The following is a 49,377-nucleotide window of genomic DNA, read 5'->3' on the forward strand; positions in this document are numbered from 1 at the left end:
CCGCCACGCCCGCGCTGCACACCACCGAGATCTTTGGCGAGCCGATCTTCACCTACTCGTACCGGGACGCGGTGATCGACGGCCATCTCAACGACCATGAGCCGCCCGTCCGGATTGAGACCGCGTTGGCGCGCTACGGCATCGAGTTTGCCAAGTCCGACCAGTTGGAGTTCTTCAACCCCAAGACTGGTGAGATCGATCTCGCGCACGCGCCCGACGCTCTGCGCTTCGAGGTTGAGCAGTTCAACAGGAAGGTGGTCACGGAGAACTTCAACAAAGTCGTGGCCGAGGAACTCGCTCGGCACATCGACCCGAGCCTGCCGGGCAAGACCCTGATCTTCGCGGCTTCGAACGACCACGCTGACATCGTGGTGAAGCAGGTTAAGGACGCCTTCCAGACCGCCTACGGCGAGATCGATGACTCCGCGGTGAAGAAGATCACCGGCAAGGTGGACAAGGTCGGCGACCTGATCCGCGCGTTCCGCAACGACGCCAACCCGAAGATCGCAGTCACGGTGGATCTCCTGACCACTGGCATCGACGTGCCGTCGATCACCAACCTCGTGTTCCTGCGGCGCGTGAACTCCCGCATTCTCTACGAGCAAATGATCGGCCGGGCGACGCGGCTATGCCCGGACATCGGCAAGGACGTGTTCCGGATCTTCGACGCGGTGGATCTCTACCCCCACCTCCAGAAGATCACCGACATGAAGCCGGTCGTGGTCGCGCCCGCGATTGGGTTTGAGCAACTGGTCGCGGAACTCGCCTCCGCCGACGATGAGCGGCAGCGCGAGACCGTTCGGGCACAGTTGGTAGTTAAGCTGCGGCGTCGGCTCAAAAGCATGTCCGAGGAGGCGCACAGGCGCTTCGAGGCAGTCGCGGGCGAGACACCTGAAGCGACGTTGGCGCGGTTGCACGCGGCGCCCGGCGGGGACCTCGTCACCTGGGTGCGTGCGCATCGGACTATTGGGGCGGTGCTCGATGCGTCCGGAGGCGATGGTGAGCCCGACCGCAAGCCGATCTCGCCTCACCCGGACGCGGTCATCAGCGTAACGCGCGGCTACGGTACAGCCGAGAAACCCGAGGATTTCCTCGACGGGTTCGCCACTTTCGTGAACGAGAACGTGAACACCCTCGCGGCCTTGAAGGTGGTGGTACAGCGTCCGCGCGACCTCACGCGTGCACAGCTACGCGAACTCCGTGCTGAACTCGACCGCGCAGGGTTCCCCGAGGCGACGCTCAAGCGCGCCTGGAAGGATGCGAAGAACGAGGACATCGCCGCCTCGATCATCGGCTACGTCCGCCAAGCTGCACTGGGTGATCCGCTCCTGCCCTACGAGGAGCGCGTCGCCTCAGCGATGAAGCGGATCATGGCGCGCCAGCCCTGGACGGATCCACAGCGCGGGTGGTTGAAGTGCATCAGCGAGCAGATCGTGCGCGAGGTCGTCGTTGATCGCGAAGCGCTCGACCGCGAGCCTTTCCGGAAGGACGGTGGCTTCGCACGTCTCAACAAGATTTTCAGCGGCGGCGTGGAGACGCTCCTCGCCGACGTGAACGAAGAACTCTGGAAGCAGGCAGGCTGATGGAAGCGGTCAACCCAACCACACGCGAGATCGTCGCCAAGCTCTGGTCGCTCTGCCACGTGCTGCGCGACGACGGCGTCGGCTACAACGAGTACGTCACCGAGATCACCTATTTGCTGTTCCTGAAGATGCTCGCCGAGACCGGCGGCGAGGGGCGCCTACCCGCTCAGTACCGCTGGGCGGGGCTCGCCGGACGCGAAGGGCTCGATCAACTCGACCACTATAAGCGCCTGCTACTCGACCTCGGCAATCCGAAGATCGAGACCGACCATCTCGTGCTCGCGATCTTCACGGACGCGCAGACCCGCCTGACCCGGCCGACGAACTTGAAGGCGCTCACGAGCGCGATCGACAAGCTCGACTGGTTCTCAGCGCGCGAGGAGGGTCTGGGCAACCTCTACGAGGGCTTGCTGGAGAAGAACGCGGCGGAGAAAAAATCCGGGGCCGGACAGTATTTTACACCGCGCCCACTCATCGACTGCATCGTGCGTCTCATGCAGCCGCAACCCGGCGAGGTGATCCAGGACCCGGCCGCGGGTACAGCGGGCTTCCTCGTAGCCGCCGATCACTACATCAAGGAAAAGACCGACAACCTCTACAAGCTGCCGGAGGCGCAGGCGTTCTTCCAGCGCAACGGTGCCTATCACGGCGCCGAACTCGTGCACGACACACACCGTCTCTGCCTGATGAACCTGATGCTGCATGGCATCGAGGGGGGTGTCGAACACGCGGACACGCTGTCACCGGACGGGGAGGCTCTCGGCAAGGCCGACATGATCCTGACGAACCCACCGTTCGGGACAAAGAAAGGTGGTGGACGCCCAACGCGGAACGACTTCTCGGTCACGGCCGAGACCTCGAACAAGCAGTTGGCCTTCGTCGAGCACATCGTGCGGGCGTTGAAGCCCGGCGGCCGGGCTGCGGTGGTAGTGCCCGACAACGTGCTATTCGAGGATAACACCGGCCGTCGTCTGCGCACGTGGCTGATGGACCTATGTGACCTGCACACGATCCTGCGGCTACCGACCGGCATCTTCTACGCGATTGGCGTGAAGACGAACGTGCTGTTCTTCCGGCGGGGGAAGACCGACAAGGGGAACACGAAGGCGGTCTGGGTGTACGACCTGCGCGCCGACATGCCCGCCTTCGGCAAGACGCGCCCGCTGACCGTAGCGGACTTCGCGGACTTCGAGACCGCTTACGGTGCTGATCCGAACGGTGCAGCGGAGCGGCAGGATCAGGGTGAGACCGGACGCTTCCGGTGCTTCACGCGCGAGCAGGTGACCGAGCGCAACGACAACCTCGACATCGCGTGGCTCCGGGATACAGAGGCCGACGCCGAGGAGGGCCTGATCGAGCCCGAAGACATCGCGGCGGCGATCATCGGGCACTTGCGGGCGGCGTTGGCTGATATCGAGGCGCTCTCGGACGTACTCGATGGAGATGAAGCGGTCGCAGCGCTGCCGGAGGCTGCGGAATGACTCAGGCACCTATAGGCTGGACTGCGGTGACCCTCGATTATCTCACCCGTAGCGACAGCCCAATTTGCTACGGTGTCTTAAAACCGGGAGATCCGGATCCTGAAGGCGTTCCGATGGTGCGTGTTACCGACATACGCACCAACGAGTTCGACTCTTCGCAAGTTGCTTACATAACACCCAAGCTGGATGCTGAGTTCAGTCGCAGTCACGTAACCACAGGCGACGTGCTGATTTCTGTTCAAGGAACCGTGGGTCGCGTTGCTGTAGTTCCAAAATCATTTCCCAGAGGGAATATCTCTCGAACAATTGCTCGCATACGTCCGATTGACCCATCTCTGTCGCGCTGGATCCAGAGCGCTTTGTTGGCACCTGAGCAACAGGCGAAAATCGATGCCGACACAGGAGGCACTACGCGGGACAGTCTCAACATCGGTGACCTCCGAGAAATCACCATCCCTCTCGCTCCTGCGAATGAGCAGCGTCGGATCATCGCAAAGATCGACACCCTCTCGGCCCAGTCGAAGCGCGCACGCGACCATCTTCAGCATGTGTCGCGGCTGACGGAAAAGTACAAGGAATCGATCCTTCGGGCTGCCTGTGATGGCAGCTTAACAGAGGATTGGCGAAAGAGGCATGGTGCTCCAGAGCCAAGGTCTGAAGGCTTGCTCTCTCTGATTGGAACGCCGATCAGAAACGGCTTGTCCATTCGCGGGACAGATCAACCTCCAGGAATTCGATCACTACGGCTCAGCGCACTTCGTAACCGGACGGTTGATTTGGACGCGGTGCGGTTCCTGCCGATCGACGCGAGGCGCGCCGAGCCGTATCTGATCCAACGTGGGGATATACTGGTCAGTAGAGGTAATGGAACGAAACATTTCGTCGGCATCGCGTCCCTGGTTCCGAGTGTCGATCAACCTACGATTTTTCCGGATACCGCCTTCCGTATTCGGCTAAATCAATCGGTCGTGCTTCCCGAATGGTTTGCGCTGGTGTGGAATGCGCCTCAAGTGCGCATGCAAATTGAGAGTGTCGCGAAGACAACGGCAGGCATATGGAAGGTGTCGCAAGGTGACCTTGCGCGCATTAAACTCATCGTCCCGTGCATTGACGAGCAGTGCCAAGTTCTGGCACGAGCAAGCTCGGCGATACAATGGGTTGATCGCCTTGCAAGTCACGCGACACACGCCCGCAAGCTTACAGACCATCTCGATCAGGCTGTCCTTTCGAGGGCGTTCCGCGGCGAGCTTGTGGCGCAGGATCCGGGCGATGAGCCCGCGAGCGTGCTGCTGGAGCGGATCAAAGGTGAACGAACGGGACCAACACCTGCTCGTCGAGGCCGCGGTCGTCCGCGTCTGGCATCGGCGACCTGATGTCCATTCCCGACTTCCAGACCTTGATGCTGCCAGTGCTCCGCGAGGCGGCAACGGGCGAGAAGCGCATCGGCGACGTGGTCGAGCGCCTTGCCGACGAGTTCAAGCTCGCCCCGGAGGACCGCTCGCACCTACTGCCGTCCGGCCGCCAGACCACCTTCGCTAACCGTGTACATTGGGCCAAGAGTTATCTCGGCAAAGCCGGGCTCGTCGAACTCACCCGCCGCGCCCACTTCCAGATTACCCCGCGCGGTCGCGAGATCCTTAGCCAGCCGCCCACGCGCATCGACATCAAGTTCCTGACCCGGTTCCAGGAATTCCAGTCGTTCCGCTTCGCCCAGGACGGCGTCGACGAGCGGGCCGAGGCGGCCGTGCAGGCGGACGGTGCCACGGCAGACTTGACGCCAGACGAGGTCATGCGCGCGGCCGGACGCCAACTCGAAGCAGCGCTGGCCAGCGAGTTGCTCCAGCGCGTCGTGGCGGGCACACCAGCGTTCTTCGAGAGCCTCGTCGTGCGCCTACTCATCGCGATGGGCTACGGCGGCTCCGTCAACGACCTTGATCGCGCACTCGTCGGCAAGTCGGGCGACGGGGGCGTGGACGGCGTGATCGACCAGGATCCACTTGGGCTCGATCGCATCTACGTCCAAGCCAAGCGCTACTCCGCCGACAACACGGTTGGCGCTTCGGCCATCCGTGACTTTTTCGGGAGTCTCGACCGCTTCAAAGCGACGAAGGGGCTGTTCGTGACGACCTCGTCGTTCACGTCCTCGGCGCGCGAGACGGCAGAGATGCTGAGCAAGCGCATCGTGTTGATCGACGGTCCGCAACTTGCGCGGCTGATGATCCGCCACGAGGTCGGCTGCCGGATTGAGGAGCGGCTTACTATCAAGAAGCTCGACGAAGAATTTTTCGACGGGTAACTTAGACGCAACTTAAAGAAATCAAGGACATATGAATGTCATCCATCTTCGCGCTCGTTAACGACATAGACACGGGCGAAATCGTACTACCTGCAATTCAAAGAAACTTTGTCTGGGATACATCACGCATCGAAAAATTGTTCGACTCTTTGATGCGCGGCTATCCTGTGGGGATAGTTCTTTTGTGGGAAACGTACGAATGCATTCAGTATAGAAATTTTACAAAAAACCATCGCAGCGACGAACAATATATATATGCTGAAAACGCCGATCGAAAGCGTCTCAGGTACGTTTTAGATGGCCAGCAGCGTCTTACTTCCATCAATATAGCCCTTAATGGTTCCTTTCAGGGAAAAACATTCTTTTTCGACTTATTAAGCGGATCAAGCAGCGACGACACAAGCGAAGAGAAGTATTCATTCAAATTTGCAGACGCAAAAGATATCGACGCAGAAAACTCCGCTATATCTGTTTCTGTACAGTCCGGTGAATCGCCGTGTTACTGGCATTCTCTGCCGAAGCTTCTGAAAATGACACCCATCGAAACTATGAAGTTGAAGTCGGAAATCCAGCAGATAGATCTTTTGTCTGACGATGCGAAGCTTAAATTAGAAGAAAATCTGTTCCAGATCAAGTACGTTTTTACAGAAAACTCGGAATGCCTCAAGACGCAAATCATAGATGCAAGCCTACCCGCAGACTATAAGGGTAGAAAAACAATTTTCGACATACTTGAAATTTTCGTCCGCATAAACAGCCAGGGCGTGCGATTGAGTCGATCAGATCTCATCATCAGCATGCTGCGACTTTATTGGCCTGAGATTAGCACGCTTCTACCGGATTTTCTTGTTGAAATAAATTCTGGCTCTGACCTCAAAATAGATAACGACTTTGTGATACGTTGCTTATTTTCAACTTCAGGAATAGGAACTCGATTGGATTTCGATCTTCTTCGCAAGAAATCTAATGTTGACGCAATTCGAAGCTGTTACGACGGTTGCTTGAACGCAATTAGGCAAACCGTGGATTTTGTAAGAATTTCATGTCAAATTGACTCGTCGCGGTTGATTGGCGGCCTGAATACTCTGATCCCCTTTGTGCATTTTGCGTTCTTGAACAAGGCCGATGTATTTTCTACCGACGGGAGCGCGGCGCGAAAGGCACTCTATATTTTCGCTTTCTCTAAAGTTTTTACTCAACATTCGGACAGTAGGACCGGTGCATTTATCCGCGATTTCGTTAACGAAGGCAGCGTTGTTTTTCCTGTTGAAGGCGCTGCGCAGTTTGTGAATTGGAAAACTGGCTTCAATACCATCGATAGTGGTCTCATTTCATATAACGTAGAGCTAGCCTTAAGCATTTTGCAACAAAGAAGCGGCGGAAAAGTCTATTTTAGTAAAAACTTGCCTGAAATCGATCACATATTTCCGCGATCAAAAATGGAGGAGCGCTACGATAGCGCCTTGGTAAACGATATAGGAAATTTATGGATCCTACAGCAGGTCGCTAACAGGAATAAAAGCGCCAAGGATCCTCGGGAGTTTCTGTCGGCTGTAGACAAAAAATTGCTCAAGAACGCGCTTATCGATATAGACTTGTTAGATCAGAGAAAATTTAGATCATTTGTCTCAGAAAGGAGAGAAAAGATATTTGAAATTGTCTCGCGGATGACCGAGCTAGACGACCCTGCGCTTTCGACGGCGTTATCTGGTGAGGCCGGAGAAGACGAAATATAATCGCGCAACTCTCCAGGATTGCGTCGGGGCATTACCAAGCAAATTTTGCTGGCAATGCCCCGATGCGTTGCGGACGGGACAAATTTCTGAAGAAGCCAGAAATCATATTCATGGTATTATTTTTATAGTCTGCGATTATAGGTCGGCCGATCCTGCTCTCAGATCGTCGCCGACTCGCAAGGCACACCGTCGGTTCATTTTAGCTACGACCCTCTTGATTTGCCCGCCACGAACTCGCGGTGGCCGAAGCTCCTCAGGAGCCTTTGATCCCGCTCACGTTGTGGCCGGTTCTCCAGAATGTTGGGGCGTCCGCGACGACGGGCGAAGCCGTGGTCATGTTCGCAGTGGTCCACGGGATCTGGTTCTCCCATGTTCAACGGTTGAACTTCGCCCTCCTGAAGCGCTGCGTAGCGTCAGCCTTGTCTCCGATCCGGCTGGCGACGACGCGCCGGCCGTCGGCCACTGTTACGACCTCTGCCTTCCCACTTTCCTGGGGCCGATCCTTCCTCGTTCCACTTCCTGTCCCAAAACCTCCTCGTTTCCGACCCTCATTTCCCCTTCGGCGGCACGCTCATTCCAGCTTGTCCCGGAACCATCTGGTTCCAGGACAGGGTTCGTGGCCTACCGACAAGCCACGAATACGCTCAGGCCCTTGGCATGCTCAGCCAGATCGGCCGGGGTGAGGGCGGTGGTGTCAGTCCCTGCGGTGTAGGCCACGCCGTTGCTCTCCAGGAACGCTCCTGCCAGCGAGCCTTTGATGGCGAAATTTACGTTCTGCGGAATATCGCCATTCGTGGCGACCATCACCTTCAAGGCGTTAAGCTTTGCGCTCACCACACCGATCAGGTTGCCGAAGGCGTCCACAAGCGGGCCACCTGAGTTGCCCGGCTGTACGGGTGCTGAGATCTGGAAGTAGCGGCTATCATCGGCCAGCCCGGTCAGCGCCGTGACGTTGCCCAGCGTGAAGTTACCCGAGGTCGAAAGCATGCCCGTTAACGGGTAGCCGAAGACTGCCACGGCCTCTCCGAGCCGAACCCCGGTGCGCAGCGCGGCAATCTTCACCGGAGTTATCTCCGCCTTCAGCAGAGCAAGGTCATTTGTCCGGTCCTGAGCCACGAGCCGAGCGGCTACCAGCCCATTTGGCCCAGACACCTCGATGGCCGCGCAGTCCTGGACGACATGGGCGTTCGTCAGCAGGTGGCCAGCGCGACTGATGAAAAAGCCAGTGCCCGATGAGGCCGTATGCGGCTTGGGATGGGGCGACCGGGGAGCGACTGCGGGTGGCGTCGGAACGATCGGAGGCGAGGGTGTGGCCACCGCAACTGCCTGAGGCGGCGGGGCAACTGCGATCGGGGCGATGAATGGCGCGCCCGACATGCTTGCGGCTAGGGACCCCGAAACCAGCACCGCCACGCGCTCCATGTGCAGCCCGGCTTCGGCGGTCTTCCACGTTATGAAGAACCCGAGCGTGCCTCCACCGTCGCGGTGGAAGCGCATGTACCAGTCCAATCCGTCCGCCCCAGACGCCGATATCGCGAAGAAGTCCGGGCGGAGCACCTTATAGTTGATCCGCGCCCCGTCCGCGGCGAGCCGTTCGAGGGCGGTACGGTAGCCATCCTCCAATGCGCTCGGCGTAGCGATGTAACTGAGCGTCACGCGCTTGGCAGAGTCGGTCCAGGTCAAGCCCGAGCCGGTACGCTCCTCGCGCAACCCGAGGCCGAACGGCACCCAGATCGTGCGGCCCCGGGACGGGTGCGACGCCGTCTGAAACCCCCAAATGCGCAACAGCGGCGTAGCCTCGCGCATGAGTCCGGCGGCCTGACCCTCGTCGATCACCCCGGAGACGGGTAGCCCGCTTTGTGATTGATAGCGCACAACCGTCTCGAACAGCCGCTTCGAGAAATCGACATTCGGCACGGCGACCTGTTGGCCGGTGGCGGTCAGCAGCACCTGGAGCCGAATACGCTGGTCGATCGGCAAGGTTTGAAAAGCCGCGGCGGCCACCTCGTACCGGGCCGGTCCCGCGGGCACAGTGATCGCGGGCGGTGCGACTGCCAGCGGCGCCAGCCATGGCGTCGCATAGCCCCCCTCGTTCAGGTGGCGGCGCAAAGCGCTCGGGAAGTCGATCTTGCGTTTGCGCGAGTCTGGGCATTTGGCCAGCGGCAAAGCGACCGTACACTCCTCGTAAGGCCACTCGTCATTGCGGTCGTAGACTTGCAGCATGCGCGCCCACGCCGCTTCTCCGCGGCCGACGAGGATGCTCTGCGCGACCCAACCGCCGAGGAAGTTGTTGTCGCGCCACCGCTCGGGATCGAGGCTGGCAGCGTGCTCCATGCCCGCGAGCCGCTGGCGTTGGTAGCCCGCGAAATCGGCGTGACGCGTCACATCTTCCAGGCGACCGGCGCGTAGCCAGTGGATCTGAGCAGGTGGGTTGGCCGAGGCGTAGGGGCCGAAGGCGTACAGAAAGCTATTGTCGCTGCTAAGCAGTTCGTAGGCGCCATCACCGTCGAGATCCTCGAACGTGTAGCCACCTCCGCCATCCAGCGTCTCGCCGTCCGCGACGAACCAGCGGCCGGTACGCGGGTCCTGCGTTGCGATTTTCGTCACCGTGCAGCAATGCGCGCCACCCCAGAACGATGAGAACACGAGGCTGGGGCGCAGCGAGGCCGGGTCCAGGCGCACGACGGCCAACTCGGCAAAGTCCGAATTCGAATCATCGTCCGTCCCGCGGGTGGACTGATCCAGGGATAAGGTGAAAGCCGCCTGCCCATCCTCGCGGGCCGCCGCGACCGGGTAGCGATCGTTGTCTTTCCCCCTCCCACTCGTGAGGACGACCGACAGGGCGCCGACGCGCAGAACGCTGTCCTGCTTGCCATCGTATTTGGCGATCGGCTCGCCCACCGAGGTCGGAGGCACCCAGACCTGCTCGACGTAGCTATCGCCGCGCGAGAAGATGAAGTCGGTCGGCAAGCCGCCCGCACGCGTGAGACGCTGGCGCAGGGCGCGCGGATCGACGGCGTTCTCCGGCCCGACGACGACCGCGAACCAGCCGTTGGCCGCGCGCATGACACGCACGTTCGCGAACTGCCAACGGTAATGGCGGGCGACACCGATGGCGGAGTCGAGGTCCGGTCGGCTGGCGAGGACGACCCAACGGGCGGAGCCGGAAAGGGTAAAGCTACCTGCGCTGGTGGCCAGCGGCGCCATGGTGAGGAGGAGCGACGCGATGAATGCAGCCCACAACCTAGCCATGCAGATCTCCCGGTCACAACCTGACCGGGTCAGCGCTTCAAATCAATCTCACATCAGCGTGTGCCAACCATCCGGCGGCGACGAATCGATATGACGGTGTCAAATTTCTGAAGCTGCCGAGACTCTCGGTGCCCGGCTGATCTGCCACAGCTTTGGCACACCCCTGGCACACCACCCCTGGACAGAACCGGATCACCGGATCGCCGAGACGCTTAAGTCATTGCTAAATGTAGGGAAAATTGGCGCACCCGACACGATTCGAACGTGTGACCTTTGCCTTCGGAGTGCACTCGCCGAAGGCAACCTTCTTTATAGAATCGGCTCCATCAAAATCCCTTGATGAGAGCCATGATGCCACCGCATCGGACACGCTGTCACCTGAGACTGCGGGCGTGCCGCCAGATGCTGCGGCCACGAAGATCGCGTAGCGTTCGCGAGGTTAATTAGGCGCAATCGGTAAACACGGCCTCAAGCCAGCAGCGCGGGCCTGTTGTGAGTTGCGTTGTGATAATCGCGCCGGAACGAACCTTAATCGACCTAAAATGATCTAAAATCCCGATCGGCCCGACGTGCTTACGATAGAAAAACCCCTGTCGGAACAGAGGTTTGACTGGAGCGGGCGATCGGGATCGAACCGACGACATTCAGCTTGGGAAGCTGACGTTCTACCACTGAACTACGCCCGCGGACACGGCCGGTGCGGTAGTCTCGCGCCCACGAGGCCGGGGCCTCGCGGGTGCTCCGTGCGCCCGTGTACGAGAGCGATCTAGCAGCCCGCCGACGAGTCCGTCAAACACGGTTTTTCGGTTTCCGTATGGCTGCGTGTTCCCAGGTCGGACTGGGGCCAATGGAGCCGCCTCGGCCTGAGCGGGGGGCTCACGCGATCCGGGACAGGTTCCCCGCGGCGGCGTGCGACTCGCGGGCGGCGTCGTAGGCCCGGTTGCGCAGGGCCGTCTCGCTGGGCAGTTGCTCGACGACGTTGCCGGACCGGGAGTCGACCACCTGGAACACGATCGAGCTCGTGTCCGGATCCTGGATGTAGCGCGCCTTGTCGCCGGTCGGGGTGATGTCGAGCCTGACCGCAGGCTCCAGCGGGGCGGTGGCGGCTTGGGCCGGCGTCGTTTCCTGAGTGGCGGCCGGGGCGGCCGACGCCGCGAGCGATTCGAGACCCTGCGGCCCCGGCGTCGTCGCGTTGAGCGGACGGATATCCATGGCTGATCTCCTGCGATCCTGTGATCGAGGGATTCAGCGGTTCTGCCGCCTAAGCGTCCGTTAACGGACGCCCCCGGCGCAGGGGATGGTTGCGCGGCAGCCCGAGTCGCGATGAAGATCCCGTTACCGGAACGGCATCATTTTGCGATTCGTCCAGTCATTGATCCCGCCTGTCGCGCGGGTGGGGCGATCCGTGTCGCTGTTGCGCCACGGGGCACGGCACGCGTCCGGAGGTATCCATGCGCTGGACCCGAATGGCGATGGCGCTTCTGGTTGCGGCGTTTGCCGAGGCACCAGCGGGCAGCGTGCAGGCGCGATCAGGATTATCACCCCGGGAGGCGTTCATCCAGCAGCATCGCTGCGAGGTCGTGGCGCGCCTCGACGCGATCCATCGGCGCGGACCCATCGAAACGTCGCGTGATCGCTTCATCGTCGTGGCGCTGCGCGATCGGCCGATGCACTACGTCCAGTGCATCTTCCAGCCCTTCGATACCGCGATGCTGTGCGAAGCCTCGTCGGGCGCCTACGGGAAACCGGGTTTTCGGCTCCAGGCGCAATCCCAGGCCGCCCTCCGGGCCCTTCAGTATGCGCAAGCCGACGGAGGAGCGAATTTCTCGCGCACCGTCATCCTCGGAGATCCTCCCGATGTCGGCATCGCCGCCGAACTGATGCTCGCGGCGCTCTACGATGCCTACGGGGCCGAGCTGGACTCGGCGATCGCGATCACGGCGCCGCGCGGCGGCGGCGCCGGATGCGGCACGCCCACGTCCTGAGCGGACGGGGCGTGCCGGCTCCTCATTCGGCGGCGTCGATGTAGAGCTTGCCGCCCTCCGCCAAAAACTCCTGCGACTTCGCCCGCATGCCGGCCTCGGCCTCGGCCTTCGACATCGCGGGCGACGCGCCCACGACCTCGCCGGCCTCCTCCATCGCCAGCACCTCGGCGCGCAGGTCCTGCGTGATCTTCATCGAGCAGAATTTCGGCCCGCACATCGAGCAGAAATGCGCGACCTTGTGGGCGTCCTTCGGCAGGGTCTCGTCGTGGTAGCGGCGGGCCGTATCCGGATCGAGGCCCAGGTTGAACTGGTCCTCCCAGCGGAAGTCGAACCGGGCACGGCTGAGCGCGTCATCGCGCAGCTGGGCGGCCGGGTGGCCCTTGGCGAGGTCGGCGGCGTGGGCGGCGATCTTGTAGGTGATCACGCCAGTCTTCACGTCGTCCCGGTCCGGGAGCCCGAGATGCTCCTTCGGGGTGACGTAGCAGAGCATCGCGGTGCCGAACCAGCCGATCATGGCGGCGCCGATGCCCGAGGTGATGTGGTCGTAGCCCGGGGCGATGTCGGTGGTCAGCGGGCCGAGGGTGTAGAACGGTGCCTCGCCGCATTCCCGCAGCTGCTTCTCCATGTTGACCTTGATCTTGTGCATCGGCACGTGGCCGGGGCCCTCGATCATCACCTGGCAGCCCTTGTCCCAGGCGATCTTGGTGAGCTCGCCCAGCGTCTCCAGCTCACCGAACTGCGCGGCGTCGTTGGCGTCGGCGATCGAGCCCGGACGCAGGCCGTCGCCGAGCGAGAACGACACGTCGTAGGCCCGCATGATGTCGCAGATCTCGTCGAAATGCTCGTACAGGAACGATTCCCGGTGCCCGGCCAGGCACCAGCGCGCCATGATCGAGCCGCCGCGCGAGACGATGCCGGTGACCCGCCGGGCGGTCAGCGGCACGTAGGCCAGCCGCACGCCGGCATGGATGGTGAAGTAGTCGATGCCCTGCTCGGCCTGCTCGATCAGCGTGTCCTTGAAGACTTCCCAATCGAGCTTGAGCGGATCGCCGCCGACCTTCTCCAGCGCCTGGTAGATCGGCACGGTCCCGATCGGCACCGGGCTGTTGCGGATGATCCACGAGCGGATGTTGTGGATGTTGCGGCCGGTGGACAGGTCCATGACCGTGTCGGCGCCCCAGCGGATCGACCAGACCAGCTTTTCGACCTCCAACGCGGCCGACGACGTGACCGCCGAGTTGCCGATATTGGCGTTGATCTTGACCAGAAAATTCCGGCCGATCGCCATCGGCTCCAGCTCGGTGTGGTTGATGTTGGCCGGGATGATCGCCCGGCCGCGGGCGATCTCGTCGCGCACGAATTCGGGGGTGATGAACGGCGGCACGGAGGCCCCGAAGCTCTGGCCGTCGGCGAGGGTGGCCTCGGCGCCGGCCAGCATCGCGTCGCGGCAGGCGTTCTCGCGGTGGGCGACGTAGATCATCTCCTCGGTGATGATCCCGGCGCGGGCGAACTCGTACTGCGTCACCATCTGGCCAGGACCGGCCTTCCGGATCGTGCGGGCGGCGGGGCAGGGGTCCACGAGCTTGTCGCCGGCGAAGCCGTTATCCTCGGGCTTGACCGCCCGGGGCTCGACCGCGGTGTAGCCGCGCGCCGCGATCCAGGGCTCGCGCACGCCGGGCAGGCCGGCGGTGAGGTCGATGCGCGCGTCGGTCTCGGTATAGGGGCCCGACGGATCGTAGACCCGCACCGGCTCCTCTTTCGGATCGGACAGGACGATCTCGCGATAGGGCACGCGGATGTCCGACCGGCCGGCCGGGCTCGCATAGACCTTGCGCGATCCGGTGACCGGACCCGTGGTCACGGTCTCCGGGCTGCCTTTCACGTCCTTGGGGAGAACGGGTGCGTTCATCGTGGGCCTCTCCTCGTGTTGGAGCGTTCCGGACCACGCGATGGCTGAGATGAGATCCGGCCGCACGCAGGCAGCCGCAGGTTCCCGTCCCTCCGCCGGTATGAGCCGGATCAGGTTCAAGGGTCAGGGCAGCGTGCCCAATCTCAGCCCTCTACAGGGCCCCCCTCGGAACGGTTCAAGACTCGGCTCCGCCAAAGGGTTTGTCAATGCTGTGCTGAGGGGAGGGGCTGACATGATCGCACGGTTCGGCACGGTAGCGGGGCGGACCACCGCGCGGCTCGCCGCCGGGATCGGATCACCGCTGCCGGGATAGGGGAACGCTCCTCTCCGAATGCCTGTTGGCACGCTTGCCAACGACCTGGTCCGTTGGCATTCTCGCCAACGTCATGGACGCCGCGCTGCTGTTCAGGGAACGGATCGAGGTCACGGCCGATCGGTCGTTCGCCGAACTCGTCGTTTGGAGGGTGCCGTCTCCGGTTCGTGGAAGCGCCCACGGCTTCAAGTATCGGCTCGCTTTCGTGGTCGAGGGTGCTTGCGTGCTCCGCTACGACAACGAGGCCGGGAAGGGCGACCACAAGCATATCGGCGAGCGGGAAGTGCCTTACACCTTTACAAGCCCAGAGGCCCTGATGGCGGACTTCTGGGCCGATGTCGCATCCTGGAGATGACCATGAAGACCGTGACCATCGGTGTCTCCACCATCGAAGACAGCACTGTCCGGGCGCTGGCGGCTTTCCGCGGCGAGGAGCAGGGCGCCTTCATCTCGTTTCCGACGGTCGAGCGGTTGTGGACCGTCCTGACGCCCCGCCGCTGGGAGCTGATCCGGATTCTGGCCGGGCAGGAACCGATGTCGCTGCGGGCCGTGGCGCGCTTGCTGGATCGCGACGTCAAGAACACGCATGGCGACGTGCACGCGCTGCTGAACGCGGGCGTCCTGGATCGTACGGAGGACGGGCGGATCGTGTTTCCCTACGACACCGTGCATGTCGACTTCACGATCCGGAAGGCGGCTTGATGCACGGCTTGGTCGAGCGCGCGCAATAGGTTGGGGCTGCCCAGCCTCCGATCGGCCTCGCCTCCTGAGATGGGCGAAACGCGGCTATCAAGGTCTCTCAGCCCAGTCTCCAAAAAAATGTGGATCCTGCTTCTGCTGCTGGCCATCGTGGCCCTGGTCTATCTGGCCGCGCTGGTGGCTCTGGCCGTGTTCCAGCGGCGGCTGATCTATCCGGGAGCGGCCTGGGCGGGTGAGCCGGCAGGCGACCGGTTCGCCCCGCCCGGGACAGAGCCGATCACCCTGACCACCGAGGATGGCGAGCGGCTCTTCGCCCTGTGGCGGGCGCCGCGGCCGGGATGCGGGGTGGTGGTGAGCTTCCACGGCAACGGCTCCCGGCCCGAGCCGCATGCCGCCCGCTTCGCCGCCGATCCCTGGCTTTCGGCCGGCTGGGGCGTGCTGGCGCCGGCCTATCGCGGCTATCCCGGCTCGACCGGATCGCCGAGCGAGGACGGGCTGATCCGCGACGGGATGGCGGCAATCGCGGCCGCGATGGCGCGTGCGCCGGGCGCGCCGATCCTGCTGCACGGGCATTCCCTGGGGGCGGCCGTCGCAGTGGCGATGGCCGAGCGTATCGCGTCGGTCGGGCTCTATCTCGAAGCGCCGTTCGACTCCCTCACCCACACCGTGCGGCTGCATGTCCCGCTGGCCCCATCCTGGCTCCTGCGCGACACGTATCGTTCGGACCTGCGCATCCGCGGCGGGACCGAGCCGGTCCTGATCGTCCAGGGCAAAGACGACCCGGTGGTGCCGGCCAAGCTCGCCCGGGCGCTGGCCGCGGCGGCGGGCCCCCGGGCGCGGTTCGCGTTCATCCCGGGCGATCACGTCTCGATCTTCGGAATCCGGGACCGCGAGGCCGAGGCGACGTTTCGCGGGCGCGTCGGGCCGGCCTGTCTCGCTGCGGACAGCGCCGTGCCTTGATCGGGATGGAAGGAGGGATCGCTTGGTCGGACGCCGCTCCCGGCGCTGGAACGCCGACGATCCGGATATGCCGGGCGCCGCCCCCCGGGCGGATCCGGTCTGCCCGCTCTGCGGCCGGCCGATCCCGCCGCGCGCCCGCTCCAGCCTGCATCACCTCACCCCGAAGCTGAAGGGCGGGACCCACCAGGGCACGGTGCGGCTGCACCAGATCTGCCATTCGGCGATCCATGCCCGCTACAGCGAGGCCGAGATCGCCAAGCGCCTCGCCGATGTCGAGGCTTTGCGGGCCGATCCCGAGATCGCGCGCTTCCTGGTCTGGATCCGCGGCAAGCCCGACGATTTCCACGCCGCCACCCGCATGACCCGCGACCGCCGGACGGGCCGGCGCCGGGATTGAGCCGGCCGTTTACCCGGCGCTCAGCACGTCCGCAGGTTCCGCGGCCGGGCAGGCAGCCCCGTCAACCTTGCCGCTCCACACTCGCCTCGGTCGCGGAGTTGAACGATGGGCGGGGTAGGGGACGGCCGGCTGGCCTGGGTCGATGTCGCCAAGGGGATCTGCATCCTCTTGGTGGTGATGATGCATTCCGTCATCGGCACCGGCGCCGCGATGGGCGGGGAGGGGTTCCTCCACCCGGTGGTGGCCTTCGCCAAGCCGTTCCGGATCCCGGATTTCTTCCTCCTGTCCGGCCTGTTTCTGGGCCGGGTGATCGACCGGGATTGGCGCCTGTTCGCCGACCGCCGGGTGGTGCATTTCGCGTACTTTTACCTGCTCTGGCTCGTGATCCAGTCGACGGCCCGTTACGGCAGCATCGTCGGCGAATCCGGGCCTGGGGCCTTCGCCGCGCATCTCGCCCATGCGCTGGTCGAGCCGTATTCCAGCCTGTGGTTCGTCTACCTGCTGGCCGTCTTCTCGGTGGTGACCAAGGCCCTGCGCCGGTGCCCGGGGACGCTGCTGCTCGGTGGCGCCGCCCTGCTGCAGATCGCCGACATCCGGAGCGACGCGACCCTGATCGAGGAATTCTGCGGCCGCTACGTCTACTTCGTGGCGGGTTATCTGTTCGCGGGCCGGATCTTCGCCCTGGCCGACACCGCACGCCGGCACGTCGGCCTCGCGCTCGGCGGTCTCGCCGCCTGGGCTTTACTGGAAGGCTGGCTCGCTCTGACGGCCACCGGGAATCCGGTCTACCCGACCCTCGCCACCCTGCCACTGGTCAGCCTCACCCTCGGGGCGGCGGGTGCCCTGGCGATCGTGGTCGCGGCGGCGCTGATCGAACGGGCGGGCGGCGTCGTGGCCGAGGGCCTGCGGACCTGCGGCCGGCGCTCGATCGTGATCTATCTCGCCTTCTCGCTGCCGATGGCTGCGACCCGGGAAGTCCTCGTCCGCACCGGGCTCGTCACGGATATCGGCCTCGCCGGCCTGCTCGTGATGGCCGCGGCCCTGCTGCTGCCGCTGGCCCTGGAACGGATGGTGCGGGACACGCCGCTCAAGCTGCTGTTCGTGCGCCCAAAACTGTTCCGGCTGGCGGCCGGGCCGCGCCCGCGCTCCACCCTCGCGACGACGTGAGCGAGCGGTTCAGCCCTCGAAGGCGACGCCGATGCGACGGCTCTTCCGCCACGCCACCGCGGCCGGCCGCGGGTCAGCGCCATCGGTGAGGCGGATCGGGAAGCGGTCGGGCACCGCCTGATCGCTCTCGACCTCGATCTGGGCACCCGTCTCGGTCGCGTCCCAGACCAGGCAGCCGACCTCGCCGCAGGCGAGCAGCAGCGTGCCGAACGTGAACGCATTCTTGCGGAATGCCCCGCGGCGATCCTCCGTCATCGCTCTCTCCACCCGGCCCGCGACGCCATGGCTCGCAGACCGGACGATGCCGGAGGGTGGTTAACAGCCCGGATATGGTGGCGCGACTGTTTTGGGCCGCAAAACGATCAATACTCGTCCCGGTCGTCCCGGTAGCTGCGCCGCCGCGGAACGTCGTCATCGTCGTCGTAGGACCGGCGCGGCCGCGGGCGGTCGTAGTCCCGGCCGTAGCGGTCGTCGTCGCGCCGCCGATAGTCGTCGCGTCGGCGGTCGTCGTAACCCTCGTCGCGGTCCCGGGGGGCGACACCGCCGCCGCGGGTCTCGCTCAGGCGCGGCGCGTACCAGCAACTCTTCGGCTGGCCCGGGGCGGGATCGCCGAACGTCTGGCTGTTGCACGGGACCATGCCGCCCTGCGGAAACGGCCGGCCGTTGGTCTTGCCGGGCACGCCGTAATAGACGTTGGTGGGGTAGGGCATCCGGCAGACCCCGCCATCCTGGGCGCAGGCGACCAGATTCACCGTGTCGAGCTGCTCGACCCGCGCCGAGGCCGGCCCCACCAGCACCGAACCGAGCAAGAGGCCCCCCAGGGCCACGGCAATCCTGCAACGCACGTCGTCGATCCCTTTTTTACCGATGAGCGCGGCCTCGATATCGCGGCGCGGTGGCTTCCGGCTAGAGCCCGGCACCGGTATGGCGAACCCATGACGGTCCGCACGCGGCCGCAGGCCGGGACCGAAACTTTTGTGACAGGGATCGGGCGCGCGCCGGGTTGTGCACCGGGAGGCGCGCCGGGAGGAATCAATGCGGGATGCGTCGGCGCAGGAGCTCATGATCCTCAGCGCACTGCAGGAATGCCGGCTCCAGCTCGAGACCGCCCGCCGGGACGAGGCGAGCCGGGCCGTCGTCCGACTCGAACTCGACGCTGCCCTGCGACGGGAAGAGGCGCTGAAATCCGAGATCGTGCACGAGCGCGAGCGCACCGAGGCGGTGCGGGTCGTCCTGCTGGCGCTCACGGCCAGCATCGGCCGGTTCGGCCTGCGCCGGAAGCTGTTCACGGCGCGCATCGCCCGCCTCGGCCGCGAGACGCCGGATTCCGGCCCGCAATCGGTCCGGCACCCCGTGCTGCTCGCCGAGGCGCGGCGGGTGCTGGGCCAGGACCCGACGGCGCCCGGTTGAGGGCTAATCCCGTCCGTCCACCCGGGTCGGGTGCTGAACGGAACGCTAACGACCCCTTAAACCGCCGCATTTAGCGTGCGGTAACCGGGCTGCACCGCAATGCACGCGCGTCGGTGTCGGATCGTTCGAAGACGGGATGCATGGCCAAGGGTCGGGGCAGGATGGAGCCGAATTTCGACGTGCCGGAAGGGCGCGTCCGGGATCGCGGCGAACTCGACCTGCGCTTGTCCCGGGACGACCGGGCTGGGACAGGAGAGCGCGTGGGCAAGCGAGCGGACGAGACGGCGCGGGCCCCGACCAAGACGACGGCGCGCCGGACCCAAAAGAAATCCGGCCGGCGTCGGCGCTCGTGGCTCGGCCGGATCGTCTACGGCACCGTGGTGCTCGGCCTGTGGGCGGTGATCGGCATCGCCGGGCTGATTGCCTACCATGCCTCGCAGCTGCCGCCGATCGACCAGCTAGCGGTGCCCAAGCGCCCGCCGAACATCGCCATCCTGGCGAGCGACGGCTCGCTGCTCGCCAACCGGGGCGAGACCGGCGGACGGGTGGTCTCGATCAAGGAGCTGCCGCCCTATCTGCCGCGGGCCTTCGTGGCGATCGAGGACCGGCGCTTCTACCAGCATTTCGGCGTCGATCCGGTGGGCATCCTCCGGGCGATCGGCCAGAACCTGACCCGGCGCGGCGTCGCGCAGGGCGGCTCGACGCTGACCCAGCAGCTCGCCAAGAACCTGTTCCTGACGCCCGAGCGCTCCGCCTCGCGAAAAATCCAGGAGGCGATCCTCGCGCTGTGGCTTGAGCACAAGTACAGCAAGGACGAGATCCTCGAACTGTACCTGAACCGGGTCTATTTCGGCGCCGGCGCCTACGGCGTCGAGGCCGCGGCGCAGCGCTATTTCGGCAAGCCCGCCAAGGAGGTGTCGCTGGCCCAGGCCGCAATGCTCGGCGGCCTCGTGCAGGCGCCCTCGCGTCTGGCGCCGAACCGCAACCTGCCCGCCGCCCAGGCCCGCGCCGCGCAGGTGCTCGCCGCCATGCAGGAGCTCGGCTTCGTGCCGGCGCAGGACGCCAAGGTGGCGCTGGCCCAGCCGGCCCGGCCCGCCAACGCCCGCGGTGGCGGCTCGGCCAACTACGTCGCCGACCTCGTGATGGACGTGCTCGACGATTACGTCGGCAAGTTCGACACCGACATCACGGTGCAGACCACCGTGGATACGGGCCTCCAGGCCCTGGCCGAGAAAGCGCTCACCGACGAGCTGAACGCCAGGGGCACGCGCTTCAATGTCGGCCAGGGCGCCCTGGTCTCGATGCGACCCGACGGGGCGATCCGCGCCCTGATCGGCGGGCGTGATTACGCCCAGAGCCAGTTCAACCGGGCGACCACGGCCAAGCGCCAGCCCGGCTCCTCGTTCAAGCCGTTCGTCTACCTCGCCGCCGTGGAGCACGGCGCCACCCCCGAAACGGTCAAGGACGACGCGCCGATCCGGATCGGCAACTGGGCGCCGGAGAACTACTCCCACCGCTACGACGGCCCGGTCACCCTGCGCACGGCGCTGGCGCATTCGCTCAACACGGTGGCGGTGCGGCTCGGCCAGGAGGTCGGCCCGAAGACGGTGGTGCAGACGGCGCAGCGGCTGGGCATCACCTCGCCGCTCCAGGCCAACGGCTCGATCGCGCTCGGCACCTCGGAGGTGACCCTGCTGGAGATGGTCGGCGCCTACGGGGCCTTCGCCAATGGCGGCACCGGGGTGATCCCCTACGTGGTCACCTCGGTGAAGAGCGCCGCCGGCACGGTGCTGTACAAGCGCTCCGACAACGGCCTCGGCCGGGTCATCGACGCCAATGCCGACGGCATGATGAACGCCATGATGCACGAGACCTTCGTCTCGGGCACCGCCAAGAAGGCCGACATCCCGGGCTGGGAGCTCGCGGGCAAGACCGGCACCACCCAGGATTTCCGCGACGCCTGGTTCATCGGCTACTCGGGCACCCTCGTCACCGGGATCTGGCTCGGCAACGACGACGGCGAGCTGACCAAGAAGGTCACTGGCGGCAACCTGCCGGCGGAGATCTGGAAGACCTACATGACCCAGGCGCTCAAGGGCCAGAACCCGGTGCCGCTGCCGGGCCTGAACCGCTGGCGCAAGCCGCCGCCCGAGACCACCGCCTCGGTGGCGAGCGCGGCGCCGAGCGCCCCGACCGACATCCTCGGCCAGATTTTTGGGGATCCGGCCGCCCAGGCGCCCCGCCAGCAGGCCCCGGCGCGCCGGGCGGCGCCGAAGGATGACCGCAACTTCGTCGAGAAGCTGTTCGGGATTGGGGACTAGCCGGTCCCGGTCAGCGCCGGATCAGGACGACGCCGCCGATCAGGAGCGCGACGCCCAGTGCGCGCGGCAGGTCGATCGGCCGCTGCGCGAGGCCGATCCAGCCGTAATGGTCGAAGATCACCGAGGCCAGCATCTGGCCGGTGACCAGGAGCGCCAAGAAAGTTCCGGCCCCGAGCTGCGGGACGAGTACGATCCCGAGGCCGATGAAGATCGCCCCGAACAGCCCGCCGCTCCAGGCCCACCACGGGATCCGCGCCAGCACGCCGGCGGACGGGATCGGGTCGCGGGCTGCGAGGGCGACGACGACCATGCAGGCCACCCCGACCGTGAAGCTCACGACGCCCGACAACGCGGCCGAGTTGAGGGCCGTGCGCAGATTCGCGTTCAGCGCCTGCTGGATGACGATGCTGACGCCCGCCGCGAGGGCAAGAGCTGAGGGGAGGAGTAGCTTCAGCATCTGGGGCGGGCGCTTTCGGACGGCGCTGGCGTAACGGCCGCGGTTCGGAGGCGGTACCGCGATTCCTCGGCCCTCGCCAACCTGCCACGCTGTGCCGATCTTCTCCGCCCCTTACAGCATCGGCAGCATCCGCGGCCGCTTCCCCCGGGGGAAATGCGCGTCGATCATGGCGAGCTCGGCCGGGCCGAGATGCAGGTCGGCGGCGCCGGCATTCTCGATCGCCCGGGCCGGGCGACCGGTCTTGGGGATCGTGAAGGTGCCGGGCAGCCGGGTCAGGAAGGCCAGGGCCACCGCGTAGGGCGTCGTGCCGTGGGCTCGGGCGATGCCGTCGAGGACCCGGCCGCCGGCGCTGGCCGGGTCGGGGAAATCGCCGCTGCCGAACGGCGAATAACCGACCATCGCCACGCCGTGCGTCTCGCACCAGGGCAGCACCGCGTGCTCGATCGCCCGCTCGTTGAGATGGTACAGCACCTGGTTGCAGGCGATCCGGTCCGGCCCGGCGATGGCGAGCACCCGGTCGAGGTCGTCGACGTCGAAGTTGCTCAGCCCCCAGGACAGGATCTTGCCGGCCCGGCGCAGGTCCTCGAACCCCGCGATCGTCTCGGCCAGGGGATGCTGCCCGGGCCAATGCAGCAGGTAGCTGTCGAGCCGGTCGGTCTTCAACCGCTTCAGCGAGGCCTCGCAGGCCCGGACGACGCCCCGGCGCGTGGCGTTGCCCGGGACCACCTTCGAGACGAGAAAAACCTCCTCGCGGCAATCCGCGATGGCCTCGGCCACGATCGCCTCGGCGTCGCCGTACATCTCGGCCGTGTCGATATGGGTCATGCCGGCATCGATGCCGGCCCGCAGGGCACGCACCGCGTCGGCCCGGTCCGAGCCGTCGATGTGCCACGTGCCCTGTCCGATGACCGGCACCGAGACGCGCGTCGCCCCAAAGCTCCTGGCGTGCATGGCAGCGCTCCCTTCCCGGCTGGGTGGGGTCTCGTTCTCGATCGTCGGCCCGCCCGCTTGGGCCGAGCCGGCGTCCCCACCCCGCTGCGCCTTACTCGCGCCATCTTGGGGGGATGAGCAATGGGCCGTCGCCGCTCCGGTGTTGAACTTTAGGCCAGTGTCTCACGCCGCGCTCAACGAGGCCCCCAGGGGGCCTGCCAGGTCGTCTGCGAGGGCCTGGAGCGCGCCATGCGCGGCGGCCGCCCGATCGACCCTGTGGGAGACGCGCTGATGCTGCCGGCCCACCGGATGTTCTGGGCGCTGATCCTGCTCGCCGCCGCTGGCGCGGGGCTGCTCTACAACATCATCTTCGCGGACGGCGCCACGCCGCTCGCCGGCTTCACCTACGGCCTGTGCACGGGTGCGACGGTTCTCGCGTTCGATCGCGGCCTGATCCTGGCGGGCCTGCAAGCCCGGATCCGGCGCCTGCCGGCCTGGCTTTACGTCTTCGCGGCGGAACTCGCCTACGTGCTGATGATCGTGTCGGGCAACGCCCTCGGCGGCCTGATCGTCTGGACCTTCGGCCTGACCGGCGACGAACTCGCCGTGGCGACCCGGACGAACGCCCGCGTCCTCGCCTACGCCCTAGCGGTGGCAGGCCTGCTGGTCTTCGTGATCCGCATGCGCGACCTCGTCGGCGGCGAGATCTTCGTGAACTTCATGATCGGCCGCTACCACAAGCCGGTGGCCGAGGAGCGGATCTTCCTGTTCCTGGACGTGGTCGGCTCCACCGCCTTCGCGGAGACCCATGGCGACCTGCGCGCCCAGGAATATCTCAGCGCGGTCTTCGCCACCCTGGCCGAGCCGGTGCGCCGCAACGGCGGCTCGGTGGACGATTATATCGGCGACCTCGCGATGGTGACCTGGCCGATGAGCCGCGGCCTGAAGGACGCGCGCTGCGTCACCTGCGTGTTCGACGTGATCGACCGGATCGAGGCCGAGGAGGCTGCCTGGACCGCCCGTTTCGGGACGGTGCCGAAACTGCGCGCCGCGCTGCATGGCGGCTCGGTGGTCACCGCCGAAGTCGGCGTCGACCGCCACAAAATCGCGTATTTCGGCGATGCCGTGAACGTCACCTCGCGGATCGAGGCCCTGTGCCGGCCACTCGGGGTTGGAATCCTGATCTCGCAGGATCTTCTCAGCCGGCTGCCGTCCCTGCCAGCCGGCGTGCGGGCGCGCTCGCTGGGGGCGCATGCCCTGCGCGGCCGCGGCGCGCCGCTCGCGGTGGCGACGCTGGAGCGCGGTGCCGCGTCCGATACGACGCTGACCGAGCAGCCGCCGCGCCGGCTCGCGGGGGCGCGCTGATGGCATCCGCCGGGACCGGGCCCTGGACTGCCCTGACCGTCCTCAAGCTCGTGCTGCGCTTCTTGCCGCCGCTGCTTGGGCTGTTCGTCATCGGCCGCGCGGTGGTGCTGTCGATCGGCGGCGATATCGAGCGCTGGCAATTCGCCCTCGGGGCGCTCCTGATCCTGGCGGGCTTCACCTCGAAACTGGTGCCCCGGCGATGAGCGGGGAGGAGACCCGGCCGCCGATCTACCTCGACGCCGATGCCTGCCCGGTGAAGGACGAGACCTACCGGGTCGCGGCGCGCTACGGCCTCACCGTCCACGTCGTCGCCAACAGCGTGCTGAACCTGCCGCGCGAGCCCTGGATCGTGCGCGTCGTCGTCGGCTCGGCGCTGGACGCCGCCGACGACTGGATCGCCGATCGGGCCGGCCGCGGCAGCATCGTGCTCACCGCCGACGTACCGCTGGCCGCTCGCTGCGTGAAAGCTGGCGCCACCGTGCTGGCCTTCACCGGCAAGCCGTTCAGCGAGGCCTCGATCGGCATGGCGCTGGCGACCCGCGACCTGATGCAGTCCCTGCGCGAGGCCGGAACGATCACGGGCGGTCCGGCGCCGTTCTCCCGCGCCGACCGCTCCTCGTTCCTCTCGGCCCTCGACCGGGCGGTGAACCGGATCTTGCGGGAGCGGCCGGTGCGTGGGTGACGGGAAAGGGACGACCTTTTAGAGTGCTTTGTCATTTTTCGAGTCAAATTCAGCGTGCAACGATCGGGCAGGCGCTAGCTGGATCTCTATGACAAAGAAGCGCATATCGAAGCTATGATGGCTACGGTCGGCAAAAGAGGCGTTGTTTTCCCGGGGCATTCGAGTGCCCGAATCGATGCGCTTGTCCTTGGGACTGTAAACGCTCCATTCAGAAAACCGATCGACGTCGCTACGCTGGTATTCAGCCTCGGCACTGGCAAGGTGAGGCCGTGGCTCGTACACCTCGCGACCTTCTTTTCAGAGGTCGCTCCCGATCTGGTGCTGGATTTCGCCCGCCGGCACGACGTGGTGGATGCGAAGCTGGCGCGTGCTTATGACGCCGTGAAAGCTCAGACAGGCGTCGAAAACGCCGCTTTGGAGAAGGCGCTTGTCACCTTGGCGCAGGCTACTTCACCGGACCGTTGAGGGATTGCAGGCCCTTGAGCGGAATGGTCAGCGTGAAAGTATGACCGGATCTAGGAGATCGTCAAAGCTATTCCGAGCCGGGAAGTCCGGTGGAGCACCTACGAGAACCCGAAAATCAGCTTTTTAACACGGTGCAATTACAACGGTCGCCTTCAGGGGCTACTCAGGTTGGAAAATTCATCGCTCGAGGATTGATGCCCCATACCTGATAACCCGCGCTGTCATTCCGGGGCGCCGCAGGCGAGCCCGGAATCCAGAAACGCTGCCGGTGGAAGAGCTTGGCACGTCGGCGGCTCTGGATCCCGGGCTCCGCTGCGCGGCCCCGGGATGACGGTGCGTGACGGCATCGGTCAAGCCTTCGCGTGAAGAACAAGACTGAGCTTTCCATGCGGGAAAGAGATGGAAATTCCAACCCGTGTAATCTTTAGCAAGAGTCGCAGACGGCACTCGGATGTCACACCCTCGCCCCATCGCCACCTGCCTGGATCAATCGCAGGCCAGGACGCGGCTCACGAAGTCGTTCAGAAGCGCCCGACCCTTCGGCCCAGACGCCCAAACGGCCCGAGCGTTCGCCCGAGCCATTCTTGGTCGATAGCTGGATCGCGAAAGTCAGATCTTACCTTCGAGGCCCATCGTATAATATTTGTGCACGATCTTGTCCTGGTTCTCCAGGAGCCAGTCGATCGACGGCTCGTTGGTCATGGCCTTGCGGATCGCCTCGGTCATGCCCTTGCGCTGGATCTCGAACAGCGCCTTGTGATCGACCGTCTCGGCCTGGATCACGCCGGGGCTCAGCCAGACCGAGCAGATGATGCCGAGGTCGTTGGCCTTCTCCTTCGGGATATAGCCCGCCCGCACGGCGTCGAGGACGCCGTTGGCGATGGCGAACTGCACGGTGCCCATCAGGATCGAGGTGTACTTGCTTTCGGTCACGCTCACCTTGGACACGCAGAGCGTGACCGGGCGGACCATGATGTCGGTGTTGAGCAGCGCGAAGACGCGGCTGTGGCCGACAACCTGGTCGCCGGTCAGGGTCGCGATCGCGGTGCCGACCGGCCCGTCGAGCTCGCCGATGATGACCTCCGGCTCGGCCGCCGTGTTGGGCGGCCCGCCCGCCACGAGGGCTTCGCCGGCACGGAGGATGATGCGTTCACTCATGACAAGATTCTCCACAGGATGCGCACGGAAGCACGATCCCGAACGTCGGGTCTGATCCGTCGGGATCAGGCGCGGTTGCGCGATCTCAAGATGCGGGTCTCAGTTCGACACGCGTGCGCCCGTGACGGTGCCGACCCGGCGCCGCGCGCGAACCACCGCGTCGGCCGGCCTCAATCCTCAGAAGCAGGCACCAGCGCCTTCAGCGCCTCGTTGACGCGGTCCTGCCAGCCGGGGCCGTCCTTCTGGAAATGAGCCAGCACGGCACTGTCGAGGCGCAGGGTGACCATCTCCCGCGCGCCAGGAACAGCGGCGGGTCGCGGCGCCGCTGGCGGGGCCGCCGGGGCGGCGGCGGGCTTGGCGGTCGTGGCGGCCTTGAAGGCCGCCTCGGCTGCGGTGCGCGGATCGGTGAATCGGCGGCGGTTGCGATCGTCGGCCATCGGCCCTCAGTCCTTCGCGGCAGCTTTCTTCGGCGCCGCCTTCTTGGCGGTTCCTTTGCCGGCACTCTTGGCGGCGATCTTGGCCGCCGCCTTGGCTGCCTTCTCGTCCGCCTTGGCCTGCGCGTCGGCGGCCTTGGTCTGGGCCTCCGCGGCCTTGGTCTCGGCTTCGGCGGCTTCCTTGGCCAAGCGCAGGGAGCGCAGCTTCAGAGTCCGCTCGTCGATCGCCTTGATCGATGCGTGATGCTCGGCCATCGCCTGCGCGCCCTCGCGGGCCATGCGCTCGGCGCGCTCGGCCCGTTCGGCACGGTTGTCGGCCCGGGTCTTGGCTTCCGCTTCCGCGTCGCGGATGTCCTCGGCCTCGTCGAGGTCGGTCTCAGTCTCGTCGCTCATCCTGTGCCTTTCGCCCCGGTCCAGCGGCACCGCCGCCTGCGCATCGCGCGCCGGAACGGTCTCTGGAGCGGGTCCGGCCTGTTCGAGGGGTGGAGGGCAAGGCCGGACGATCCGCCCCGCCGCGCCGTCCTGGGACGACTGTTCGAGGCCGTGATCACCACGGCATTAGCACGCGCGCAGGCCGGATGGCGAATCCGGCCTGTTGATCGTGCAGGACAGGCGAGCGTATTCGTCTTGCGTCGCGAGGCGCTTGTTCAATCGAGACCGGCGCCTCTGCCGCGCCGAGCGTTGTCTATTGGCACTCAACGCACGCGATAGTTGAGCGGGATCGTGATCGAAAGGCTCGGTTGCGTCACGCCGGCCGGCGCCGCCGGCATGCCGCCCCGCACCGCCGCCAGCGCCGCGCTGTCGATCTGGCCGACGCCGCTCGACCGGGCGAGGCCCGCGCCGCTCACCGCCCCAGAGCGCGACACGGTGAACCGGACCATGGCGGTGCCCCCGGCGGTACCGGCGGCGGCGCCCGGGTTCATCCGGCCGTGGATCGCCGCGCTGATCGCCCCGGTCCATTGACGCAGCGCGCTCGGATCGCTGCCCGCCGCGGCCCGGCCGGCGGCGTTCTGGCGCGCTGCGGAAGCCGAATTGCGCGCCTCGGCGCCCTGCTGCGCCTTGGCCTGCTTCGCCTTGGCTTCGCGGGCGGCCTTCAGCTTCGCTTCGCGGATTTCCTCGAGACGTTCCTCGCGCTTCTGCTCGCGCAGCTTCTCTTCGCGGATCTTGCGCAGCTTCGCCTCGCGCTCGGCCTTGATCTTCGCCGGATCCGGCGTCGGCTTTGGCGGCTCCTCGGTCTTGGCGACCTCGGTCGGGGGCGGCGCCAATGGCTCGGCCGCCTCGGAGGACGAGGTTATGACGCCGCTCTGGGCCTCCACCGGCACGGCCTCCTGCGGCGGCTCGGTGATCGCCTGAGTCTCGTCGGGCTTGACCTCGGTCATCTCGGGCGGCGGCGGCTGCACGGCCTCGTCGGGGGGCAGCTCCACGGGCTTGGTCTCCGGGGGCGCCTCCTGGCTCATCTGCTGCTCGGCCGGCGCCTCGGTCGCCGCGTCGGTCATCACCGGCGCCAGATCGATCGAGATCTGCTGCTCGCCGGGGGGCGCCGGCGGCGTCAGCCGGTAGAACATCACCGCCGCGAGCACGAGCGCGTGCAGCACGAACGCGACCAGGAAGGCGAGGAGCAGCCCGGAGGGGCCGCGCTCGCCGGGGCCCGCCGGCAGATCCGTCGAAGTCAGCGTGCTCATCGATTCAGCGGGCGGTCTCTGTAGGAGCAGCCGGCGCCGCCGCGGCGGGGCCGCCCGGCGCCTGCGCGATCAGCGACACCTTCGTGAAGCCGGCTTGGCCGACCAAGCCCATCACCTGCATGATCTTGCCGTAGGGCACGTCCCGGTCGCCGCGCACCAGGATGACCTGGTCCTTGTCGGCGCTGGCCATCTCGCGCAGGCGCGGCACGAGGCTGTCCATGGTGAACACCTCCTTGGCGATCGACGGGTTGCCGTCCTTGTCGACCGTGACCTCCTGAGGCTTCTTCGACTGCGCCACCTTGGCAGCGGCAGTCTTGGGCAGCTGCACCGGCACCCCGGTGGTCATCAGCGGCGCCGCGACCATGAAGATGATCAGCAGGACGAGCATCACGTCCACCATCGGGGTGACGTTGATCTCGGACATCGGCATGTCGTCGAGGTCGTCATCGTCGCTTGCGCGGGGCGATGCCATCGCCATGGCGGCGTCTCCGGTTCGTTGCAGACGGCCCGGTGCGGGCCATGGTTTCAAGCGCTCGCGGCCGGATCGGTATCGGCGAGCGCGTCAGATCGAAGGTTTGGAGCCCGGCCCCGTCGCGACGCGACGGGCCACGGCGCCGGTGGGCGCCTACTCGGCCGCCGCGCGGTGCTGCCCGGCCCCCGTCCGCTCGCGGGCGAGGCGGTCGCCCAGCAACGCGATGTAGGCATTGAAGGAACTCTGGATGCCGCCGATATCGCCCGCCAGCTTGTTGTAGGCCATCACGGCCGGGATCGCGACGACGAGGCCGATGGCGGTCGCGAACAACGCCTCCGCGATGCCCGGGGCGACGACGGCGAGCGAGGTGTCCTGGCTCCGGGCAATCGACGAGAACGAGTTCATGATGCCCCAGACCGTGCCGAACAGGCCGACGAACGGGGCGGTGGAGCCGGAGGTCGCCAGCAGCGACAGGCCGGTGCGCAGGCGCTTCACCTCAAGGCCGAGCGCGCCGCGCATGGCCCGCTCGATCCGCTCGCGCCGCTCGGCCCGGGTCTCGGTGGGATCCTGGTCGCGCCAGGCGTCGATGGCGGCCTTCACGACGTGGCCGGTCAGCCCCTTGTGCTGGCCGTCGAGGCTGCCGCCCGAGCGCACCAGCGTCTCGAACGCCTTCGCCTGGCGCCGGGCGGCCGAGAGCCGGATGATCTTCTCGAACACAACCGTCCAGCACGCGATCGACGCGATGACCAGCAGGATCATCACGCCCTTCACGATCGGGTCGGCCTGCAGGAATAGGCCGAGGAACGAGAAGTCGTGGGCGACCTCGGTCGGGGCTTGTGTCGGGTCCATCGCGGGCTCCTGGTGTCATGCGGCCCAGGGCCGCCGTCTCGTCGAGGTGCGGCGAAAGCCGCTGACCGCCCGGGCAGCTCTCGCCGCCGGGCGGTGTGGTCTCTGGGTCCTTCAGGCCGCCCGTATCAGCGGTCGAAGGCGGGTCCGGCCTTGGTCTCGGTCTCGGTCCGGTCCAGGCAGGCCTCGCGGGCGGCCTCGCCGCCGTCGCAGGCCAGGACGTCGTTCAGCAGGACCCGGCCGACCTTGGCGCAGGCGATGCCCGGGAAGTCGAAGATCTTCACGGTGGTCTTGCGGGCCGGCAGGGGGCCGAGTTCCACGGCCACCCGCTTCTGGGCGACCCCGTCCGGATCGAAGGCGAACAGGTCGACCTTGTAGGATTTGAGGCCGGTCCCCTTGGCATTGTCGACCACCAGGGTCACCCGGCAGGCCTCGCCCGCGGTCTCGAGCTTGTTGAGCTGGAGCTTGAGCGGCGTCTTCTCGGCCGCGGCGTCCTGCGCCAGCGCCGAGACGACCAGGAGCGCCGAGAGTGCGAGGCAGGCCGCCATATCGAGGGCGATCCGCCCGATCCGGCGGCGGTACAAGGGGACGCTCAAGGCAACCACCAAACCGATTTCCTCTTCTCTCAGAGCCGGCCGGAGCCGGAGCACGCCGCCGCAGCGGCCGACGCAGTTCAGTGAAGCACGACCCTGCGCGGGCAAGTCGTAGGCGACAGGCGTTCGGCCGCCGCATCGAGGGTGGCGACGGCGGCCCGCACCGCCGCGACCAGGCGGGGCGCGGCGTCGCGCCCGGTGATCTCGGCCGCGGCCTCTTCGAGATCGGCCCAGAGCCGGCGTCGACCCCGGCCGATCAGCGCGACCAGGGCGCATTCGTGGCCGGTCACCCGACAGCAACTCGCCGGCATGAACGACCAGTCGTCCTCGCGCTCCGCCCGGAGTGCCCGAACGATCGCGACCACGCTGGCGACGAAGCGGCATCCCTCGGCCGGGCCGAGCAACTGCTCGGCACCGTCGAAGGCGGCATTCCAGCAGGCGACATCGCTGGTCATGTACCCGGCAGCGACGAATCGGGCCACCGACAGCGCCAGGATGTCGGCCTCGTCGCCGCACACGTCGACGACGCGCCGCATCGCCGCATGACTTGCCGGGGTCGAAGGCACGCTCATCGGGGCTCCGGTGCATCCCGCCAGGTTCGGGAATAGTTGATGAGAACCCGTCGAAAGCCGGACGATCATCAGCCGCGGCAGTAGCCACGACGGCTGCCGCAATCAAGACCCGGCGAGAAAATCAGAGCAGTTCCAAACTGTTAGACGAGAGCTTGACCGTCGACGGACTTGCTTAAACATCCCGGCGGTATATGCCGAAACCTCCCGCCCGCCGCATCGGTTCGAGGGGGCCAATCGTGTTTGCGAAGCGAAATTAACCCGTTCCCTTGATGGGGTTGGGGGCCTCGGCCATATCTCCGTCTTACCGGCGGCGTTTCGACCGGGGGAGCGCTGTCTTGCACGGGCTCCATGGCGTCGAGGTGCTTGGAGATCCGGGGCTGCGGCTAGTCCCAGGGTCGGAGGCCTCGCTGTGAGGATGACGGCCGCAATGACTCGACCCTCGCCCTTCGGGCATCCGTTCCTGCTCGGCTTCGACGAGATCGAGCAGGCCCTCGATCGGGTCGCCAAGGGCGCCAACGACGGCTATCCCCCGTACAACATCGAGCGGCTCCCTCGCACCGAGCGGGAGCCGGAACGCCTGCGCATCACGCTCGCGGTGGCCGGCTTCACCCAAGAGCAGCTCGACGTGATGCTGGAGGACAGCCAGCTCGTGGTCCGCGGCCGGCAGGTCGAGGAGCGCGAGCGGCACTTCCTGCACCGCGGCATTGCGGCGCGGCAGTTCCAGCGGACCTTCCTCCTGGCCGACGGCATGGAGGTTTTGGGGGCGGACCTCGCCAACGGCCTGCTCTCGATCGATCTCGTCCGGCCCGAGCCCGACCGGATCGTGCGCAAGATCGATATTGGCGCCCGAGGCTAGAGCGGTCCCGATTTCAAGGTCGGTCTGGACCCTGCGCGACGATGCCATAGGTCGATTGATTGGGCGCCGGACATCCCCACATCAGGATGGAACCGCCGGTGCCTCCGGGACCGGAGGTAGACGCTCTGCCACCCCAGGAGGGCAAGACATGACGAACCTGAACGTATCGCCCCTGACCCCCGCCGACCTCGACCCGACCGAGTTCAACCCGGCCGATCTCGCTGCCCTCGGCGAGGGCCATATCGCCTATGTCCGCCCGATCCGGTCCGACGAGGTGCGCCGCCTGTTCCCGCAAGCGCCGGAACTGATGCCCGGCCTGGACCTGTTCGCCCTGCTCTCGGCGAGCGGCGAGCCGATCATGCTGGCGGATTCCCGCGACGTGGTGCTGGCCAATGCGGTCGCCCAGGATCTCCACGCCGTCAGCCTGCACTGACCCTTGTGGTCAGGCGATTTCCGCCACCGCCGCCACGAGCCGCGCGATATCCTGCGGCCGTGACAGGCGGTGGTCGCCATCGGCGATCAGGGTGAGCACGGTGCCCTCGGCCGGAAGCCGGCCGACCGTCTTGAGGGCGTGGGCGTAGGGCACATCCGGGTCGCGCATGCCCTGGAGGATGTGGACCGGGCAGGCCGGATCGAACGGGCCTTCGAGCAATCTGTTGCGGCGTCCGTCCTCGATCAGCGCAAGGGTGATCGGGTCAGGCTCGGGCGCATAATCGCTCGGCCGTTGAAGGATCCCATCGCGCACCAGCGCGGCGCGCGCCGCCTCATCGAGCTGCGACCAGATCAGGTCCTCGGTGAAATCCAGCGCCGGAGCGATCAGAACGAGCCCTGCGGTCTTTTGACCGCGCCCCGCCCGATCCCGTGCGACCAGGCTGGCGATCCAGCCGCCCATCGACGAACCGACCAGGATCGGCGGCTCCGTGACGTAGCGCGCCAGCACCGCCTGTGCGTCTTCGAGCCAGGACGAGATGGTGCAATCGGCGAACGTGCCACCGGACGCGCCGTGGCCGGCATAGTCGAACCGGACCATGGCACGCCGCTGTTCGGCCGCCCAGGCGTCGAGGGCGGTCGCCTTGGTGGCGGTCATGTCGGAGCGGAATCCCCCGAGCCAGACCACGGGCGGCCCGGCGCCCTCGCGTACCCGTACGGCGATCCGCCGCGCGGCGGCTCCTTCGCCGACGGTGATGAAATCCGGCCCTGTATCGGTCATCGATCTCTCCGGTAGGCCTCTATCGAACTTGGCGAAGTCCTTCCCTGACCGGGTCGGCTTCAACCTCCGTTTACCGGACCGTAAAGCGCGACCGCGATGCTGGGGCAATGGGTACGAGCATGTTGGAGATGCCGGCGGGAGGCTTGCGCTTCCTCGCCGACCGAGCGCGGATGGGTGATGTGACGCGCAGCCTGTCGAGCTTCCCCGCCGAAATCGATGTTCTTGCGGGCGCCCGGGTGCTTCAGATTATCCCGGAACTCGATGCCGGCGGCGCCGAGCGGACCACGGTCGACGTGGCCGCCGCCCTCGCGGCGGTGGGCGCCCGGGCGCTGGTCGCCACCGAGGGCGGGCGCCTGATCGGCGAGCTTCAGGCCAAGGGCGGCCACTGGCTGCGCTTCCCGGCCGCCTCGAAGAACCCGGCCCGCATGGCGCTCAACGTCGTGCGGCTGATGGCCCTGTGCCGGCGCGAGGGCGTGCAGATCGTCCACGCCCGGTCGCGGGCGCCGGCCTGGGTGGCGCTCGGCGCCGCCCGCCGCCTCGGCCTGCCCTTCGTGACCACCTATCACGGCAGCTATTCCGGCCGCACCGGCGTGAAGGTGCTGTACAATTCGGTGATGGCCCGGGGCGACGTGGTGATCGCCAATTCGCGCTACACCGCCGACCTGATCCACCAGCTCCATGCCGAACAGGCCGGAGACCGCGTCCGGGTGATCCATCGGGGCACGGACCTGGCGGTGTTCAACCCGGTGGCGGTCGGCGCCGGCCGGGTCGAGGCCCTGCGCCGGGCCTGGAACGTGGCGCCGCACGAGCGGGTGATCCTGCTGGCCGCCCGGCTCACCGCCTGGAAAGGGCACCGCGTGCTGATCGACGCCGCCGCGCAGATGCGTGACCGGGGCGTCCCGGACCTCGCGGTGGTGCTCGCCGGCGATCCGCAGGGCCGGGCCTCCTACGAGCGCGAACTCGATGCCCTGATCGCCGCCCGCGGCCTCGGCGGCATCGTCCGCCGGGTCGGCCATTGCACCGACATGCCGGCGGCGTTCCGGGCGGCTTCCGTGGTCGCTGTTCCGTCCGTGGAGCCCGAGGCGTTCGGCCGCTCGGCCGTGGAGGCCCAGGCGCTCGGCACGCCCGTGGTCGTGTCCGATCTCGGCGCCGTCCCCGAGACGGTTCTGGCGCCGCCGGACGTTGCGGCCAGCCAGCGGACCGGGTGGCGCGTGCCGCCCGGCGATGCGGGCGCGCTCGCTGCGGCCCTGACCGAAGCTTTGTCGCTCGGGGCCAGCGCGCGCGATGCGCTGGTCCGGCGCGGGCGCGCCCATGTCGAGGCGAACTTTTCGCTGGAGCGCATGGCCGGCGATACGCTGGCGGTCTACGCGGACCTGGTCGGTCGCCGGCGGTGAGGGGCGGACCTTACCCCGGTGCGTTGGCGGCGAAGACCTCCTTGGCGGCGAACAGGCCGTTGCGGGCCGCCGGGAAGCCGGCATAGACCGCCATCTGCATCAGGATCTCGACGATCTCGTCGCGGGTCAGGCCGACGTTGAGCCCAGCTGCGATATGCACCTTGAGCTGCGGCGCCGCGTTTCCGAGGGCCGCGAGCGCTGCGATGCTGGCGATCTCGCGGCTGCGCAGATCGAGGCCTGGGCGGCAGTAGATGTCGCCGAAGGGGAACTCGATCAGGTAGCGTGCGAAATCCGGGGCGATGTCGGCCAGCGATGCGACGACCTGTGCGCCGGCTTGTCCGTCAATCGCGGCGAGGGCTCGCTGCCCGCGCGCGTACCGGCTTTCGGGTGAGGGTTGGGCGGGTGAGGGTTGGGTCTGCGTCATCCTGCATCTCCGTGTGCGCGCCGGCATAGCCGGCGATCTTGGAGTCGAGGACGAGAAGGCAGGATTGGAACTCGGCGATCCGGTGCCGGACCTGTTCGCGATGCCGTTCGAGCACCTGCCGGCGTTCCGGGCCGGTGGGGGTGCCCTGCGCCCGCAGGGTGGCGTAGCGCAGCATCTCGCTGATCGGCATCCCGGTCGCCTTCAGGCGGCCGAGAAACGCGATCCAGGTCAGGATCGAAGCGTCGTAGTCCCGTCGTCCCGCGCGGTCCCGGTCGGCGTAGGGCAGCAGGCCGATTCGCTCGTAATAGCGGAGCGTGTGGGCCGACAAGCCGGACCGCCTGGCGAGATCCCCGATCTTCATGGACGCCTGTTCTCGTCACGACGCCGGGACAGGTACCGCTTCGAGCGCACTCCAAGTCAAGGCAGCCTCTCACTGGATCCCGCAGGGGCGCGGCCGATTATTTCGCGCCTCGCCCCGACCCCCCGTTGACTCTGGCCGGGCTTCCTCCAACGTAGTATGTCCGGGAGAGACCGGAGCGGCTGGCGGTCAGGAGATCCTGGGAACGGGTGATCCGATCCGCCGTTTCGTCGTTGCAGCAGGAGACCGAAGCCATTCGTAGACCGATGAGAGCCATGCCGGCCCCGCAGAAGGACGGGCCGCGCGCCAACCGCGACATCCGCGGGGTGCGGGAAGTGCAGCTGATCGACGATACCGGGCAGAACCGCGGCGTCGTCCCCTTCTTCGACGCGCTGACCCTCGCTGAGGAAGCCGGCCTCGATCTCGTGGAGATCGCGCCGAACTCAGTGCCGCCCGTCTGCAAGCTGCTCGATTACGGGCGCTTCCGCTTCAACGAGCAGAAGAAGCAGAACGAGGCGCGCAAGCGGCAGAAGACCGTCGAGGTCAAGGAGATCAAGCTCCGCCCCGGCATCGACAAGCACGATTACGACACCAAGATGAAGTCGGTGCACCGCTTCTTCGAGGAGGGCGACAAGGTCAAGGTGACCCTGCGCTTCCGCGGTCGTGAGATGGCTCACCAAGATATCGGCCTGCGCCTCCTGGAGCGCGTGAAGACCGAGACTGCCGAGATCGCCAAGGTGGAGAGCGAGCCGATGCTCGAAGGCCGCCAGATGATCATGATCCTGGCGCCGCGCTGATCCAATTGCGGATCGTTGTTCACGCCGCCTCCTGACCGGGGCGGCGTTCGCGTTTGTGGCGCTTCCGTCGCGGCGCGCGGACGACTATCTCCTGCCCATGGCCCTGGCTCCCGACGAGATCGAACGCTACGCCCGCCACCTCGTCCTGGCCGAGGTCGGCGGCCCCGGACAGGCGCGCCTCAAGGCGGCCCGGGTGCTGGTGATCGGGGCCGGGGGGCTCGGTGCGCCGCTGATCCAGTACCTCGCGGCCGCCGGCATCGGCACGATCGGTATCGTCGACGACGACACCGTCTCGCTCTCGAACCTTCAGCGCCAGGTGATCCACGGCACACCGGATCTCGGCCGGCCCAAGGTCGAGAGCGCGGCCGACGCGGTGGCGCGGCTCAACCCGCACGTCGCGGTGGTCCCGCATCCATTCCGCATCGCGCCGGACAACGCCGTCGACCTGATCGCGGGCTACGACCTCGTCGCCGACGGCTCCGACAACTTCGCCACGCGCTACGCTATCTCGGATGCCTGCTTCCACGCACGGCGCCCGCTGGTGACGGCGGCGCTCGGCCGGTTCGACGGCACGCTCACCACCATCCGGGCGCACGAGACCGGTCCCGACGGCAAGCCGAACCCGACCTATCGCTGCCTGTTCCCGAATCCGCCGCCGCCAGGCAGCGTGCCAGCCTGCGCCGAGGCCGGGGTGCTCGGGGCGCTGGCCGGGGTGATGGGCTCGCTGATGGCGATGGAAGCGATCCGCGCCGTGGCGGATTTCGGCGAGCCGCTGGTCGGGCGCCTGCTGATGGTCGATGCCCGTTCGATGCGATTCGAGACGTTGAGCTACGGCTGGGACCCGGACAATCCGCTCAGCGGCGCCGGCACGTCAGCCGAGTAGGGCGCCCGGCGGCATCCAGGGGCCGTCGGCTTCAGCCTTGCCGAGGCAGCACTTCTTGAATTTTTTGCCCGAGCCGCAAGGGCAGGGGTCGTTGCGCCCGACATCCTTGAACGGGTTGCGCTGCGGCTCGCCCGCGCCCTCCGCGGTCCAGTCGAGCGCCTCGACCGGATCGTCGAGATAGCCGTACTGGTAGGGGCCGAGCCGGTCCCGGTCGTCGGGCTTGGTCTCGGCCTTGCGCAGCGCCTCCTTGAACCAGTCGGCGTCGCTGATCTCGTCGGTGATCCGCCCGTCGGCACGGGCCGCCGCGGCGCGGGGTGCGAGGTCGCGGAAGCCGAGATGCGCGATCGCCTCCTCCCAGCCGACCCAGGCCGGCCCTTCCTCGACGGCCGCCTTCGCGTCGTCGAACCGGACCAGCAGCGCGTGCATCGCATCGCGGTCGATCCGGCCCTCCAGGGTCAGGAAGGTGCAGGCCGACAGCAGCGCCATGCGGGTGAGATCGTCGACGGTGCTGTCGAGGATCAGCCGGAACAGCGGCTGGTGATCCCCGTCGAACAGGCTCGCTACGACCTTGGACAGGGTCGCGGTCACGGCGTCGCCCAGGATCGCGTCGAGCGTCTCCTCGTCCTGCCGGAGCAGCGTGAGGAGCGGGGCCAGGGCGCGCGTGTCCCGGGCCTGCGCCATGACGTGCAGGCCCCAGAACAGAAGGTTCTCCTGCTCAGGGATTAGCTCATCACCCTTGGCCGCGGCCTCCAGCAGCGGCAGCGTCGCCTCGGCGATCTCGGCCGGATGCGCCAGCGCCTCGCGCAGGGCCTTGGTCGGCCGGTATTCGGACGCGGACAGGTCTTCGATGAGGGCTGCGATCCGGCTCATGCGATCGTCCTCAGGCGCGCAGGGTCGCGCCGGTCCGGCGCGAGACTTCAGCTACGATCTTCGCGCTCACCGCCTCGATCTCGGCATCGGTCAGGGTGCGCTCCACCGGTTGCAGACGGACCGCGATCGCCACCGATTTCGAGCCCTCCGGAACGCCGGTCCCCTCGTAGAGGTCGAACACCTCGACGCCCGTGACGAGCTTGCGCTCGGCCCCCTGGGCCGCCTTGACGATGTCGCCCGCCGGCACGTCGCGCCCGACCACGAAGGCGAAGTCCCGGGACAGGGGCTGGAACTCGGACAGAGCCAGCGCCGGCTTGGCCTTGGTCGGCTTGTGCTTGGGCAGCGGCAGCGCGTCGAGCACGATCTCGAACGCCACCAAGCTGCCCTTGAGGTCGAGGGCCTGAAGCGTCCGCGGATGCACCTCGCCGAACCAGCCGATCTCGGATTTCGGCCCGAAGCGCAGGGTGCCCGAGCGGCCCGGGTGGAGCCAGGACGGGCCGCCCGCGGTCACCTGGAGACCGCCGGTCGGCACGCCGAGGGCGCCCAGCAGGGCGAGGGCATCGGCCTTGGCGTCGAAGACATCCACAAGCTTGGTCGATCCGTCCCAGTGGCGCCCGGCGCCCGCCAAGGTGGCGCTGCCCCGCCGCACCGCGGCCGCGCGGATGCTCTGGCCTTCCGGCTCGTCCGTGGCGAAGCACTGGCCGACCTCGAACAGGGCCGCATCCGGGTAGCCGCGATCGGCATTGCGCTGTGCGGCCCGGAGCAGCCCCGGCACGAGGCTCGGACGCATGTCCGACAGTTCCGAGGCGATCGGGTTGGCGAGCACCAGATCGGCACCGCCGCCACCGAACTGCTCGGCATCCGCGCGCGGGACGAAGGACCAGGTCACCGCCTCCATCAGGCCACGGCTCGCGAGGGCGCGCTTGGCGGTGCGGGTGCGCTTCTGCATCACGGTGAGCAGCGGCCGGCCGATCCCGGCGAGCCGCGGCAGGGGTTTCGGCTCGATCCGGTCGAGACCGGCGATGCGGACGACCTCCTCGACAAGATCGGCCTTGCCCTCGACATCCGGCCGCCAGGACGGCGTCAGCACCTTCACCCGGTCGCCGGTGCCCGAGATGTGGAAGCCCAGCGTCTCCAGGATGAGCTTGATCTCGATCCGCGACAGCTCGATGCCGGCCAGCCGCCGCACTTCGGTCCACGGGAAGTCGATGATCCGCTCGGATTCCGGCGGCTCGCCGGCGATCGTCGCCTGCGTGGGCGTGCCGCCGCACAACTCGGTCACGAGGCGCGTCGCCAGGTCGAGCCCCGGCAGCGTGAAGGCCGGGTCGATGCCGCGCTCGAACCGGTACCGGGCATCGGTGATGATACCGAGACGCCGCCCGGACTGGGCGATGTTCGCCGGATCCCACAGGGCCGATTCGATCAGCACGTCCGTGGTGCTCTCGTCGCAGCCCGAAGCCTGCCCGCCCATGATGCCGGCGATCGATTCGACGCCGGCCTCATCGGCGATCACCACCACGTCGTCGGTGAGCGTGTGGGTGCGCCCGTCGAGCGCCAGCAGGCTCTCGCCGTCCCGCGCCCGCCGCACCGTGAGCTTGCCCGACACCTTGGCGGCGTCGAACACATGCAGCGGCCGGCCGCGGTCGAAGGTGATGTAGTTGGTGATGTCGACGAGCGCGTTGATCGGGCGCAGGCCGATCGCCCGCAGCCGCGCCTGCATCCAGGCCGGCGACGGGCCGTTCTTCACGCCACGCACCAGCCGGAGGGCGAAGAGCGGGCAGAGCTGCCGGTCCTCCGGCGCGAAGGACAGGTCGACCTCGACGGGGCAGGGGCCTTCGCCCCGCACGCCCGGCAGGGCCTGTTGCTTGAGCGTGCCGATCCCGGTTGCCGCGAGATCGCGCGCGATGCCGTGGACCGAGGTGCAGTCCGGGCGGTTCGGCGTCAGGTTGATCTCGATCACCGGATCGTCGAGCCCGGCATAGAGCGCGTAGCCCTGGCCCACCGGCGCCTCGGCCGGAAGCTCGAGGATGCCGTCATGGTCCTCGCCGAGGCCGAGCTCGGAACCCGAGCACAGCATGCCCCGGCTCTCGACGCCGCGGATCGTGCCGACCGAGAGGGTGATCGCCTTGCCGGGCACGTAGGTGCCGGGCGGCGCGAACACCGTGATGAGGCCGGCCCGCGCGTTCGGCGCGCCGCAGACCACCTGCACCGGCTCGCCCGCGCCGGTCTCGACGGTGCAGACCCGGAGCCGGTCAGCGTTGGGATGCTGCTCGGCCGTCAGGATCCGGGCGACCACGTAAGGCTTGAGCGCGGCCGCCTTGTCCTCGACGCCTTCGACCTCGAGGCCGATCCGCGTCAGCGTCTCGGCGATCGTGTCGAGGGACGCCTCGGTGTCGAGGTGGTCCTTGAGCCAGGAGAGGGTGAATTTCATCAGTCGGAACCTTGCGGCTCAGGAGAGCCGCGCTTTCGTTATGAGGAGGACGGCCAGCTTGCGCCGCTGATCATCGCCAAGGGATTCGAGAGCCTCCACGGCCTCGCGGGCGCGAGCCAGGATCGCGAGGGTTTCATTGCGGCTCACCGGCAGAGCTGGCGAGCTGTAATCGGCCAGATGCCGGCGCTCCTGGAGAACCGTGAAGGTCGCACCGATCCTGGCTACATCCGGCGCGATCTGAGCTGCTTCCGGAGATGTCAGACGCTTCCTGATTTGGCCATGGTCGAGCATGCGGTAGACGGATTCCAGTTCGGCGCTCCGCTTCCAGCCGACGATCACGCTCGCACAGACGAAACAGAAGGCGTGGAACACGGCATAATAGGCGCTGCTCACCGCCCGTCGCATCGCAGCCTTGCGCAAGTTCATGCGGCCGCTCTGGCGCGCCAGCGTGTCCGCCACATCGAGAAGATCATAGACGAGGGGATTGCCGAGACGCGGCATTACGGCTTCTCAAGCTCTTCGTCGTCAGCCAGCACCTCGTCATCAGGATATTCGACGTTCAGGTAGGGAAATCGGTCCTCGCCGCGTTCCAACAGCTTCATCCGCAGATCGGCATTGGCGCCGTTCAAACGTCCGCCGTCGGTGACACCGGATCCTGGCTTGAACACCGCCTTGAGGAACCATGAGGGCTCGCCGGCATGATCGAGGCCGGGCTGCACCTCGACTCGCTCATAGCCGGAACTTCCCAGCGTCCGAGACAGGATCTCGTTGGCGATCGTGCGGATCTCGCCCTCTGTCATCGTGGCCGCCTCCCGCTCGCGCGTTACCCCGTCAAACCGCCGATCAGGCTCGGCACGTCGAGCGGCCGGAAGCCGTAATGGTCGAGCCAGCGGACATCCGCCTCGAAGAACGGCCGCAGATCCGGCATGCCGTATTTGAGCATGGCGATGCGGTCGATGCCGACCCCGAAGGCGAAGCCCTGCACCGCGTCCGGATCGAGGCCGCAATTGCGCAGGACGTTCGGGTGCACCATCCCGCAGCCCAGGATCTCCAGCCAGTCGGTGCCCTCGCCGAAGCGGATCTCGCCGCCTTTGCGGGAGCACTGGATGTCGACTTCGGCCGACGGCTCGGTGAACGGGAAGAACGACGGGCGGAAGCGCATCTTGACGCCGTCGACCTCGAAGAACGCCTTGCAGAACTCTTCCAGCACCCATTTCAGGTTGGCGATGTTGGCTGCTGTGTCGATCACCAGCCCCTCGACCTGATGGAACATCGGGGTGTGGGTCTGGTCGGAATCGTGCCGGTAGGTCCGGCCCGGGATGATCACCCGGATCGGCGGCGTCTGCGACCGCATCGTGCGGATCTGGACCGGAGACGTGTGGGTGCGCAGCACCTTGCGCTTCCCGGTATGGTCCGGCGCCAGGAAGAACGTGTCGTGCATCTCGCGGGCCGGGTGGCCGGGCGGGAAGTTCAGCGCAGTGAAGTTCAGCTCGTCGGTCTCGATATCCGGGCCCTCGGCCACGGCGAAGCCCATATCGGCGAAGATCGCGGTGATCTCGTCGATCACCTGGGTGATCGGATGGATCCGGCCGCGCACCTCCGGCGCCTCGCGCAGGGGCAGGGTCACGTCGACCCGCTCCGAGGCGAGGCGGGCCTCCAGGGCAGCCTCGACCAGGGCGCTCTTGCGGATCGTGACTGCGCCCTGGACCCGGTCCCGCAAGCCGTTGATCAGGGGGCCGCGTTCCTTGCGCTCCTCGGGCGTCATCGAGCCCAGGGTCTTGAGCAGGTCCGAGACGCTGCCCTTCTTGCCGAGCGCGGCCACGCGCACGGCGTCGAGGGTCGCCTCGTCGGACGCAGCCGTCACCTGGGCCAGGAGATCGCGTTCGAGGCTGTCGAGATCGGTCATCGTTTTTTTCGAACTGGGTTGGCGGTCCGTGATCGCCGCATGCTTTTGCGCGCCGTTCGCATTCGCGCAAGTCGGGGCATCCGCGCAAACGGCAACGGGGCCGCCCCGCAGCAGCTCGGAAACAAAAAAGGCGCAGCTCCCAAAGGAGAGCCGCGCCTTCCGTCCGCCTGCGCGGGAGATTGAGCCTCAGGCGGCCTTGGCGGTGGTCTCGGGGAGGGCGGCCTTGGCCTTCTCGACCACGGCAGCGAAGCTCGCCGGCTCGTGGATCGCCAGCTCCGACAGCGCCTTGCGGTCGACGACGATGCCGGACTTCGCAAGACCGTTGATGAAGCGCGAATAGGTCAGGCCGTGCTCGCGCACCGCCGCGTTGAGGCGCTGGATCCACAGTGCGCGGAACGTGCGCTTCTTATTCTTGCGGTCGCGATAGGCATATTGCATGCCCTTCTCGACCGCCTGCTTGGCGATGCGGATCGTATTCTTGCGCCGGCCGTAATAGCCCTTGGCGGCCTTCAGAACTTTTTTGTGCTTCGCGTGACTGGTCACGCCGCGCTTGACGCGGGCCATCGGTTATCTCCTGGTTTCGACGAAAGACAGTGGCAACGGGTGTCGAAGACTTACCGCGCGTTCGGCAGGAAGTACTTCTTCACGTTGGCGGCATCGCCCTCGAACAGGGTCGTGGTGCCGCGCAGGTTGCGGATCTGCTTGGTCGTCCGCTTGATCATCCCGTGGCGCTTGCCGGCCTGGGCGTACATCACCTTGCCGGTGCCGGTGATCTTGAAGCGCTTCTTGGCGCCTGATTTGGTCTTCAGCTTGGGCATTTGGCTCTCCGTTGCGCGAAAATCCCTCCGGGCCGACCCGTGAGGGTCGGATGAGGTGTGCGCGATGATGCTTCTGGTGGAGCAGCACGAGCCGCCACGGCAGCCCTATCGGCCGGGCGGTTCGACGCGGGGCGGCTTATGACAGAAACCCGCAGCGACGGCAACGGCTTCCGCCTCGGCTCGGCACGGCTGCCGCGAGACCGATCCCGGTCCGCGAGGGGGGGCGGGGTTCGGGGAATGCGGGGATAGATCCCGCGCCGCACAAAACGCGCAGCGACACCGTCTGGCGGAGGAACCATAACCTTGGCCGTCGGTTTCATTCATGTCCCGCTCAGGCCGGCAGGGTTAGATCCCCTGTCAAAGTCGGCCAACCAGGAGACACTTCGTGCGCATTGCCCAGATCGCTCCGTTGTCGGAGGCCGTCCCTCCGAAGTTCTACGGCGGCACCGAGCGCGTCGTCAGCTGGATCACCGAGGAACTGGTCCGCCAGGGCCACGACGTCACGCTGTTCGCCAGCGGCGATTCGGAGACGTCGGCGAAGCTCGCGGCCTGCACGCCGGAGGGCCTGCGCCTGCTCGGCTACCGCGATCACACCGCCAGCCACTTGGCCATGCTGCACCAGGTGCACCGCCGGGCTCACGAGTTCGATATCCTCCATTTCCATATCGATCTGCTTCAGTATCCGATGTTCGAGGATCTGAACCACAAGTGCATCACCACGATGCACGGTCGCCTCGACGTGCCGGACTTCATGCCGGTCTACCGCACCTTTACCGGCATGCCGCTCGTGTCGATCTCCGACAACCAGCGCGAGCCCATGCCGCCGAACGTCAACTGGCTGTCGACGATCCATCACGGCCTGCCGTCGCAGAACTGCCCGTACGCCCCGGAGGCCAAGGGCGGCTACCTGGCATTCCTCGGCCGCATCTCCCCGGAGAAGCGCCCCGACCGCGCCATCGAGATGGCGATCCGCTCCGGCACGCCCCTCAAGATCGCCGCCAAGGTCGACAAGGCCGACCAGGATTACTGGGACGAGGTCATCGAGCCGATGACGCATCACCCGCTGGTCGAATATATCGGTGAGATCAACGAGGAGCAGAAGAAGGCCTTCCTCGGCAACGCCCTGGCGCTCGCCTTCCCGATCGATTGGCCGGAGCCCTTCGGCCTGGTCATGATCGAGGCGATGTCGGCCGGCACCCCAGTGATCGCGTTCCGCAACGGCTCCGTGCCGGAAGTGATCAAGGATGGCGTGAGCGGCGTGCTCTGCCAGACCATGGACGACGCGGTCGAGGCCGTGGCCAAGGTCAAGACGATGAGCCGCCAGGGCGTGCGCAAACACTTCGAAAGCCAGTTCACCGCCGAGTGCATGGTCAAGAAATACGTGGCCGCCTACGAGGAGCTGCTCTCCCGCGGGGCCGACGTGATCCAGCTGCCCAAATCCGGCTTCACGCCGCATTACGGCGACGTCAACGGCTCGGCGCGGCCGGCGATCTCCGTCGCGGCGATGCCGGCCTAAGATCCGGCATCGGGCTTGCGAGACACGGCCCGCCCGGCCTAGCGTCGTAAAGGCGCCTCATCCGAATGTTCACGAGGGCCGCCGCATCAGAGCCGATGCGGCGGCCCTCTCGATTCGTACCCCTCACACGCACTCGGAGACGTTCTGCATGGCGGCGGAGAATACGGCGGCCCACAACGCGACCGCCCGGACACAGGCCAGCACCGTCACGGTGGCGCCCGGCTTCCAAGACGCCGACGAGGTGCTGCCGACCTACCACATCGAGGCCCATACCTCGCTGGTCGAGCGGCCCCTGCGCGCGCTGAAGTTCGGCGAGGCCTTCGGGGTCCTGGATTCCTACGGGGATATCGGCGTCCAGCCCGGGCCGGAGGGCCTGTATTTCCAGGACACCCGCTATCTCTCCCGCCTCGAACTCACCGTGGAGGGGCAGCGCCCGCTGATGCTGTCCTCCGTGATGCAGGACGACAACGGCGCGCTCAGCGTCGACATGACGACGCCCGATATCCGCCTCGAGGCTCATGACGAGACCTCGATCCCGCGCGAGACGATCGCGATCGAGCGCACCAAGTTCCTGTTCCGGGGCGCCTGCTACGACCGGATCGGCCTGCGCTCCTTCGATTCGAAGCACCGCCGCCTGCGCATCGCCGTCACCTTCGATGCCGATTACCGCGACCTGTTCGAGGTGCGCGGCACCGACCGGAAGGAGCGCGGCAAGCGCGGCGTCCTGGTGGCGAGCGATCGGGAGGTGCAGTTCCGCTACGTCGGCCTCGACGAGATCGTGCGGACCACGTCGCTGCATTTCGGCCCAAAGCCGGACCTGATCGAGCCGGGCCGCGTCGCCTTCGACGTATCGCTGCCGCCGGAGGGTCGCGCCTCGCTGTTCATTCGCGTGGCCTTCGAAGCCCACCGGGCCTTCACCAAGCCGCCGAGCGACGAGATGGTCGGCGAGGATGCGGCCGCCAAGCTGACGCTCGCGGCCAATGTCGGCGGCGCCCGGCGTGAGCCGAAGGACCTCGCCGAGGGCATGATCTTCGCGCGCGCCTACCGCGATTCGCGCCGGGACCTGCGCGCGCTGACGGCGGGGATCACCACGATCATCTCGTCGAACGACCAGTTCAACGAGGGCCTGTGCCGGGCCACTGCCGACCTCTACATGCTGGCGAGCCGGACGCCGGAGGGGATCTACCCGTTCGCCGGCATCCCCTGGTATTCCACGGTGTTCGGCCGCGACGGCATCATCACCGCCCTGATGGCGCTGTGGATCGATCCGAAATTCGGCCGCGGCGTCCTGCGCTACCTCGCTGCCACCCAGGCCCAGGCGGTCGACCCGGCCGCCGACGCGCAGCCCGGCAAGGTGCTGCACGAGACCCGCCGCGGCGAGATGGCGATGCTCGGCGAAGTGCCGTTCCGCCACTATTACGGCACGATCGACGGCACGCCGCTCTTCGTGATGCTGGCCTGGGAATATTACGGCGTCACGGGCGACCTTGAGACGATCCGGGCGATCTGGCCGTCGCTGGAACTCGCGCTGGAATGGATGGACCGCTACGGCGACCGGGACGGGGACGGCTTCGTCGAATACGCCCGCGACACCGACAAGGGCCTGGAGAACCAGGGCTGGAAAGACAGCCACGATTCGATCTTCCACGCTGACGGCCAGCTCGCCAAGGGGCCGATCGCGCTCTGTGAGGTCCAGGGCTATGTCTACGCCGCCAAGACCGGCATGGCCAAGCTCGCGGCTCTGCTCGGGCACGACCCGATGGCCGAGCGGCTCTCGCTCGAAGCCACCGCCCTGCGCGAGCGCTTCGATGCGGCCTTCTGGAACGAGGAGCTCGGCACCTACGCGCTGGCGCTGGACGGCGCGAAGAAGCAATGCGCCGTGCGCTCCTCGAATGCCGGGCACGCCCTGTTCACCGGCATCGCCAAGCCCGAGCGGGCGGCCCGGGTCGCCGAAACCCTGCTGTGCAAGGACGGGTTCAACGGCTGGGGCGTCCGCACCATCGCCAAGGGCGAGGCGCGCTACAACCCGATGTCCTACCACAACGGCTCGATCTGGCCGCACGACAACGCGCTGATCGCGATGGGGCTCGCCCGCTACGACCGCAAGCATGAGGCCGCGCGCATCTTCCAGGGGATGTTCGACACCTCGCTCTACCAGGACCAGAAGCGCCTGCCGGAGCTGTTCTGCGGCTTCATGCGCCGGCGCCAGCGCGGTCCCGTGGCCTACCCGGTCGCCTGCAGCCCGCAGGCCTGGGCGGCGGCGGCGCCGTTCGCGTTCCTGGCCGCCTGCCTCGGCCTGGAACTCGACCACGACCGCAACAGCGTCCGGCTCAAGAACCCGATCCTGCCGGGGTTCCTCGACGGCGTGACGCTCTACAACGTCAAGCTCGGATCCTCGCGCCTCGACATCCGGTTCCAGCGCTACGACGATGACGTCACGGTGTCGGTGCTGCGCCGCCACGGCGACGTGCATGTGGTGGTGACGAAGTAGGCGCCGCGTCCCGCCGCAGCCCCAGGATCGGGCTGCGGCGGCAAGCCCTCGGATGTCGGGTCTCGCCGGTCGTTGGCAGGGCGAGGACGACACCGGCGGTGTCGGCACGCTGCCAGACCCGGCGGACGGGATCGCACGTGTCGTGGCCGGGCACCGTAAGGGTGAAGGTCTGCGGCAGGCGATGCCGGCGGGAGACCGACAGCTTGGCGCCGCACGGCGACATGTCCCGCAGGATGCAGCTGATGGATTCGCCATCGGGACACCGGATCGTCGCCGGGATCAGGACCGCCCGCCGCTGGCCGTCGCGCCTGGTGGCTGCCGCGCCGACGGGGAAGCCGATCGCGGTGCTCCTCAGAGCTTGTTTGACGGCGTGATCGCAGTCGCGTGCCGGTTCTGACCGACGTGTATCCCAATCGTCCCCTCATCCTGAGGTGCTGCGCAGCAGCCTCGAAGGAGCCTTCCAGGGATCGCGCGGCTGGCTGGAGGGCTCCTTCGAGGCTGCTGCGCAGCACCTCAGGATGAGGTCGAGAAGAGGAAAGACCGGTCAAACGGGCTCTCATTGGCGTCATCCCATTGCGTTCTATTCAATGGCGCGCTTGTTTCCGCCGAAACGACCGACTCGGTCTGACTGCGTCGCGACGCAAATCAGACTTCACGCATTCGTGTGAGGCTTGAGCGTGGCGCTTCGATCCGCGCTGCCAACCGGATGCCCAAGGCGCGTCCCGTACGGCAGGACTGGCGCACCGCCTTCGGATCCCACCGACTTGGTGTAAGGGGCATCGCAAGACCTGTTGTCCCGGGACTCGCACATGCCGGCCGACCATTCCGCCCTGTCACTTGCCCAAAAGCTGATCCGCTGTCCCTCGGTCACGCCGGAGGATCGCGGTGCCCTCGACGTGGTGGCGCAGGCCCTGGAAGAGGTCGGTTTCGCGATCGCGCGGCCGGTCTTCTCCGAGCCGGGCTATCCCGATACGCCGAACCTCTATGCGCGCCTCGGCGAGCGCGGCCCCTGCCTGGTCTTCGCCGGCCATACCGACGTGGTGCCGGAAGGCGACGGGGCCTGGCGCCACGGCCCGTTCGAGGCGGCGGTGGCGGATGGCATGCTTTACGGGCGCGGGGCCGCCGACATGAAGGGCGGCATCGCCTGCATGCTGGCCGCGACCCTGGCCTTCATCGCGGGCCGGGGCCGCGCGTTTCCCGGCTCGATCGCCTTCCTGATCACCGGCGACGAGGAGGGGCCAGCGGTCAACGGCACCGTCAAGCTGCTGGACTGGGCCCGCGCCCGGGGCGAGCGCTTCGACCATTGCCTGCTCGGAGAGCCGACCAATCCCGGCCGTCTCGGCGAGATGATCAAGATCGGCCGTCGCGGCTCGCTCACCGGCAAGCTCACGGTGCTCGGACGCCAGGGCCACGTCGCCTATCCGCACAAGGCCGAGAACCCGATCCCCGGTCTGCTGCGGCTCGCCTCGGCGCTGGTCGCGGAACCGCTCGACGGTGGCACCGCGCATTTCGACGCCTCGAACCTCGAATTCACGACGATCGATGTCGGCAACCCCGCCACCAACGTGATCCCGGCCACCGCCCGGGCGACGTTCAATGTCCGCTTCAACGACGACTGGACCGCCGCCAGCCTCGGCGCCGAACTCCGGAAGCGTCTGGAGCAAGCGGCCGGCAACGCCGTGCGCTTCACCCTCGACCTGCAGCCGTCGAACGCCCCGGCCTTCCTGACCCAGCCGGACGCCTTCGTGGATCTGGTGTCCCAGGCGATCCAGGCCGAGACCGGCCTGACGCCGACGTTGTCCACCACCGGCGGCACCTCGGATGCCCGGTTCATCAAGGATGCCTGCCCGGTGATCGAGTTCGGCCTCGTCGGCGAGACCATGCACCAAGTCGATGAATGCGTGGCGGTGGCCGATCTCGACCGGCTGACGGCGATCTACGGGCGGGTGTTGGAGGCCTACTTCCCCAAGCGGGGCTGACGGCGCTGCACGGTCAGATCCCGTCCTTCCAACCCGCGCCCTCATCCTGAGGTGCCCGCGTCAGCGGGCCTCGAAGGAGCCCTCCAGATGGCTCCGCGATCCCTGGAGGGCTCCTTCGAGGCCTCCGCTTCGCTCCGTCACCTCAGCGACTGTGTTGGAGGTCAAGCGCTTTGCCATGGTTTTTCATCCCTGAGCATGGCGTTGAGGATGGTGAGGAGCTTGCGGGCGGCGGCGATGACGGCGACCATCTTGGGCTTGCCGGCAGCGACCAGGCGGTCG

At 66.9% G+C, this 49,377-nt stretch carries 51 protein-coding genes, 1 tRNA gene, 1 pseudogene and 1 riboswitch; of the genes and pseudogenes, 25 read left to right on the forward strand and 28 right to left on the reverse strand.

Annotation, left to right across the window (positions count from 1 at the left end; translation table 11 throughout):
* The 5 genes from hsdR to MKK67_RS14895 all read left to right on the forward strand — a co-directional run.
* Positions 1 to 1,583: type I restriction-modification system endonuclease (gene hsdR / locus MKK67_RS14875; RefSeq protein WP_243965823.1), on the forward strand; the 1,583-nt coding region annotated here is incomplete at its 5' end.
* Entirely contained in the window at positions 1,583 to 3,064 is a 1,482-nt protein-coding gene (locus MKK67_RS14880) for an N-6 DNA methylase (RefSeq protein WP_243965824.1), read from the forward strand. The genes hsdR and MKK67_RS14880, both read left to right, overlap by 1 nt.
* Positions 3,061 to 4,437 carry a restriction endonuclease subunit S gene (locus MKK67_RS14885; protein WP_243965825.1) on the forward strand — a complete coding sequence of 459 codons (1,377 nt, stop codon included), beginning with the start codon at positions 3,061 to 3,063 and terminating at the stop codon, positions 4,435 to 4,437. The genes MKK67_RS14880 and MKK67_RS14885 overlap by 4 nt, the downstream gene beginning before the upstream one ends.
* Positions 4,437 to 5,360 (forward strand): restriction endonuclease, encoded by a 924-nt coding sequence (locus tag MKK67_RS14890; protein ID WP_243965826.1) that lies wholly within the window; start codon positions 4,437 to 4,439, stop codon positions 5,358 to 5,360. The genes MKK67_RS14885 and MKK67_RS14890 overlap by 1 nt, the downstream gene beginning before the upstream one ends.
* Before the next feature lie 35 nt (positions 5,361 to 5,395).
* Positions 5,396 to 7,096 (forward strand): DUF262 domain-containing protein, encoded by a 1,701-nt coding sequence (locus MKK67_RS14895; RefSeq protein ID WP_243965827.1) that lies wholly within the window; start codon positions 5,396 to 5,398, stop codon positions 7,094 to 7,096.
* A 621-nt stretch (positions 7,097 to 7,717) separates the two neighbouring features.
* Here MKK67_RS14895 and MKK67_RS14900 read toward each other — a convergent pair.
* The 3 genes from MKK67_RS14900 to MKK67_RS14910 form a co-directional block, all read right to left on the reverse strand.
* The gene (locus MKK67_RS14900; protein ID WP_243965828.1) at positions 7,718 to 10,348 is read right to left on the reverse strand and encodes a S1C family serine protease; all 2,631 of its coding nucleotides are present in this window, start codon (positions 10,346 to 10,348) and stop codon (positions 7,718 to 7,720) included.
* A gap of 611 nt (positions 10,349 to 10,959) precedes the next feature.
* A tRNA-Gly gene (locus MKK67_RS14905) sits at positions 10,960 to 11,034 on the reverse strand.
* 190 nt (positions 11,035 to 11,224) lie between these two features.
* Positions 11,225 to 11,560 carry a flagellar protein FlaG gene (locus MKK67_RS14910; protein ID WP_243965829.1) on the reverse strand — a complete coding sequence of 112 codons (336 nt, stop codon included), beginning with the start codon at positions 11,558 to 11,560 and terminating at the stop codon, positions 11,225 to 11,227.
* 368 nt (positions 11,561 to 11,928) lie between these two features.
* On the opposite strand from MKK67_RS14910, the gene MKK67_RS14915 reads away from it, so the two are divergent.
* Positions 11,929 to 12,333 carry a TY-Chap domain-containing protein gene (locus MKK67_RS14915; protein ID WP_243965830.1) on the forward strand — a complete coding sequence of 135 codons (405 nt, stop codon included), beginning with the start codon at positions 11,929 to 11,931 and terminating at the stop codon, positions 12,331 to 12,333.
* A 22-nt stretch (positions 12,334 to 12,355) separates the two neighbouring features.
* Here MKK67_RS14915 and thiC read toward each other — a convergent pair whose 3' ends face one another.
* Positions 12,356 to 14,242 (reverse strand): phosphomethylpyrimidine synthase ThiC, encoded by a 1,887-nt coding sequence (gene thiC / locus MKK67_RS14920; protein WP_243965831.1) that lies wholly within the window; start codon positions 14,240 to 14,242, stop codon positions 12,356 to 12,358.
* 70 nt (positions 14,243 to 14,312) lie between these two features.
* Positions 14,313 to 14,418: riboswitch (TPP riboswitch) on the reverse strand.
* A 210-nt stretch (positions 14,419 to 14,628) separates the two neighbouring features.
* Between thiC and MKK67_RS14925 the strand changes: the two genes are divergently transcribed.
* The 5 genes from MKK67_RS14925 (at position 14,629) to MKK67_RS14945 (ending at position 17,778) form a co-directional block, all read left to right on the forward strand.
* A complete protein-coding gene (locus MKK67_RS14925; RefSeq protein WP_243965832.1) occupies positions 14,629 to 14,910 on the forward strand; it encodes a DUF6516 family protein in 282 nt (93 codons plus the stop codon).
* Between the two features lie 2 nt (positions 14,911 to 14,912).
* The gene (locus tag MKK67_RS14930; protein ID WP_058192635.1) at positions 14,913 to 15,257 is read left to right on the forward strand and encodes a hypothetical protein; all 345 of its coding nucleotides are present in this window, start codon (positions 14,913 to 14,915) and stop codon (positions 15,255 to 15,257) included.
* A 117-nt stretch (positions 15,258 to 15,374) separates the two neighbouring features.
* Positions 15,375 to 16,214 carry an alpha/beta hydrolase gene (locus MKK67_RS14935; RefSeq protein WP_243965833.1) on the forward strand — a complete coding sequence of 280 codons (840 nt, stop codon included), beginning with the start codon at positions 15,375 to 15,377 and terminating at the stop codon, positions 16,212 to 16,214.
* Between the two features lie 22 nt (positions 16,215 to 16,236).
* A complete protein-coding gene (locus tag MKK67_RS14940; RefSeq protein ID WP_243965834.1) occupies positions 16,237 to 16,611 on the forward strand; it encodes an HNH endonuclease in 375 nt (124 codons plus the stop codon).
* Positions 16,612 to 16,716: 105 nt separating this feature from the next.
* Entirely contained in the window at positions 16,717 to 17,778 is a 1,062-nt protein-coding gene (locus tag MKK67_RS14945) for an acyltransferase family protein (protein ID WP_243965835.1), read from the forward strand.
* A 9-nt stretch (positions 17,779 to 17,787) separates the two neighbouring features.
* Here MKK67_RS14945 and MKK67_RS14950 read toward each other — a convergent pair whose 3' ends face one another.
* Both MKK67_RS14950 and MKK67_RS14955 read right to left on the reverse strand, forming a co-directional pair.
* Positions 17,788 to 18,033, reverse strand: a complete 246-nt coding sequence (locus MKK67_RS14950; protein ID WP_243965836.1) for a pilus assembly protein PilZ — start codon at positions 18,031 to 18,033, stop codon at positions 17,788 to 17,790.
* A gap of 107 nt (positions 18,034 to 18,140) precedes the next feature.
* A complete protein-coding gene (locus tag MKK67_RS14955) occupies positions 18,141 to 18,623 on the reverse strand; it encodes a hypothetical protein (protein WP_243965837.1) in 483 nt (160 codons plus the stop codon).
* A gap of 217 nt (positions 18,624 to 18,840) precedes the next feature.
* Between MKK67_RS14955 and MKK67_RS14960 the strand changes: the two genes are divergently transcribed.
* On the forward strand, positions 18,841 to 19,188 hold the full coding sequence (locus MKK67_RS14960) for an ATP-dependent helicase (protein WP_313899022.1): 348 nt from the start codon (positions 18,841 to 18,843) through the stop codon (positions 19,186 to 19,188).
* A gap of 140 nt (positions 19,189 to 19,328) precedes the next feature.
* Positions 19,329 to 21,509: a transglycosylase domain-containing protein gene (locus tag MKK67_RS14965; RefSeq protein ID WP_243965839.1), complete on the forward strand. Its 2,181-nt coding sequence runs from the start codon at positions 19,329 to 19,331 to the stop codon at positions 21,507 to 21,509.
* A gap of 10 nt (positions 21,510 to 21,519) precedes the next feature.
* Here MKK67_RS14965 and MKK67_RS14970 read toward each other — a convergent pair whose 3' ends face one another.
* A complete protein-coding gene (locus MKK67_RS14970) occupies positions 21,520 to 21,966 on the reverse strand; it encodes a DMT family transporter (protein WP_243965840.1) in 447 nt (148 codons plus the stop codon).
* A 111-nt stretch (positions 21,967 to 22,077) separates the two neighbouring features.
* Positions 22,078 to 22,917, reverse strand: coding sequence for an aldo/keto reductase (locus MKK67_RS14975; protein WP_243965841.1), 840 nt, complete (start codon positions 22,915 to 22,917; stop codon positions 22,078 to 22,080).
* Positions 22,918 to 23,187: 270 nt separating this feature from the next.
* On the opposite strand from MKK67_RS14975, the gene MKK67_RS14980 reads away from it, so the two are divergent.
* The 4 genes from MKK67_RS14980 (at position 23,188) to MKK67_RS14995 (ending at position 25,408) form a co-directional block, all read left to right on the forward strand.
* Entirely contained in the window at positions 23,188 to 24,261 is a 1,074-nt protein-coding gene (locus MKK67_RS14980; RefSeq protein ID WP_243965868.1) for an adenylate/guanylate cyclase domain-containing protein, read from the forward strand.
* Positions 24,261 to 24,464: a hypothetical protein gene (locus tag MKK67_RS14985; RefSeq protein WP_243965842.1), complete on the forward strand. Its 204-nt coding sequence runs from the start codon at positions 24,261 to 24,263 to the stop codon at positions 24,462 to 24,464. Before MKK67_RS14980 ends, MKK67_RS14985 begins: the two co-directional genes overlap by 1 nt.
* Complete coding sequence (locus tag MKK67_RS14990; RefSeq protein ID WP_243965843.1) at positions 24,461 to 24,943, forward strand: YaiI/YqxD family protein; 483 nt, start codon at positions 24,461 to 24,463, stop codon at positions 24,941 to 24,943. The genes MKK67_RS14985 and MKK67_RS14990 overlap by 4 nt, the downstream gene beginning before the upstream one ends.
* A gap of 114 nt (positions 24,944 to 25,057) precedes the next feature.
* Complete coding sequence (locus tag MKK67_RS14995) at positions 25,058 to 25,408, forward strand: hypothetical protein (RefSeq protein ID WP_243965844.1); 351 nt, start codon at positions 25,058 to 25,060, stop codon at positions 25,406 to 25,408.
* Positions 25,409 to 26,017: 609 nt separating this feature from the next.
* Here the strand turns inward: MKK67_RS14995 and MKK67_RS15000 are convergent.
* The 8 genes from MKK67_RS15000 to MKK67_RS15035 form a co-directional block, all read right to left on the reverse strand.
* The gene (locus MKK67_RS15000) at positions 26,018 to 26,566 is read right to left on the reverse strand and encodes a formaldehyde-activating enzyme (protein ID WP_243965845.1); all 549 of its coding nucleotides are present in this window, start codon (positions 26,564 to 26,566) and stop codon (positions 26,018 to 26,020) included.
* A gap of 170 nt (positions 26,567 to 26,736) precedes the next feature.
* Positions 26,737 to 27,003: a BrnA antitoxin family protein gene (locus MKK67_RS15005; RefSeq protein ID WP_243965846.1), complete on the reverse strand. Its 267-nt coding sequence runs from the start codon at positions 27,001 to 27,003 to the stop codon at positions 26,737 to 26,739.
* A 6-nt stretch (positions 27,004 to 27,009) separates the two neighbouring features.
* Positions 27,010 to 27,393, reverse strand: a complete 384-nt coding sequence (locus MKK67_RS15010) for a hypothetical protein (protein ID WP_243965847.1) — start codon at positions 27,391 to 27,393, stop codon at positions 27,010 to 27,012.
* Between the two features lie 302 nt (positions 27,394 to 27,695).
* Complete coding sequence (locus MKK67_RS15015) at positions 27,696 to 28,682, reverse strand: energy transducer TonB (protein ID WP_243965848.1); 987 nt, start codon at positions 28,680 to 28,682, stop codon at positions 27,696 to 27,698.
* 4 nt (positions 28,683 to 28,686) lie between these two features.
* Positions 28,687 to 29,160 carry an ExbD/TolR family protein gene (locus tag MKK67_RS15020; RefSeq protein ID WP_243965849.1) on the reverse strand — a complete coding sequence of 158 codons (474 nt, stop codon included), beginning with the start codon at positions 29,158 to 29,160 and terminating at the stop codon, positions 28,687 to 28,689.
* 147 nt (positions 29,161 to 29,307) lie between these two features.
* Positions 29,308 to 30,003, reverse strand: coding sequence for a MotA/TolQ/ExbB proton channel family protein (locus MKK67_RS15025; protein ID WP_243965850.1), 696 nt, complete (start codon positions 30,001 to 30,003; stop codon positions 29,308 to 29,310).
* Between the two features lie 125 nt (positions 30,004 to 30,128).
* On the reverse strand, positions 30,129 to 30,605 hold the full coding sequence (locus MKK67_RS15030) for a Tat pathway signal protein (RefSeq protein ID WP_243965851.1): 477 nt from the start codon (positions 30,603 to 30,605) through the stop codon (positions 30,129 to 30,131).
* Positions 30,606 to 30,673: 68 nt separating this feature from the next.
* Positions 30,674 to 31,165, reverse strand: coding sequence for a hypothetical protein (locus tag MKK67_RS15035; RefSeq protein WP_243965852.1), 492 nt, complete (start codon positions 31,163 to 31,165; stop codon positions 30,674 to 30,676).
* A gap of 427 nt (positions 31,166 to 31,592) precedes the next feature.
* Here MKK67_RS15035 and MKK67_RS15040 point away from each other — a divergent pair, with 427 nt between their 5' ends.
* Both MKK67_RS15040 and MKK67_RS15045 read left to right on the forward strand, forming a co-directional pair.
* Entirely contained in the window at positions 31,593 to 32,021 is a 429-nt protein-coding gene (locus MKK67_RS15040) for an Hsp20 family protein (RefSeq protein WP_243965853.1), read from the forward strand.
* Between the two features lie 148 nt (positions 32,022 to 32,169).
* Positions 32,170 to 32,454 carry a DUF1150 family protein gene (locus tag MKK67_RS15045; RefSeq protein WP_243965854.1) on the forward strand — a complete coding sequence of 95 codons (285 nt, stop codon included), beginning with the start codon at positions 32,170 to 32,172 and terminating at the stop codon, positions 32,452 to 32,454.
* A gap of 9 nt (positions 32,455 to 32,463) precedes the next feature.
* On the opposite strand, the gene MKK67_RS15050 is transcribed toward MKK67_RS15045, so the two are convergent.
* Positions 32,464 to 33,231, reverse strand: coding sequence for an alpha/beta fold hydrolase (locus tag MKK67_RS15050; RefSeq protein ID WP_243965855.1), 768 nt, complete (start codon positions 33,229 to 33,231; stop codon positions 32,464 to 32,466).
* Positions 33,232 to 33,401: 170 nt separating this feature from the next.
* Between MKK67_RS15050 and MKK67_RS15055 the strand changes: the two genes are divergently transcribed.
* Positions 33,402 to 34,625, forward strand: coding sequence for a glycosyltransferase family 4 protein (locus MKK67_RS15055; RefSeq protein WP_243965856.1), 1,224 nt, complete (start codon positions 33,402 to 33,404; stop codon positions 34,623 to 34,625).
* Between the two features lie 10 nt (positions 34,626 to 34,635).
* Here MKK67_RS15055 and MKK67_RS15060 read toward each other — a convergent pair whose 3' ends face one another.
* Positions 34,636 to 35,049, reverse strand: a complete 414-nt coding sequence (locus MKK67_RS15060) for a carboxymuconolactone decarboxylase family protein (protein WP_243965857.1) — start codon at positions 35,047 to 35,049, stop codon at positions 34,636 to 34,638.
* On the reverse strand, positions 34,967 to 35,410 hold the full coding sequence (locus tag MKK67_RS15065) for a MerR family transcriptional regulator (RefSeq protein WP_243965858.1): 444 nt from the start codon (positions 35,408 to 35,410) through the stop codon (positions 34,967 to 34,969). Before MKK67_RS15065 ends, MKK67_RS15060 begins: the two co-directional genes overlap by 83 nt.
* Before the next feature lie 272 nt (positions 35,411 to 35,682).
* Between MKK67_RS15065 and infC the strand changes: the two genes are divergently transcribed.
* Together infC and MKK67_RS15075 are read left to right on the forward strand one after the other, a co-directional pair.
* Complete coding sequence (gene infC, locus MKK67_RS15070) at positions 35,683 to 36,204, forward strand: translation initiation factor IF-3 (protein ID WP_243944922.1); 522 nt, start codon at positions 35,683 to 35,685, stop codon at positions 36,202 to 36,204.
* Between the two features lie 97 nt (positions 36,205 to 36,301).
* Positions 36,302 to 37,087 carry a HesA/MoeB/ThiF family protein gene (locus MKK67_RS15075; RefSeq protein ID WP_243965859.1) on the forward strand — a complete coding sequence of 262 codons (786 nt, stop codon included), beginning with the start codon at positions 36,302 to 36,304 and terminating at the stop codon, positions 37,085 to 37,087.
* Here MKK67_RS15075 and MKK67_RS15080 read toward each other — a convergent pair.
* From MKK67_RS15080 to rpmI, 7 genes are all read right to left on the reverse strand, one after another.
* Positions 37,076 to 37,957, reverse strand: coding sequence for a DUF1186 domain-containing protein (locus MKK67_RS15080; RefSeq protein ID WP_243965860.1), 882 nt, complete (start codon positions 37,955 to 37,957; stop codon positions 37,076 to 37,078). The two genes, MKK67_RS15075 and MKK67_RS15080, sit on opposite strands and share 12 nt — an antisense overlap.
* 10 nt (positions 37,958 to 37,967) lie before the next feature.
* A complete protein-coding gene (gene pheT / locus MKK67_RS15085; RefSeq protein ID WP_243965861.1) occupies positions 37,968 to 40,388 on the reverse strand; it encodes a phenylalanine--tRNA ligase subunit beta in 2,421 nt (806 codons plus the stop codon).
* A gap of 18 nt (positions 40,389 to 40,406) precedes the next feature.
* Complete coding sequence (locus MKK67_RS15090; RefSeq protein ID WP_243965862.1) at positions 40,407 to 40,889, reverse strand: hypothetical protein; 483 nt, start codon at positions 40,887 to 40,889, stop codon at positions 40,407 to 40,409.
* Entirely contained in the window at positions 40,889 to 41,188 is a 300-nt protein-coding gene (locus tag MKK67_RS15095) for a hypothetical protein (RefSeq protein WP_243965863.1), read from the reverse strand. The genes MKK67_RS15090 and MKK67_RS15095 overlap by 1 nt, the downstream gene beginning before the upstream one ends.
* A 23-nt stretch (positions 41,189 to 41,211) precedes the next feature.
* Positions 41,212 to 42,294 (reverse strand): phenylalanine--tRNA ligase subunit alpha, encoded by a 1,083-nt coding sequence (gene pheS, locus MKK67_RS15100; RefSeq protein WP_243965864.1) that lies wholly within the window; start codon positions 42,292 to 42,294, stop codon positions 41,212 to 41,214.
* A gap of 186 nt (positions 42,295 to 42,480) precedes the next feature.
* Entirely contained in the window at positions 42,481 to 42,858 is a 378-nt protein-coding gene (rplT, locus tag MKK67_RS15105; RefSeq protein ID WP_007561402.1) for a 50S ribosomal protein L20, read from the reverse strand.
* 50 nt (positions 42,859 to 42,908) lie between these two features.
* Positions 42,909 to 43,112 (reverse strand): 50S ribosomal protein L35, encoded by a 204-nt coding sequence (rpmI, locus tag MKK67_RS15110; protein WP_007561407.1) that lies wholly within the window; start codon positions 43,110 to 43,112, stop codon positions 42,909 to 42,911.
* A 385-nt stretch (positions 43,113 to 43,497) separates the two neighbouring features.
* Between rpmI and MKK67_RS15115 the strand changes: the two genes are divergently transcribed.
* Entirely contained in the window at positions 43,498 to 44,628 is a 1,131-nt protein-coding gene (locus MKK67_RS15115; RefSeq protein WP_243965865.1) for a glycosyltransferase family 4 protein, read from the forward strand.
* 148 nt (positions 44,629 to 44,776) lie between these two features.
* Entirely contained in the window at positions 44,777 to 47,119 is a 2,343-nt protein-coding gene (locus MKK67_RS15120; protein ID WP_243965866.1) for a glycogen debranching N-terminal domain-containing protein, read from the forward strand.
* On the opposite strand, the gene MKK67_RS32940 is transcribed toward MKK67_RS15120, so the two are convergent.
* Entirely contained in the window at positions 47,064 to 47,474 is a 411-nt protein-coding gene (locus MKK67_RS32940) for a PilZ domain-containing protein (protein ID WP_409568404.1), read from the reverse strand. The two genes, MKK67_RS15120 and MKK67_RS32940, sit on opposite strands and share 56 nt — an antisense overlap.
* 454 nt (positions 47,475 to 47,928) lie before the next feature.
* On the opposite strand from MKK67_RS32940, the gene dapE reads away from it, so the two are divergent.
* A complete protein-coding gene (dapE, locus tag MKK67_RS15125) occupies positions 47,929 to 49,098 on the forward strand; it encodes a succinyl-diaminopimelate desuccinylase (protein ID WP_243965867.1) in 1,170 nt (389 codons plus the stop codon).
* A 161-nt stretch (positions 49,099 to 49,259) separates the two neighbouring features.
* On the opposite strand, the pseudogene MKK67_RS15130 reads toward dapE, so the two are convergent.
* Positions 49,260 to 49,377, reverse strand: a pseudogene (locus MKK67_RS15130) (IS110 family transposase); the annotation flags it as partial.

The sequence above is a fragment of the Methylobacterium sp. J-072 genome, from assembly GCF_022829425.1.
Taxonomy (GTDB): domain Bacteria; phylum Pseudomonadota; class Alphaproteobacteria; order Rhizobiales; family Beijerinckiaceae; genus Methylobacterium.

What these genes read in the sequence shown, in the direction of transcription:
- MKK67_RS15065 (WP_243965858.1), bottom strand. Translation starts at nt 35,410, where the DNA reads ATGAAGATCGGGGATCTCGCCAGGCGGTCCGGCTTGTCGGCCCACACG.
- MKK67_RS14945 (WP_243965835.1), top strand. Translation starts at nt 16,717, where the DNA reads ATGGGCGGGGTAGGGGACGGCCGGCTGGCCTGGGTCGATGTCGCCAAG.
- MKK67_RS15090 (WP_243965862.1), bottom strand. Translation starts at nt 40,889, where the DNA reads ATGCCGCGTCTCGGCAATCCCCTCGTCTATGATCTTCTCGATGTGGCG.
- MKK67_RS15005 (WP_243965846.1), bottom strand. Translation starts at nt 27,003, where the DNA reads ATGGCCGACGATCGCAACCGCCGCCGATTCACCGATCCGCGCACCGCA.
- MKK67_RS15010 (WP_243965847.1), bottom strand. Translation starts at nt 27,393, where the DNA reads ATGAGCGACGAGACTGAGACCGACCTCGACGAGGCCGAGGACATCCGC.
- MKK67_RS14880 (WP_243965824.1), top strand. Translation starts at nt 1,583, where the DNA reads ATGGAAGCGGTCAACCCAACCACACGCGAGATCGTCGCCAAGCTCTGG.
- MKK67_RS14960 (WP_313899022.1), top strand. Translation starts at nt 18,841, where the DNA reads ATGATCCTCAGCGCACTGCAGGAATGCCGGCTCCAGCTCGAGACCGCC.
- MKK67_RS15050 (WP_243965855.1), bottom strand. Translation starts at nt 33,231, where the DNA reads ATGACCGATACAGGGCCGGATTTCATCACCGTCGGCGAAGGAGCCGCC.
- MKK67_RS14930 (WP_058192635.1), top strand. Translation starts at nt 14,913, where the DNA reads ATGAAGACCGTGACCATCGGTGTCTCCACCATCGAAGACAGCACTGTC.
- MKK67_RS14985 (WP_243965842.1), top strand. Translation starts at nt 24,261, where the DNA reads ATGGCATCCGCCGGGACCGGGCCCTGGACTGCCCTGACCGTCCTCAAG.
- MKK67_RS14995 (WP_243965844.1), top strand. Translation starts at nt 25,058, where the DNA reads ATGATGGCTACGGTCGGCAAAAGAGGCGTTGTTTTCCCGGGGCATTCG.
- MKK67_RS14980 (WP_243965868.1), top strand. Translation starts at nt 23,188, where the DNA reads ATGCTGCCGGCCCACCGGATGTTCTGGGCGCTGATCCTGCTCGCCGCC.
- MKK67_RS14950 (WP_243965836.1), bottom strand. Translation starts at nt 18,033, where the DNA reads ATGACGGAGGATCGCCGCGGGGCATTCCGCAAGAATGCGTTCACGTTC.
- thiC (WP_243965831.1), bottom strand. Translation starts at nt 14,242, where the DNA reads ATGAACGCACCCGTTCTCCCCAAGGACGTGAAAGGCAGCCCGGAGACC.
- rpmI (WP_007561407.1), bottom strand. Translation starts at nt 43,112, where the DNA reads ATGCCCAAGCTGAAGACCAAATCAGGCGCCAAGAAGCGCTTCAAGATC.
- MKK67_RS15020 (WP_243965849.1), bottom strand. Translation starts at nt 29,160, where the DNA reads ATGGCGATGGCATCGCCCCGCGCAAGCGACGATGACGACCTCGACGAC.
- MKK67_RS14895 (WP_243965827.1), top strand. Translation starts at nt 5,396, where the DNA reads ATGTCATCCATCTTCGCGCTCGTTAACGACATAGACACGGGCGAAATC.
- infC (WP_243944922.1), top strand. Translation starts at nt 35,683, where the DNA reads ATGCCGGCCCCGCAGAAGGACGGGCCGCGCGCCAACCGCGACATCCGC.
- MKK67_RS15120 (WP_243965866.1), top strand. Translation starts at nt 44,777, where the DNA reads ATGGCGGCGGAGAATACGGCGGCCCACAACGCGACCGCCCGGACACAG.
- MKK67_RS15040 (WP_243965853.1), top strand. Translation starts at nt 31,593, where the DNA reads ATGACTCGACCCTCGCCCTTCGGGCATCCGTTCCTGCTCGGCTTCGAC.
- pheT (WP_243965861.1), bottom strand. Translation starts at nt 40,388, where the DNA reads ATGAAATTCACCCTCTCCTGGCTCAAGGACCACCTCGACACCGAGGCG.
- MKK67_RS15025 (WP_243965850.1), bottom strand. Translation starts at nt 30,003, where the DNA reads ATGGACCCGACACAAGCCCCGACCGAGGTCGCCCACGACTTCTCGTTC.
- dapE (WP_243965867.1), top strand. Translation starts at nt 47,929, where the DNA reads ATGCCGGCCGACCATTCCGCCCTGTCACTTGCCCAAAAGCTGATCCGC.
- MKK67_RS14975 (WP_243965841.1), bottom strand. Translation starts at nt 22,917, where the DNA reads ATGCACGCCAGGAGCTTTGGGGCGACGCGCGTCTCGGTGCCGGTCATC.
- MKK67_RS14990 (WP_243965843.1), top strand. Translation starts at nt 24,461, where the DNA reads ATGAGCGGGGAGGAGACCCGGCCGCCGATCTACCTCGACGCCGATGCC.
- MKK67_RS14935 (WP_243965833.1), top strand. Translation starts at nt 15,375, where the DNA reads ATGTGGATCCTGCTTCTGCTGCTGGCCATCGTGGCCCTGGTCTATCTG.
- MKK67_RS15000 (WP_243965845.1), bottom strand. Translation starts at nt 26,566, where the DNA reads ATGAGTGAACGCATCATCCTCCGTGCCGGCGAAGCCCTCGTGGCGGGC.
- MKK67_RS14885 (WP_243965825.1), top strand. Translation starts at nt 3,061, where the DNA reads ATGACTCAGGCACCTATAGGCTGGACTGCGGTGACCCTCGATTATCTC.
- MKK67_RS15055 (WP_243965856.1), top strand. Translation starts at nt 33,402, where the DNA reads ATGGGTGATGTGACGCGCAGCCTGTCGAGCTTCCCCGCCGAAATCGAT.
- MKK67_RS14970 (WP_243965840.1), bottom strand. Translation starts at nt 21,966, where the DNA reads ATGCTGAAGCTACTCCTCCCCTCAGCTCTTGCCCTCGCGGCGGGCGTC.
- MKK67_RS14910 (WP_243965829.1), bottom strand. Translation starts at nt 11,560, where the DNA reads ATGGATATCCGTCCGCTCAACGCGACGACGCCGGGGCCGCAGGGTCTC.
- rplT (WP_007561402.1), bottom strand. Translation starts at nt 42,858, where the DNA reads ATGGCCCGCGTCAAGCGCGGCGTGACCAGTCACGCGAAGCACAAAAAA.
- MKK67_RS15015 (WP_243965848.1), bottom strand. Translation starts at nt 28,682, where the DNA reads ATGAGCACGCTGACTTCGACGGATCTGCCGGCGGGCCCCGGCGAGCGC.
- MKK67_RS14965 (WP_243965839.1), top strand. Translation starts at nt 19,329, where the DNA reads ATGGCCAAGGGTCGGGGCAGGATGGAGCCGAATTTCGACGTGCCGGAA.
- pheS (WP_243965864.1), bottom strand. Translation starts at nt 42,294, where the DNA reads ATGACCGATCTCGACAGCCTCGAACGCGATCTCCTGGCCCAGGTGACG.
- MKK67_RS15075 (WP_243965859.1), top strand. Translation starts at nt 36,302, where the DNA reads ATGGCCCTGGCTCCCGACGAGATCGAACGCTACGCCCGCCACCTCGTC.
- MKK67_RS15095 (WP_243965863.1), bottom strand. Translation starts at nt 41,188, where the DNA reads ATGACAGAGGGCGAGATCCGCACGATCGCCAACGAGATCCTGTCTCGG.
- MKK67_RS15035 (WP_243965852.1), bottom strand. Translation starts at nt 31,165, where the DNA reads ATGAGCGTGCCTTCGACCCCGGCAAGTCATGCGGCGATGCGGCGCGTC.
- MKK67_RS14925 (WP_243965832.1), top strand. Translation starts at nt 14,629, where the DNA reads ATGGACGCCGCGCTGCTGTTCAGGGAACGGATCGAGGTCACGGCCGAT.
- MKK67_RS14890 (WP_243965826.1), top strand. Translation starts at nt 4,437, where the DNA reads ATGTCCATTCCCGACTTCCAGACCTTGATGCTGCCAGTGCTCCGCGAG.
- MKK67_RS15080 (WP_243965860.1), bottom strand. Translation starts at nt 37,957, where the DNA reads ATGAGCCGGATCGCAGCCCTCATCGAAGACCTGTCCGCGTCCGAATAC.
- MKK67_RS15060 (WP_243965857.1), bottom strand. Translation starts at nt 35,049, where the DNA reads ATGACGCAGACCCAACCCTCACCCGCCCAACCCTCACCCGAAAGCCGG.
- MKK67_RS15045 (WP_243965854.1), top strand. Translation starts at nt 32,170, where the DNA reads ATGACGAACCTGAACGTATCGCCCCTGACCCCCGCCGACCTCGACCCG.
- MKK67_RS14900 (WP_243965828.1), bottom strand. Translation starts at nt 10,348, where the DNA reads ATGGCTAGGTTGTGGGCTGCATTCATCGCGTCGCTCCTCCTCACCATG.